49 protein-coding genes and 1 pseudogene (1 of these 50 running past the window's edge) are annotated in these 57,671 nt (G+C 70.4%); 25 read left to right on the forward strand and 25 right to left on the reverse strand.

Annotation, left to right across the window (positions count from 1 at the left end):
- Positions 1-316: 316 nt before the first annotated feature.
- From QSK45_RS21945 to QSK45_RS21985, 9 genes are all read left to right on the forward strand, one after another.
- Positions 317-1,576: a sensor histidine kinase gene (locus tag QSK45_RS21945; protein ID WP_285559449.1), complete on the forward strand. Its 1,260-nt coding sequence runs from the start codon at positions 317-319 to the stop codon at positions 1,574-1,576.
- A gap of 13 nt (positions 1,577-1,589) precedes the next feature.
- Entirely contained in the window at positions 1,590-2,345 is a 756-nt protein-coding gene (locus QSK45_RS21950) for a response regulator transcription factor (RefSeq protein WP_285559451.1), read from the forward strand.
- Positions 2,346-2,470: 125 nt separating this feature from the next.
- On the forward strand, positions 2,471-2,668 hold the full coding sequence (locus QSK45_RS21955; protein ID WP_285559452.1) for a Flp family type IVb pilin: 198 nt from the start codon (positions 2,471-2,473) through the stop codon (positions 2,666-2,668).
- Positions 2,665-3,255: a pilus assembly protein TadG-related protein gene (locus QSK45_RS21960; RefSeq protein WP_285559925.1), complete on the forward strand. Its 591-nt coding sequence runs from the start codon at positions 2,665-2,667 to the stop codon at positions 3,253-3,255. Before QSK45_RS21955 ends, QSK45_RS21960 begins: the two co-directional genes overlap by 4 nt.
- 34 nt (positions 3,256-3,289) lie before the next feature.
- Complete coding sequence (locus QSK45_RS21965; RefSeq protein ID WP_285559455.1) at positions 3,290-3,874, forward strand: hypothetical protein; 585 nt, start codon at positions 3,290-3,292, stop codon at positions 3,872-3,874.
- 7 nt (positions 3,875-3,881) lie between these two features.
- On the forward strand, positions 3,882-4,505 hold the full coding sequence (locus QSK45_RS21970; RefSeq protein ID WP_285559457.1) for an OmpA family protein: 624 nt from the start codon (positions 3,882-3,884) through the stop codon (positions 4,503-4,505).
- Positions 4,506-4,711: 206 nt separating this feature from the next.
- Positions 4,712-5,203 (forward strand): hypothetical protein, encoded by a 492-nt coding sequence (locus QSK45_RS21975; RefSeq protein ID WP_285559458.1) that lies wholly within the window; start codon positions 4,712-4,714, stop codon positions 5,201-5,203.
- Between the two features lie 16 nt (positions 5,204-5,219).
- Complete coding sequence (locus tag QSK45_RS21980; protein ID WP_285559460.1) at positions 5,220-7,463, forward strand: hypothetical protein; 2,244 nt, start codon at positions 5,220-5,222, stop codon at positions 7,461-7,463.
- Between the two features lie 205 nt (positions 7,464-7,668).
- Positions 7,669-8,016: a hypothetical protein gene (locus QSK45_RS21985; RefSeq protein ID WP_285559462.1), complete on the forward strand. Its 348-nt coding sequence runs from the start codon at positions 7,669-7,671 to the stop codon at positions 8,014-8,016.
- On the opposite strand, the gene QSK45_RS21990 is transcribed toward QSK45_RS21985, so the two are convergent.
- Positions 8,017-8,397 carry a DUF192 domain-containing protein gene (locus tag QSK45_RS21990; protein WP_285559463.1) on the reverse strand — a complete coding sequence of 127 codons (381 nt, stop codon included), beginning with the start codon at positions 8,395-8,397 and terminating at the stop codon, positions 8,017-8,019.
- Positions 8,398-8,472: 75 nt separating this feature from the next.
- Here QSK45_RS21990 and QSK45_RS21995 point away from each other — a divergent pair, with 75 nt between their 5' ends.
- From QSK45_RS21995 to QSK45_RS22020, 6 genes are all read left to right on the forward strand, one after another.
- On the forward strand, positions 8,473-9,336 hold the full coding sequence (locus tag QSK45_RS21995) for an LLM class flavin-dependent oxidoreductase (protein WP_285559465.1): 864 nt from the start codon (positions 8,473-8,475) through the stop codon (positions 9,334-9,336).
- Between the two features lie 44 nt (positions 9,337-9,380).
- Positions 9,381-10,172, forward strand: a complete 792-nt coding sequence (locus QSK45_RS22000; RefSeq protein WP_285559469.1) for a class I SAM-dependent methyltransferase — start codon at positions 9,381-9,383, stop codon at positions 10,170-10,172.
- 703 nt (positions 10,173-10,875) lie between these two features.
- Entirely contained in the window at positions 10,876-11,649 is a 774-nt protein-coding gene (locus QSK45_RS22005; RefSeq protein ID WP_285559472.1) for an isoprenyl transferase, read from the forward strand.
- A gap of 371 nt (positions 11,650-12,020) precedes the next feature.
- The gene (phoH2, locus tag QSK45_RS22010) at positions 12,021-13,346 is read left to right on the forward strand and encodes an RNA 5'-3' helicase PhoH2 (protein ID WP_285559473.1); all 1,326 of its coding nucleotides are present in this window, start codon (positions 12,021-12,023) and stop codon (positions 13,344-13,346) included.
- A 396-nt stretch (positions 13,347-13,742) separates the two neighbouring features.
- Positions 13,743-14,435 (forward strand): aggregation-promoting factor C-terminal-like domain-containing protein, encoded by a 693-nt coding sequence (locus tag QSK45_RS22015; protein WP_285559475.1) that lies wholly within the window; start codon positions 13,743-13,745, stop codon positions 14,433-14,435.
- Between the two features lie 141 nt (positions 14,436-14,576).
- Positions 14,577-15,956, forward strand: coding sequence for an AI-2E family transporter (locus tag QSK45_RS22020; protein ID WP_285559476.1), 1,380 nt, complete (start codon positions 14,577-14,579; stop codon positions 15,954-15,956).
- 27 nt (positions 15,957-15,983) lie between these two features.
- Here the strand turns inward: QSK45_RS22020 and QSK45_RS22025 are convergent, their stop codons facing one another.
- Both QSK45_RS22025 and QSK45_RS22030 read right to left on the reverse strand, forming a co-directional pair.
- A complete protein-coding gene (locus QSK45_RS22025; RefSeq protein WP_285559477.1) occupies positions 15,984-16,517 on the reverse strand; it encodes an alkyl hydroperoxide reductase in 534 nt (177 codons plus the stop codon).
- A gap of 3 nt (positions 16,518-16,520) precedes the next feature.
- Positions 16,521-17,075: a peroxiredoxin gene (locus QSK45_RS22030; RefSeq protein WP_285559479.1), complete on the reverse strand. Its 555-nt coding sequence runs from the start codon at positions 17,073-17,075 to the stop codon at positions 16,521-16,523.
- 133 nt (positions 17,076-17,208) lie between these two features.
- On the opposite strand from QSK45_RS22030, the gene QSK45_RS22035 reads away from it, so the two are divergent.
- Positions 17,209-18,222 (forward strand): LysR substrate-binding domain-containing protein, encoded by a 1,014-nt coding sequence (locus QSK45_RS22035; protein ID WP_285559481.1) that lies wholly within the window; start codon positions 17,209-17,211, stop codon positions 18,220-18,222.
- Between the two features lie 59 nt (positions 18,223-18,281).
- Here QSK45_RS22035 and QSK45_RS22040 read toward each other — a convergent pair whose 3' ends face one another.
- The 3 genes from QSK45_RS22040 to QSK45_RS22050 are packed head-to-tail and all read right to left on the reverse strand — an operon-like array spanning position 18,282 to position 21,825.
- Positions 18,282-20,618: an FtsX-like permease family protein gene (locus QSK45_RS22040; RefSeq protein ID WP_285559483.1), complete on the reverse strand. Its 2,337-nt coding sequence runs from the start codon at positions 20,616-20,618 to the stop codon at positions 18,282-18,284.
- Positions 20,615-21,304: an ABC transporter ATP-binding protein gene (locus QSK45_RS22045; RefSeq protein WP_285559484.1), complete on the reverse strand. Its 690-nt coding sequence runs from the start codon at positions 21,302-21,304 to the stop codon at positions 20,615-20,617. The genes QSK45_RS22040 and QSK45_RS22045 overlap by 4 nt, the downstream gene beginning before the upstream one ends.
- Positions 21,301-21,825: a PadR family transcriptional regulator gene (locus tag QSK45_RS22050; protein ID WP_285559485.1), complete on the reverse strand. Its 525-nt coding sequence runs from the start codon at positions 21,823-21,825 to the stop codon at positions 21,301-21,303. Before QSK45_RS22050 ends, QSK45_RS22045 begins: the two co-directional genes overlap by 4 nt.
- Before the next feature lie 235 nt (positions 21,826-22,060).
- On the opposite strand from QSK45_RS22050, the gene QSK45_RS22055 reads away from it, so the two are divergent.
- Positions 22,061-24,433, forward strand: coding sequence for a transglycosylase domain-containing protein (locus tag QSK45_RS22055; protein ID WP_285559486.1), 2,373 nt, complete (start codon positions 22,061-22,063; stop codon positions 24,431-24,433).
- 53 nt (positions 24,434-24,486) lie between these two features.
- Here the strand turns inward: QSK45_RS22055 and QSK45_RS22060 are convergent, their stop codons facing one another.
- From QSK45_RS22060 to QSK45_RS22075, 4 genes are all read right to left on the reverse strand, one after another.
- Positions 24,487-26,580: a SpoIIE family protein phosphatase gene (locus tag QSK45_RS22060; protein ID WP_285559487.1), complete on the reverse strand. Its 2,094-nt coding sequence runs from the start codon at positions 26,578-26,580 to the stop codon at positions 24,487-24,489.
- Between the two features lie 296 nt (positions 26,581-26,876).
- Complete coding sequence (fomD, locus tag QSK45_RS22065) at positions 26,877-27,566, reverse strand: cytidylyl-2-hydroxypropylphosphonate hydrolase (protein ID WP_285559489.1); 690 nt, start codon at positions 27,564-27,566, stop codon at positions 26,877-26,879.
- 93 nt (positions 27,567-27,659) lie between these two features.
- Positions 27,660-29,045: a class II fumarate hydratase gene (locus QSK45_RS22070; RefSeq protein WP_285559491.1), complete on the reverse strand. Its 1,386-nt coding sequence runs from the start codon at positions 29,043-29,045 to the stop codon at positions 27,660-27,662.
- Positions 29,046-29,120: 75 nt separating this feature from the next.
- Positions 29,121-30,815: a fumarate hydratase gene (locus QSK45_RS22075; protein ID WP_285559492.1), complete on the reverse strand. Its 1,695-nt coding sequence runs from the start codon at positions 30,813-30,815 to the stop codon at positions 29,121-29,123.
- 200 nt (positions 30,816-31,015) lie between these two features.
- On the opposite strand from QSK45_RS22075, the gene QSK45_RS22080 reads away from it, so the two are divergent.
- Together QSK45_RS22080 and QSK45_RS22085 are read left to right on the forward strand one after the other, a co-directional pair.
- Positions 31,016-31,714: a DUF1707 SHOCT-like domain-containing protein gene (locus tag QSK45_RS22080; protein WP_285559493.1), complete on the forward strand. Its 699-nt coding sequence runs from the start codon at positions 31,016-31,018 to the stop codon at positions 31,712-31,714.
- A gap of 119 nt (positions 31,715-31,833) precedes the next feature.
- Positions 31,834-32,211, forward strand: a complete 378-nt coding sequence (locus tag QSK45_RS22085) for a WhiB family transcriptional regulator (protein WP_285559494.1) — start codon at positions 31,834-31,836, stop codon at positions 32,209-32,211.
- Positions 32,212-32,307: 96 nt separating this feature from the next.
- Here QSK45_RS22085 and glpX read toward each other — a convergent pair whose 3' ends face one another.
- The gene (glpX, locus tag QSK45_RS22090; protein ID WP_285559496.1) at positions 32,308-33,342 is read right to left on the reverse strand and encodes a class II fructose-bisphosphatase; all 1,035 of its coding nucleotides are present in this window, start codon (positions 33,340-33,342) and stop codon (positions 32,308-32,310) included.
- A gap of 126 nt (positions 33,343-33,468) precedes the next feature.
- Here glpX and QSK45_RS22095 point away from each other — a divergent pair, with 126 nt between their 5' ends.
- A complete protein-coding gene (locus QSK45_RS22095) occupies positions 33,469-34,011 on the forward strand; it encodes a DUF4245 domain-containing protein (protein WP_285559498.1) in 543 nt (180 codons plus the stop codon).
- Between the two features lie 93 nt (positions 34,012-34,104).
- Here the strand turns inward: QSK45_RS22095 and QSK45_RS22100 are convergent, their stop codons facing one another.
- The 3 genes from QSK45_RS22100 to xseA form a co-directional block, all read right to left on the reverse strand.
- On the reverse strand, positions 34,105-34,695 hold the full coding sequence (locus tag QSK45_RS22100) for a malonic semialdehyde reductase (protein WP_285559500.1): 591 nt from the start codon (positions 34,693-34,695) through the stop codon (positions 34,105-34,107).
- Between the two features lie 131 nt (positions 34,696-34,826).
- The gene (locus QSK45_RS22105; protein ID WP_285559502.1) at positions 34,827-35,057 is read right to left on the reverse strand and encodes an exodeoxyribonuclease VII small subunit; all 231 of its coding nucleotides are present in this window, start codon (positions 35,055-35,057) and stop codon (positions 34,827-34,829) included.
- Complete coding sequence (gene xseA, locus QSK45_RS22110; protein ID WP_285559504.1) at positions 35,054-36,262, reverse strand: exodeoxyribonuclease VII large subunit; 1,209 nt, start codon at positions 36,260-36,262, stop codon at positions 35,054-35,056. Before xseA ends, QSK45_RS22105 begins: the two co-directional genes overlap by 4 nt.
- Before the next feature lie 92 nt (positions 36,263-36,354).
- Between xseA and QSK45_RS22115 the strand changes: the two genes are divergently transcribed.
- A complete protein-coding gene (locus QSK45_RS22115) occupies positions 36,355-37,362 on the forward strand; it encodes a 4-hydroxy-3-methylbut-2-enyl diphosphate reductase (protein ID WP_285559506.1) in 1,008 nt (335 codons plus the stop codon).
- A gap of 49 nt (positions 37,363-37,411) precedes the next feature.
- Positions 37,412-38,158, forward strand: coding sequence for a polyphosphate--glucose phosphotransferase (gene ppgK, locus QSK45_RS22120; RefSeq protein WP_285559508.1), 747 nt, complete (start codon positions 37,412-37,414; stop codon positions 38,156-38,158).
- A gap of 537 nt (positions 38,159-38,695) precedes the next feature.
- Here ppgK and QSK45_RS22125 read toward each other — a convergent pair.
- Entirely contained in the window at positions 38,696-39,235 is a 540-nt protein-coding gene (locus QSK45_RS22125) for a DUF6542 domain-containing protein (protein WP_285559509.1), read from the reverse strand.
- Positions 39,236-39,424: 189 nt separating this feature from the next.
- Between QSK45_RS22125 and ychF the strand changes: the two genes are divergently transcribed.
- Both ychF and QSK45_RS22135 read left to right on the forward strand, forming a co-directional pair.
- Entirely contained in the window at positions 39,425-40,513 is a 1,089-nt protein-coding gene (gene ychF, locus QSK45_RS22130; protein WP_285559510.1) for a redox-regulated ATPase YchF, read from the forward strand.
- A 149-nt stretch (positions 40,514-40,662) separates the two neighbouring features.
- Positions 40,663-40,908, forward strand: a pseudogene (locus QSK45_RS22135) (relaxase/mobilization nuclease domain-containing protein); the annotation flags it as partial.
- Between the two features lie 1,171 nt (positions 40,909-42,079).
- Here the strand turns inward: QSK45_RS22135 and QSK45_RS22140 are convergent.
- The 10 genes from QSK45_RS22140 to coaD form a co-directional block, all read right to left on the reverse strand.
- Positions 42,080-42,229: a hypothetical protein gene (locus QSK45_RS22140; protein WP_285559512.1), complete on the reverse strand. Its 150-nt coding sequence runs from the start codon at positions 42,227-42,229 to the stop codon at positions 42,080-42,082.
- Between the two features lie 332 nt (positions 42,230-42,561).
- A complete protein-coding gene (locus QSK45_RS38590) occupies positions 42,562-42,702 on the reverse strand; it encodes a hypothetical protein (protein WP_490993599.1) in 141 nt (46 codons plus the stop codon).
- 236 nt (positions 42,703-42,938) lie between these two features.
- Positions 42,939-43,670, reverse strand: coding sequence for a HEAT repeat domain-containing protein (locus tag QSK45_RS22150; RefSeq protein ID WP_285559513.1), 732 nt, complete (start codon positions 43,668-43,670; stop codon positions 42,939-42,941).
- Positions 43,667-44,053: a CPCC family cysteine-rich protein gene (locus QSK45_RS22155; RefSeq protein WP_285559514.1), complete on the reverse strand. Its 387-nt coding sequence runs from the start codon at positions 44,051-44,053 to the stop codon at positions 43,667-43,669. Before QSK45_RS22155 ends, QSK45_RS22150 begins: the two co-directional genes overlap by 4 nt.
- 342 nt (positions 44,054-44,395) lie before the next feature.
- The gene (locus QSK45_RS22160; RefSeq protein ID WP_285559515.1) at positions 44,396-46,693 is read right to left on the reverse strand and encodes a pyridoxal-phosphate dependent enzyme; all 2,298 of its coding nucleotides are present in this window, start codon (positions 46,691-46,693) and stop codon (positions 44,396-44,398) included.
- 2 nt (positions 46,694-46,695) lie between these two features.
- Entirely contained in the window at positions 46,696-47,613 is a 918-nt protein-coding gene (locus QSK45_RS22165) for a GHMP family kinase ATP-binding protein (protein ID WP_285559516.1), read from the reverse strand.
- A 13-nt stretch (positions 47,614-47,626) separates the two neighbouring features.
- Positions 47,627-49,054 (reverse strand): argininosuccinate lyase, encoded by a 1,428-nt coding sequence (locus QSK45_RS22170; protein ID WP_285559518.1) that lies wholly within the window; start codon positions 49,052-49,054, stop codon positions 47,627-47,629.
- Between the two features lie 88 nt (positions 49,055-49,142).
- Positions 49,143-49,271: a hypothetical protein gene (locus tag QSK45_RS22175; RefSeq protein WP_285559519.1), complete on the reverse strand. Its 129-nt coding sequence runs from the start codon at positions 49,269-49,271 to the stop codon at positions 49,143-49,145.
- A gap of 570 nt (positions 49,272-49,841) precedes the next feature.
- Positions 49,842-50,768 carry an ornithine carbamoyltransferase gene (locus tag QSK45_RS22180; protein ID WP_285559521.1) on the reverse strand — a complete coding sequence of 309 codons (927 nt, stop codon included), beginning with the start codon at positions 50,766-50,768 and terminating at the stop codon, positions 49,842-49,844.
- A 51-nt stretch (positions 50,769-50,819) separates the two neighbouring features.
- Entirely contained in the window at positions 50,820-51,290 is a 471-nt protein-coding gene (coaD, locus tag QSK45_RS22185) for a pantetheine-phosphate adenylyltransferase (RefSeq protein ID WP_285559522.1), read from the reverse strand.
- 618 nt (positions 51,291-51,908) lie between these two features.
- Between coaD and QSK45_RS22190 the strand changes: the two genes are divergently transcribed.
- Positions 51,909-57,671 carry the 5' portion of a non-ribosomal peptide synthetase gene (locus QSK45_RS22190; RefSeq protein ID WP_490993600.1) on the forward strand. The gene runs 4,479 nt beyond the window's last position, so 5,763 of the gene's 10,242 nt are visible here — the first part of the coding sequence; it begins with the start codon at positions 51,909-51,911; the stop codon falls past the right edge of the window.

A 57,671-nucleotide genomic window follows, 5' to 3' on the forward strand; every position in this document is an offset into this window, starting at 1 on the left:
GGGTGGGGTGAGTGGCGTGGTTCCGGGGGGATCGGGGGCGGGGTCGGGCGTGGGGTGGGCGTCTGCTGTGCCGGAGGCGGTGAGGGGGGCTGTCGGGCGGGGCGGGACGGGGGATTCGGCGGGGCCGGGTGGGGTGGGTGGCGAGGTTTCCGGGAGGCCGGGGGCCGGGCCGGACGTGGGGTGGGCGTCTGCCGTGCCGGCCGCGCGGGCCTCGTGGCCGTCCGCGGCGGCGCGGGCTCCGCGGGCCGGGACGCCTGACCCGACGGCGTCCGCCGAACCTCCCTCCGAGCAAGTCCAGATCCGCGCGCTCCAGGCCATGTGCCGGCAGGTCTTCGGCTTCCGGCTGGCCATGATCGTCGTAGCGGCTCCGGCGGCGCTCCTGAACGCCGCGCCCGGCCTGGGCGTACGGCTCGTCGGCGCGGCCGTGGTCGTCACGTTCATGGCGTCCTACGTCCTGTTCCGCGACTGGGAACGCTTCGGCCCCCTCCTGCTGCGCCACCCGAGCCTCCTCGCCGCCGACACCCTCTTCGGGTCGCTCCTGCTGGTCTCGGCCGGTCCGGACACCACGCTCGCCTACGTCGGCGTCTGCACCCCCCTCCTCGCCGGCCTGCTCTACAGCTGGCGCGGGGCGGCCGGTTTCGCCTCGGCGCAGGCGCTGGTCCTGTTCGTCGTCCACATCACCGTGAAGGCCGACCGGTCCGCCCCGGTGGCCGAGGCGCTGCTGCTGCCCGGTCTGTGCGTGATCGCGGGGGCCATGGGCTCGACCCTGCGCGGCCTGATGCTCCGCTTCGGCGCCGCCACGGAGGCGCTGGCTGCGGTGCGGGCCCGGCTCGCCGCGGCGGAAGCCGTCAGCGCCGAACGCGCCCGGCTCGCACGGGAGATGCACGACTCGGTCGCCAAGACCCTCTACGGCGTCGCCCTCGCCGCGGACGGCCTCGCGGCCACCGCCTCGGCCACCGCCCCCGATCCCGCCCGCATCCGCGAACAGGCCGAACTGGTCTCCCGCTCGGCCCGCAGAGCCGCGGCGGAGTCCCGCGAACTTCTGACGGACCTGCGGAGCGATCCCATGGGCCGGCGAAGCGATCCGACGGAGCCGGGAAGCGGTCTGACGGAGCCGGGAAGCGGTCTGACGGGGCCGGGGAACGAACGGCGGACGACCTCCTTCCGTTCCGAACTCATCTCGACCGTCGCCGACTTCGTCGACCGCACCCACCTGGAGGTCACCTTCCCCGAGCCCCCTCTCTCCCTTCCCCCGCTCCCCGCCCCCGTGTCCCGCGCCCTCCTCGCCATCGCCACGGAGGCGCTGGAGAACGCGCACCGCCACGCGGAGGCGACCCGCGTGGACGTACAGGCAGCCGTCCACCGAGGTTCGCTGTGTCTGACCATCCAGGACGACGGCCGCGGCCTCCCGCCCGGCACCACCCTCGAACAGCTGTGCACCCGCGGTCACTTCGGCCTGCTCGGCATGGCCGAGCGCGCCGCCCAGGCGGGCGCCCGCATCCACGTCGGCCGCGGCACCGGCACCCGGGGCACGGAGGTACGCGTGGAACTCCCCCTGCCGGTCCCGGAACCCTGAAAGGAGGCACCGCATGCGGCAGCACGCGCACGACCCCGGTCCACCGCCCGCCTTCCCGCCCGCCCGGTTGCGGCTGCTGGTCGCCGACGACAACCCCGTGGTGCGCGCGGGGCTGACCGCGCTGCTCACCGACCGCGCGGACACCACCGTGGTGGCGCAGGCGGCGGACGGCCGCGAGGCGTACGAGGCCGCGCTCCGGCACCGCCCCGACGTCGTCCTCCTCGACGTCCGCATGCCCGGGGTCGACGGCATCTCGGCACTGCCCCACCTGCTGCGCCTCGCGCCGGTCATGATGCTCACCTACAGCCATGAGGCCGAGACGGTGCGGGAGGCGCTGCGGCTGGGAGCGGGGGGATACCTGGTGCACGGCGAGTTCACGGCCGAGCAGCTGGTACGGGCCGTACGGGATGTCCACGAGGGCCGGCCGCATGTGACGCCGGGGGCGACACGGGCATTACTGGCCGAGTTGCGGGGGAGTGCATCTGCACACACGGACTCCCAACTCGCCGTAGCGGACGTCCAAAATACCCTCCCGCCTCCTTCACAACTGCAATCCTCTGTGGGACAGTCGACCCGCTCACGGTTCCGGTTGAGCGTCAGGGAGGCGGAGATCATGGACCTCATCGCGTCCGGCATGACCAACCAGCAGATCGCCGCCGCGTGCTTCATCAGCGAGAAGACGGTCAAGAACCACATCAACCGCATCTTCGCCAAGCTCCAGACCACCACCAGGTCCCAGGCCACGGCGAAATGGCTGGGGGTGGCGTGAGGTGGCGACCCGGAGACGCGCCAACGCCGCGCATTGGGCCCCCGGTTGGGCCCTGGGACCCTCGGCCGGCCGGCGCGCCGCGTCGTACGGTGCCTCGATCGGACGCGAAGCTGGAGGGGACAACCGTGAGCAAATGGTTCAACACCACCGTGACGTATCTGATGACCCGCGCCGCCCGGAACGACCGGGGGCAGACCGCGGTGGAGTACCTGGGCATCATCGCGGTGGTGGTGGCGATCGTGCTGGCGATCACCGGGACGAGCATCGGGCAGACGATCTTCGACGCGATCAGGAACAAGATCTCCGAAGTCACCGGCGGCTGATTCCTTCGCGTCGCGACGCCGGGCAGGCCTTCCCCATCTACCTCACGGTGGTGGCAGGCCTGCTCTTTCTTGCTCTGGCCTATCTCGCCGTCGGCCAGGCCGCGGTGAACCGGAGCGGCGCGCAGACCGCGGCCGACGCGGCGGCGCTCGCCGCGGCGCAGGACGAACGGGATCAGCTGGCGGCCCGGTGGGTCACGGAGCTGCGCGACCCGACGAAGTGGCAGGACATATTCGACGGCAACGTGCCGTTCACCGACCCGTGCCGGCGAGCCGGTCAGCTCGCCCAGCAGAACGATGCCGAACTGAGTGGCTGTTTCGCGCCGGGGTCGTTGAAGTACCAGGTCGACGTGCGGACCAACAAGTCCGTCGGCCATTCGGTCGTACCCGGAACCGAGGACGTGAAGTCGAACGCTCACGCCGTGGCGGTGATCGAGCCGCTGTGCACGTTCAAGCTTCCCGGTGGCGGCGCCGACGGCGACACGCTGCCGCAACTCACCTGCAAGGACAAGGTGTGGGACCTGAAACCGGACGATCCCTCAGGGCTTCCCAAGCCCGAAGACCTCTTTGACGTCCACCTGGACGGCTGACATGCGAATGATTGATGACGAAGGAAGCGGAGCGATGAGCATTCGGTTCACTGCGCAGGCCCGCAGAGGGATGGTCGCGTTGGCTCTCGCGGTCGGACTGGCCGTCGGCACGGCAGGCTGTGGCGGCGGCAGCGGTGATGACGCGAAGAAACCGCACAGCTCGACGTCCGCCACCAAGGCCGGTGGCTCCCAGCCGGACACCCAGGAGGGCCAGTCGGACCAGCCACTGGCGGAACTGAGGGGCGAAGGGGGTTTGCTCCTTCGGATCACCTCCGCGCAACGGGACTCCGGTGGCTTCGTCACGGTGAACGGGACCCTGAAGAACGACGGGGCCAAGGATCTCCTCGTGCCGTCCGCGCTGAGCGGCAACGAAACCGAGATCACCAAGAACGGACCGTCCCTGGGCGGAGCCACCCTCATCGACTCGAAGGGCAAGAAGCGCTACTACGTGCTGCGGGACACGGAGGGCCGGCCGCTCACCACGACCGGTCTCGGCACGCTCCGCGCGGGCGAGGCCCTACCGGTGTTCATGCAGTTCCCCTCCCCGCCGGCGGATGTCGCCCAGGTGACCCTCCAACTGCCCACCCTCTCCTCCGCCACCCTCCCCATCTCCGGCTGAGGCCCCCGTGACCACCCGACCCCGCCTCGCGCTCACCCTCGCGTCCGCGACCCTCCTCCTCGCGGCGACGCTCACCTCCGCGCACGCCGCCGACACGGACCCCACCCCGCCCCCGGACACGGCCCCGTCCGCCGCCGCGCCGGTGAAGATCGACCCCAAGGACCCGGACCTGAAACTGCCCGAGGGGGCCACCCTGGCCACGCCCAAGGTGCTGGACATCAAGTCGGTCGTGGAGGACCAGAGCGGGGACGAACGCCGCGAGGACACCAACGCGGACGTCACCTTCGCCCTCCAGGCGGAGGTCCTCTTCGACAAGGACAGCGCGAAGCTCGGCGCGGACGCCAAGGCCCGCATCGCCGCGATCGCCGACGAGATCAGGAAGCAACACGCCACCCAGGTCCGCGTCTTCGGCTTCACCGACGACCTCGGCTCCTCCTCCCACGGCATCCTCCTCTCCCGCCGACGCGCCAACGCCGTCCAGTCCGTCCTCGACCAGAACCTCGACAGCCCCGACATCACCTTCGAGGTCCGCGGCTACGGCGAGCAGTACCCCATCGCCGACAACTCCACGGAAGAGGGCCGCCGGAAGAACCGCCGGGTGGAGGTGTCGTTCCCCCGTACGGAGAGCTGAACACCGCCCGCGCGGACAAGGCGGGTCCGCGGGACGGACAGGCATGCCGACCGCGTCCCTCGTCAGGAATCGTGAAGCTTCAAGGTCGCTGCTACCGTGCGGGAGTTGCTTCTGTTAGGGGTGGACTTGACATCGACCGCCGGCTGGTGCGCGACCCACGGGAGTCGGCCGCACGAGGACAGCATCCACACGGGGGAGGCACTGAGATGACCTGGGACGAGTGGGAACAGCTCAAAGCCGGTGCGAAGGAGCGCGGCTCCACACGCATGCAGCTCAATCATGTCGCGCCCATCGAGGGGAACACCACCTACGGGGACCTGAAGGTCACCAACGACGATCTCGCCGCGATCGGCAAGGAAGCCCACAGCCTGTACAACCAGCTGTGGAAGAAGGCCCGGGTGGCGCAGACGACGAGCGAGTCGGCCGCCGGTGATCTCACCAGGCAGGGGTTCATGCTGGGCAAGGGCCTCCGGCACGTCCACGAGCGCTGGGAGGACCAGCTGAAGTCGCTGTTGGACGCCTGCGCGCAGATCTCCAACCACATGCACGTCACCCAGAAGATCCACTCCGGTGACGACGGCTACATCGCCCGCACGATGAGCAGCATCGACACCCTGGACGCCGGCTTCGACGACCGCGTGGGTGCGCCGGGCGAGAAGAACCCGGTCTACGAGTCCCCCAAGCCCGAGAAGAAGTAGTGAGTGAGGACGCTCGGTGAAGTTCGAAGACCTCTACCAGGCCGACTTCAAGCTGCTCGACGACGCGGTGACCGACTGGGGCCAGCTGGTCACCAACCTGACGGACCTGCAGAAGCAGGCGCGGGACGGGCTGCACGACAAAGCCGTCAAGGCCGACTGGCACGGGGTGAACGCCGGTGTCTCCAAGGAGTTCATCGGCAAGACGGCGGGTGAGTTCGACGACGCCACCAAGGAGGCTACGTCGATCCACAACATCCTCCAGGACACCCGCAACGAGCTGAAGTCGTACAAGCAGCAGCTGCACCAGGCGCTGGATGACGGCCGCAAGAAGAACCTCACGGTGATCCCGTCGGGCGACGGCGGATTCATCGTCACCATGGCCGTCCACCCCGACCGCGCCGCGCACGGGACGACGGTGCCCGAGCACAGCGTCGCGGACGAGGACGCCCTGCGCGACCGCGTGCAAGGCATCCTGAACAACGCGGCCAAGAGCGACAGCACCGCGTCCGAGGTCCTCATGGCGCTGGTGGACGAGAGCGAGTACGGCTTCTCCGGAGTCGTCTACAAGGACCGGGATCAAGCGGAGAAGGCCGTCCAGGAAGCGGACGAGCTGGCGAGACTCGCGAAGAAGGACCCCGGCAAGCTGACCGCGAAGGACTTCGACGCGATCAACAAGGGTCTGAAGCAGTATCACGACGACCCTTTGTTCTCCGAGGAGTTCGCCGAGCGGCTCGGCGCCAAGGGCACGGAGAAGTTCTGGCTCGGTCTCACCGACAACCGTGAGGGCGGGCACCTGGGCTACGAACGCGGATACAAGTACGCCGAACTCCAGAAGAACCTCAGCCTGACCCTGGCCACCGCGAGCCAGTCGGACAGCGCGGGCATGACGGCGTGGAAACAGGAGGTCATCTCCTCCGGCAACAAGGCCGTCGGTACCCACGGTGACGTCCTCGGCTTCCAGGTGATGAGCAACCTGATGCGCGACGGCGACTTCGACGACCAGTTCATGACGGACTACGGCCGTGGGCTGATGAAGACCGAGCGGTTCTACACCGACGACGGCAGGAACGTGGCCTGGCAGGCGAGTATCTGCCCCCAACTCAACTTCGAAGGAAGCGACGGCGGCTGGGACCCGCTCAACGGCTACCTGAAGGGCCTGTCCAACAACCCCGCAGCCGCCACGAACTTCTTCAACGACGACTTCATCCCGCAGGACTCCCACCACAAGTCGGCGGTGTCCAACTTCGACTACCTCTTCAAACAGCGCCACTGGCCGATGGACTCCAACGACATCCACGGCGTCCACAGCACCGCCGGCCAGAACTTCCTGGCCCAGGCCCTGGAAGCGGCGACCACGGGCCACCCGGCGGGCGAGATGCCGACGATCGACACCCCGGCCCACACCTCCGCCGAGGCCAACCTGTTCGAGGAGATAGTCTCCGCCACCGCCGACAAGCCCGAACTTCTCACGGACCGCGGTTACATGTCCGACAGCTTCGGGCAGATCGCGTCGGAGTACCTGCCGGACATCAACCGGGCGAACACCAATTTGCCGCACAAGGACTTGCTGTTCCCGGTTGACGGATCCGTGGCCCACGTCGATGGCCCGGACGCGAACAAGTTCCTGTTCGCGGTGGGACAGAATCCCGAGGGATATGCCGCGGTCGAGGTGGGCCAGAAGGCGTACATGTCGAACCTGCTGCAGTACCACTTGGACCCCGACCTGCCCGCCGACCACCGCTGGACCGGCGATCACAAACTTCTCGTGGGGACCGTCGCGGAGAGAAGTGGCGAGGTTTCCGGGATCCTCAGGCAGGGCCGCATGGAGGCCATCGGCAGTGCGGCGAAGGGGCAGGACGATTCGTTCGACCACGCTGTCGCCCAGTATCAGAACCTGATCTCCGGCGGCATCGGCACGGCCGTCGGCGTAGGCACATCGTTCATCGGTTCTCCCGTGGCCGGAGGAATCGTGGGTGGTGCGGCAGGCACTGCGACGGGCTCGGCTCTGCAGTGGCTTTTCCAGGACGTGCAAGGTGATTCGGCCGATCACGCTCACGACACCGAGGGGAAGGTCTGGCAGAAAGGATGGAAGCTCAACGGTGATTATGCGCAGCGGGCGACAGAGTTGGCCGTGAAGCGTTACCACTTGAATCCTGACCTTGTGATCTTGGCAGGGAATTCCGCACAGCAAGGGTATTTCAATGCCCAGAACCGCTTGAATGGCGAGCAGCCGGGTATGACTGCGGATATTGCGGGATGAATGTAGGGGAGCGAGAATGCGTCCTGTAGTCGGTGTCTCCGCTGCTGCCGCCCTTCTTGTCGGGCTGTCCGGATGCGGCGAGCATAAGGAGAAGCGCGAGTATGCGGTCCCGCGCTCCCTGTGTGGGGTTCCAGTCGACAGTGAGACGTTGGCGCCGTTCCTGCCGGGCGGTCGAAATCTGACGGTCAAGCAGACGATGTCAAGCATGTGGGGAATAAGCTGCGAGGTCCGTGTCGACAGTCGCTTCCCGGTGCAGACTTCGCTGTGGTGGACAAATCAGATCAATACGTACGCGTATGTGGGCAGGCAGAACAATTCCAAGCTCGACCACCGAGCCGACAACGGCAGGTTCCTCTACTCCGGCTGGGAAGGGTTCGGCGAGACGCGGAACTGCACCAGCAAGAAGCTCCTGGGCGCGCACCTGTTCACCGCGTTCCAGATGGAGACGGCGGACCATCAGGACCCCGACGCGATGAGGAAGCTCATCACCGCGTACACGAACGCCGCCGAGAAGACGGACATCTGCAAGGAAGGCAAGCCGTTCCCGCAGTGATCAGCCGTCGCTGACGGCGTCCTCGCCCCCCGACACCGCCACCCGCACCCCGGCCCGCAACCCCCATCCCGCCATCGTCCCCGCCTCCGCCTCCAGCACATGGCGGGAGCGCGGGCGGGGCAGGCCCAGGCGGCCGGGGGGCATGGTGCGGACGGCCAGGACGGTGAGGCGACGGTCGAGGTAGGCGACGTCGATGGGGATGCGCATGCCGAAGGTGTGGATGCTGCCGGCGGGGGAGAGGAGCAGTGCGCCGTCGACGGAGGCGCGGCCGAGGAGACCCCTGGTGCGGGCACGGTAGGAGGTGGCGAACTCCAGGGGCACCGGGACCGATCCGGGGATGTGCAGAAGGCCCCGGCCGTCCCGCCAGCGTCGTCGTCCCATCGTGTCCTCCGTTGTCAACCCGTCCGGCGCGTAAAGGGTTTGCCCCCTTCCCCATCCCCCGCTAGGAAGGCCCTCATGACTTCACTCGGCGTTGTGTTCCGGCCCCAGCTTCCTCCCGAGCGGTTGCGGGGGTACGCCCGGCTCGCGGAAGAGGTGGGGCTAGAGGAGTTGTGGCTGTGGGAGGACTGCTTCCTGGAGGGCGGTGTCTCCACGGCGGCGGCCGCGCTGGCGTGGACCGAGCGGCTGCGGGTGGGGATCGGGCTGCTGCCCGTACCGCTGCGGAACGTCGCGGCGACCGCCATGGAGACCGCCGCCCTGCACCGCATGTTCCCGGGTCGCGCGAGCGTCGTCGTCGGGCACGGGGTGCAGGACTGGATGGGACAGGTCGGCGCCCGCGCCGCCTCGCCGCTCACCCTGCTCGGTGAGCATCTCGACGCCCTGCGGGCCCTGCTGCGCGGGGAGAAGCTCACCGTCCAGGGGCGGTACGTCACCCTCGACGGCGTCGCCCTCGACTGGCCGCCCCCGCGCCCCGTGCCCGTCCTCGCCGGCGCCACCGGGCCCCGTACCCTGCGCCTCTCCGGAGCCAGGGCCGATGGCACGCTCCTGACCTCCGCCACCTCCCCGGACGGCGTCCGACAGGCCCGCCGGCTCATCGAGGAGGGGCAGACGGAGGCCGGGCGCGAGGGACCGCACAAGGTGGTCGTCTATCTCCTCGCCGCCACCGGCGCCGACGCCGCCGAACGTGTGCGGGCCGACCTCACCGACGCGCAGCCCGGCGCGGGCGTCGCCGGGGACGCGGCGGCCGTCGCCGATGCCGTACGGCGGCTCGCCGACGCCGGCGCCGACACCGTCGTACTCCAGCCGACGGCCGACGAGCCCGACCCGGAGGGGTTCGTGCGGTTCGCCGGGGAAGAGGTCATGCCGCTGCTGCGGCGGTGAAAAAGGGGAGGACCGGAGCGCCGGCCTTTGCCATCATGGCGCGCATGACCCCACCGCGCCGGTCCTTCGCCGACCTCGTTGCCGAGGGCGCCGCCGTGCCCACCGACGGGTGGGACTTCTCCTGGTTCGAGGGACGGGCCACCGAGGCCCGGCCGTCGTGGGGATACGCCCGCTCGGCGGGGGAGCGGCTGGCCGGTGCCGAGGCCGCGCTGGACATCCAGACCGGGGGCGGGGAGGTGCTGGCCTTCGCCCTGGACACCGCCGCCCCGGCCCGGCCGGGGCTGGTCGCCGCCACCGAGGGCTGGGCGCCGAACACGGCCAAGGCCACCGCCCTGCTGCGGCCGTACGGCGTGGTGGTCGTGGCCGCCCCGGACGACGCGCCGCTGCCGTTCGCCGACGGGGCCTTCGACCTGGTGCTCAGCCGGCATCCGGTGGTGCCGCACTGGGACGAGATCGCGCGGGTGCTGCGACCGGGCGGCACGTACTTCGCCCAGCACGTCGGTCCCGCCAGCGTCTTCGAGCTGGTCGAGTATTTCCTCGGGCCGCAGCCGGAGGCCGGGCGCCGCGCGCGTGACCCGGAAGCGGAGCGGGCCGCGGCCGAGGCGGCGGGCCTCGCGGTCGTCGCGCTGCGGGCGGAGCGGCTGCGGATGGAGTTCCACGACATCGCCGCCGTCGTCCACTTCCTGCGCAAGGTGGTCTGGATGGTGCCGGGTTTCACCGTCGAGGCGTACGAGCCCCGACTCCGGTCGCTGCACGAGCGGATCGAGCGGGAAGGGGCGTTCGTCGCCCACAGCTCACGGCACCTCTTCGACGTCCGCAAGCCCGCTCACCGCTGAGCCCGGCCGCCGCGGATTCCCTCGGGCCCGCCGCCCCCCGCCGGTGTCCACATCGTTATCGGACTCTGTTCACACCAGCCCCACCGGTCACGTAAGTTCAGACCAAGGCAATTCGCGCCAGCAAAGCCGCGCGGGTGGTACCGCGCAGTGGAGGGGGCTGCGCGGTGCCGTGGGCGAGGTGATCACCCCGCCCGGGGTGCGCGCCGAGCCGTCAAGCGGCCGTTCGTCGGCCAGGTCGCCCGTCGGGGGGATCGGCGGTCGACACGCCCAAGCGGCCCAGGATGGCGGCAGTCTCCGGATTCCTGCGAATTTCATCGTTACCGCCCATGTTCGCCTCGGATTCCGCTGTGATTCGGTGGTAAAAGCATCGGAATCCATCGCTCCGAATTCATCAGGGTGTTCCCGGACGACTCCGGAGAGTAGTTGTGGCACGCCGATGCCCCCATCCGCCCTCACGAAGGGTTATGGTGGAAACCCCCCCTCGGGCCGGTCCGTCTCCCCCCCACGGACCGGCCCGTTTTTTCTTGGCCGGGGCGAGTCGTCCCGTCCGGGAACCGGATACCACCCGGCGTGCGTCCCAACAGCGAGGACCGGAGTCTCGATCCCGCCCCACCCGCCACGCTCAGGGCCAGAGCAGGGTTTGGGCGGCGGTAGGCTCGACGGGCCCGGCAACGTACCCCGCGCCAACCCCCCGGAGGGCCACGTGAACCTGCGCGACAAACTGCGCGGCCTGCTGGTCAGGCTCTACGCACGCCGGGTGGAGGGCCACCTCGACCACGCCCAGGTGCCCAAGCACATCGGCGTCATCATGGACGGCAACCGCCGCTGGGCGAAGGCATCCGGCTCCACCACGGTGCACGGTCACCGGGCCGGTGCGGACAAGATCGAGGAGTTCCTCGGCTGGTGCTCCGAGACCGACGTCGAGGTCGTCACCCTGTGGCTGCTGTCCACGGACAACTTCGACCGCCCGCAGGAGGAACTGGTCCCCCTGCTCGGCATCATCGAGGACGTGGTACGCACCCTCGTCGCCGACGGCCGCTGGCGGGTGCACCACGTGGGCGCCATGGACCTGCTCCCCGCGGGTCTCCAGGCCACTCTCAAGGAAGCCGAGGAGGCCACCGCCCACATCAAGGGGATAGTGGTCAACGTGGCCATCGGCTACGGCGGTCGGCAGGAGATCGCCGACGCCGTGCGCTCCATGCTGTTCGAGGCGCACGACAAGGGTGTCGCGATGGAGGACCTCGCCGAGTCCGTCGACATCGACATGATCGGCCGTCATCTCTACACCAGCGACCAGCCCGACCCGGACCTCGTCATCCGCACCAGCGGGGAGCAGCGGCTGTCCGGATTCATGCTGTGGCAGACCGCCCACTCGGAGTACTACTTCTGCGACGTCTACTGGCCGGCCTTCCGCAAGGTCGACTTCCTGCGCGCCCTGCGCGACTACGCCGCACGTCACCGCCGGTTCGGCGGCTGAGACAACCGCGAAGGCCCCGCCGGCAGCCGTGACCGGCGGGGCCTTCGCGCATCCCGTTCGGCCTGCCGCCACCAGGAGTTCACGGCGTGCCGATGGCCGCTTTTGCATGGCGGCGCTTGTTCGAGGGCATAAGGCAAGCAGGTCGACGCCCGAACCCCGGGTGTCGGATCTCAGCGGGCGGCAGGGGCCGTCCGCCCGGGAGGTCCTTTGCACCAGCACGACCGTGCGATACCGGCGCGGAAGCCGCCGCGGGGGTCCGGGTCCCGGCCCGCCGTGCGCACGGGCCGCCGGCCGGCCCGGTCCGTCCCGCCCTCCCGGCCCGGCTTCCACTTCGTCGCTCCCCGACCTCATCCGAGGGGGTACGTCCTTCCGTGGTGACCAGCACAAAGCGCCACAAGCCCGACCGGCGCACCTATGTTCTCGACACCAGCGTCCTGCTGGCCGACCCGAACGCCCTGGCCCGCTTCGAGGAGCACGAGGTGGTGCTCCCCATCGTGGTGGTCACGGAGCTGGAGGCCAAGCGGCACCATCCCGAACTCGGCTACTTCGCCCGCCAGGCCCTGCGCCTGCTGGACGACTACCGGGTGCGGTACGGCCGCCTGGACTCCCCCATCCCGATCGGGGACCTGGGCGGGACCATGCGCGTCGAGCTCAACCACTCGGACCCCAGCGTGCTGCCCACCGGCTACCGCCTGGGGGACAACGACTCCCGCATCCTCGCGGTGGCCCGCAACCTGCAGGCCGAGGGGTTCGACGTCACCGTGGTGTCGAAGGACCTGCCGCTGCGCATCAAGGCATCCTCCGTCGGGCTCCTCGCCGAGGAGTACCGGGCCGAGCTGGCCATCACGGAGAACTCCGGCTGGACCGGGATGAGCGAACTGACGCTCCCCGGCGAGCAGGTGGACGTCCTCTTCGAGCAGGGGCGCCTCCATGTACCGGGCGCTTCGGACCTTCCCGTGCACACCGGCCTGACCATCCAGTCGGAGCGCGGCAAGGCGCTCGGCCGGGTCACCGCGGAGGGCGACGTCCGTCTGGTGCGCGGCGACCGGGAGGCGTTCGGCATCAAGGGCCGCAGCGCCGAGCAGCGCATCGCCCTCGATCTGCTGCTCGACCCGGACGTCGGGATCGTCTCGATGGGCGGCCGGGCCGGCACCGGCAAGTCGGCGCTGGCGCTGTGCGCGGGTCTGGAGGCGGTCCTGGAGCGCCGCCAGCACCAGAAGGTCATGGTGTTCCGGCCGCTGTACGCGGTCGGCGGGCAGGAGTTGGGCTACCTGCCGGGCACCGAGGCGGAGAAGATGAGCCCCTGGGCGCAGGCCGTGTTCGACACGCTGTCGGCGGTCACCAGCCGGGAGGTCATCGAGGAGGTCACCGCGCGCGGCATGCTGGAGGTCCTGCCGCTCACCCACATCCGCGGCCGTTCGCTGCACGACGCGTTCGTCATCGTGGACGAGGCGCAGTCGCTGGAGCGCAACGTGCTGCTGACGGTGCTGTCCCGGATCGGCGCCAACTCGCGGGTCGTACTCACCCATGACGTGGCACAGCGGGACAATCTGCGCGTCGGACGGTACGACGGCGTCGTCGCCGTGGTGGAGAAGCTGAAGGGGCATCCGCTCTTCGCGCATGTCACCCTGACCCGGTCCGAGAGGTCCCAGATCGCCGCCCTGGTGACCGAAATGCTCGAAGACGGCCATATCTGAGCCGATCTGGCACAGTTGGCGCCGCCCGGCAAAGGCATCAGATCCTAGCCGGGCGGCGCCTTCATGCGTGGAGGTTTCCGGAAATCCCTTGGGCCAAACGGGATGTGAGCTTTCACACGCAACTCGGAATTGCCACCCGGCGTCCGGTTGCGGCAGAGTCTCAGTCCTGTCAGGCCCCGCATACGACACACCTGCACCCCCAGCGGTGCGGCACAACGGAAGTACACCAACTCCATAGAGTTCGTCGTATGCCGCCCGCGCACCACGCGGCGCTCCCCGCGGGGAGTTGCCCACCGGGCCCGTGCCTCCCGTGACCCCGCAGTTGGGAGGCCAGTGCCAGGGGCACGATTGCGTCCGCCAGGGTCACCGAAGCGGGCGATGCTGGAAGGAAACCGTGTGAGCCGGATTTCGGTCCGGGGATTCGCAGTGGCCTCGGCCACCGCGGTCACCGCCGTCGGAAGCGTCGTCGGAGTTGCCTCGGGCAGCGTCGCGCAGAACAACGACGCCGAGCCGACGGCAGCAGCCGACACCACGCTCCTCGCGGACATACCGACGGGTCAGCAGGCCCAGGTCCAGTCCGCGACCCTGACGCAGCAGGCCGATTCGCAGGCCATCGCCGCGGACGCGAGCGCCAAGAAGGACGCCGAGGAAGCGGCCCGCAAGGCCGCCGCCGAGACCGCGATCGCGAAGAAGGCAGCCGCCGAGAAGGCGGCCGAGGAGGCCAAGCAGCGCGCGGAGACCAAGGCCGCCGCCAGCCGCGGCGACATCAACGCCAGCTTCCCCGTGCAGACCTCGTACACGGTCGCGCAGATCCAGGCCATGGCGCGCCAGATCGTGCCGTCCGGTCAGTACCAGTGTTTCAGCAACATCGTGAACCACGAGTCCAGCTGGAACTACCGCGCGGTCAACCCTTCCTCGGGCGCCTACGGACTCGTCCAGGCCCTCCCCGGCGGCAAGATGGCCTCCGCGGGTGCCGACTGGCAGACCAACCCGGCCACGCAGATCAAGTGGGGCCTGAACTACATGAACGAGCGTTACGGCAGCCCCTGTGACGCCTGGACCTACTGGCAGGCCAACGGCAACTACTGAGTTCCGTCCCGCCACGCTCAACCCCGCGCAGCCCCTTCCCGTCCTCTGGGAAGGGGCTTTCGCCCTGTACGGTCGTAACCGCACGACTCCATGGGGGGAGTGGTGGCGAGCACCCGAAGACGCGGGGGAAGAGGACGGATCATGTCGCGAGTGCCAGGGTGGCTCGGCAGGCTGGGCGCCGGTCTCACCGAGATGAGTGAGCGGTTGGACGCCCGGCAGGCGGAGGTGGCACAGGAGGACAGCGCGCCCGTTCCGCCGGCCGGACCGGCCCGCCCGAAGCCGGCCGCGGCCGACACCGCCGATGCCGTGGCCGACGCGGTGCCGCACGCCCGCCGTCCCGTGGCGTCCCCGCCGCCCGCGCCCCGCCCCGACCCCGCCCAGGCCGTGCCCTGGGGAGTACGGGTCGCGGCCGAGGCCGGCTGGCGGCTGCTCGTGCTCGCGGGCACCGTCTGGGTGCTGATGCGGGTCATCAGCGCCGTCCAGCTGGTGGTGTTCGCCTTCGTCATCGCCCTGCTGATCACCGCGCTGCTGCAGCCGACGGTCGCCCGGCTCACCCGCCGCGGGGTGCCGCGCGGCCCGGCCACGGCGCTCACCGCGATCAGCGGCTTCGTGGTGATCGGCCTGATGGGCTGGTTCGTGACCTGGCAGGTCATGGAGAACATCGACACGCTCTCCAACCAGATCCAGTCCGGCATCGACGATCTGCGCAACTGGCTGCTGAAGAGCCCGTTCCACGTCACCGACAAGCAGATCAACCAGATCGCCAAGAACCTGCGCGAGGCCATCGGCGCCAACGCCGACCAGATAACGTCCGCGGGCCTGGAGGGCGTTCAGGTCATAGTGGAGGCCCTGACCAGCATCCTGCTGGTGTTCTTCTCGACGCTCTTCCTGCTCTACGACGGCAAGCGCATCTGGCAGTGGGTCCTGAAACTGGTGCCCTCCGCCGCCCGGGAGGGCGTGGCCGGCGCCGGTCCGCGTGCCTGGCGCACCCTGACCGCGTACGTCCGCGGCACGGTGCTGGTCGCCCTGATCGACGCGACCTTCATCGGCATCGGGATCTACTTCCTCGATGTGCCGATGGCGGTCCCGCTGGCCGTGTTCATCTTCCTGTTCTCCTTCATCCCGCTGGTCGGCGCGGTCGCCTCGGGGGCGCTCGCGGTGATCGTGGCCCTGGTCACCCAGGGCGTGTTCACCGCCGTCATGACCCTGGTCGTGGTGCTCGCCGTCCAGCAGATCGAGGGGCATGTGCTCCAGCCCTTCATCCTGGGCCGCGCGGTGCGGGTGCACCCCCTCGCGGTGGTGCTGACCGTGGCGGCCGGCGGCATGGTGGCCGGCATCGGTGGCGCGGTGGTCGCCGTACCGCTGGTGGCGGTGACGAACACCGTGGTGGGCTATCTGCGGCAGTACTCCGAGGAGTCGAACCAGCCGCCCACCGCTTCCCCCGCCCTTGACGAGACGGCGGAGGAGGCGGCGGACGGGACAGCGGCACCGAACGCGGAAGACCCCGCCCACCAGGGGTGAGCGGGGTCCTCGTGAAGCGGGACCGGCCTACTCGGCCAGCACGGCCTCGGCGTCCAGGGTGGCGCCGACCGCCTGCACGACGGCAGCGATCTTGAAGGCCTCCTGGATGGTGTCGCGCTCCACGCCGGCCTTGCGCAGCACCTGCTCGTGCGAGTCCAGGCACGAGCCGCAGCCGTTGACGGCGGAGACCGCGAACGACCACAGCTCGAAGTCGACCTTCTCCACGCCCGGGTTGCCGATGACGTTCATCCGCAGGCCGGCGCGCAGGGTGCCGTACTCGTGGTCGGACAGCAGGTGCCGGGTGCGGTAGAAGACGTTGTTCATCGCCATGATGGCGGCCGCGGACTTGGCCGCGGTGTACGCCTCCGGCGAGAGGTTCGCCTTCGCCTCCGGCTCCAGCTCACGCAGCACGATCGGGGAACGGCTGGCGATCGCGGTCGCGAGCACCGTGCCCCACAGCTGCTGCGCCGGCAGGTCGGAGTTGCCGATGACCGAGCCCAGGTTGAGCCTGAGGTCCTTGGCGTAGTCCGGGACCCGGGCCTTCAGCGAGTCGAGCGACATGGGTCACTCACCAGCCAGCAGCGCGACCGGGTCGAGGGTCTCGTCGCCCTTGTTCCAGTTGCACGGGCACAGCTCGTCGGTCTGCAGGGCGTCCAGGACCCGCAGGACCTCCTTGGGGTTACGGCCCACGGAACCGGCGGTCACCATCGTGAACTGGATCTCGTGGTTCGGGTCCACGATGAACACGGCGCGCTGCGCGAAGCCGTCCTCGCCCTCGATGCCCAGGTCGCGCATGAGCTCGTGCTTGGAGTCGGCCATCATCGGGAAGGGCAGCTCGGTCAGGTCCGGGTGGTCCTTGCGCCAGGCGTGGTGCACGAACTCGGAGTCACCGGAGAAGCCGAGGATCTGGGCGTCGCGGTCGGCGAACTCGTCGTTCAGCTTGCCGAAGGCGGCGATCTCGGTCGGGCAGACGAAGGTGAAGTCCTTCGGCCAGGCGAACACGACCAGCCACTTGCCCTCGTAGGACTTGTGGTTGATCTGCTCGAACTCCTTGCCCTTCTCCAGAGAGACGCAGGCGGTCAGGTCGAACTCGGGGAACTTGTCACCGACAGTGAGCACAGGGTCTCCTCGCAGCGAAGAATCACCCCTTTTGGGGGCGATTCCCATGGGTTGGACGTTACCGATGTTGGCACAGGGTGCATTGATTAGGGAAATAGCTATACTCGGTCGTGTTGATCGGAGGTACCTATCAGTGGCCGTCAGTAACGGCAAGCGGAGGCAGCCGAGCCTCGCACAGCTGCGTGCCTTCGCCGCCGTGGCCGAGCATCTGCACTTCCGGGACGCGGCGGCGGCCATCGGCATGAGCCAGCCCGCCCTCTCCGGCGCGGTCGCGGCGCTGGAGGAGACACTCGGAGTGACCCTCCTTGAGCGTACGACGCGCAAAGTACTGCTCTCGCCCGCGGGGGAACGGCTCGCGGTGCGGGCCAAGGCGGTGCTGGACGCGGTCGGCGAACTCCTGGAGGAGGCGGAGGCGGTGCGTGCCCCGTTCACCGGGACGCTGCGCCTCGGGGTGATCCCGACCGTGGCGCCGTACCTGCTGCCGACCGTGCTGCGGCTCGTGCACGAGCGCTATCCGGACCTCGACCTCCAGGTGCACGAGGAGCAGACCGCGAGCCTCATCGACGGCCTCGCCACCGGCCGCCTGGACCTGCTGCTGCTCGCCGTCCCGCTCGGTGTCCCCGGCATCACCGAACTCCCCCTGTTCGACGAGGACTTCGTGCTCGTCACCCCGCTCGACCACTGGCTCGGCGGGCGCGAGGGCATCCCGCGCGAGGCCCTGAAGGAGCTGAACCTGCTGCTCCTGGACGAGGGCCACTGCCTGCGCGACCAGGCCCTCGAGATCTGCCGGGACGCGGGCCGCGGACTGACGGGGGCGGGGCGGAGCCCCTCGGCCGAGGGGGGTGACGGGCGGCGGGCGGGCGCGCCGGTCACCACGACCGCCGCCGGACTGTCCACGCTGGTCCAGCTGGTCGCGGGCGGCCTCGGCTGCACCCTGCTGCCGCGCACCGCGCTCAAGCTGGAGACCACCCGCAGCAGCCAGCTCCTCACCGGGTACTTCGCCGACCCCGCCCCGAGCCGCCGGGTCGCGCTCGCGATGCGCGCGGGGGCGGCACGCGGTGCCGAGTACGAGGAGCTGGCGGGGGCGCTGCGGGAGGCGCTGCGGGTGCTGCCGGTGCGGGTGGTGGACCGGGGCCGAGTGCCGTAGCAGGAGGGCCCCTCCCGGACGGAAGGGGCCCTGCCGCGAAGGGGGTCGCCCCCGTGGTCTCACTCCGTCCGCAGCCCCTCCGGCCGCATCAGCCGCAGCAGCGGCGGCAGGCTCAGCGCGGTGACCACGAGGACCACCGCCGCGCCGGCGCCGGTCATCGACAGCACGCTCGGCCAGTCCACGCCCAGCGGCGAGCCGACCATCTTCAGCAGCACACAGCCCAGCGTCAGCCCCACGGCCGAGGCGAGCAGCAGACCGAGCGCGACCGGTATCGCCGTCTGCCAGAACACCGACAGACCCAGGGTGCGCCGCCGGGTGCCGAAGGCCATCAGCGACGACAGCGACCTCCGCCGCTCCCGCAGCTGTTCCAGCTGGGTCACCAGCAGGCTCGCCCCGATCAGCGCCAGCACGCACAGGGCGCCGACGTACAGGCCGGTGCGGATGGAGGCGAACTTCTTGGACTCCTCCGTCGCCGACCACGTCATCGCGTCGGCGAACGGGTCGACCCTCGCCGCCGTGTTGCGGACGTACTCGGTCGCGTCCGGCACCGACGGGTCGAGGGAGAGGAACACCGCCCCGTCCAGCAGGCGGCTCAGCCGATCGGGCAGCGCGGCCCGGGTCAGCAGGATGCCGCCGCTCTTCGCCCCGTTGGGCCCCGTGATCGCGCGGGCCGGCTTCAGCCCCTTCGGTACGCTCCAGCGCACGTCCGCGCCGCGGCCGGTGCCGTCGGCCGTGTCGACGTGCAGGGTGGTGCCCGGCCGGGCGAGCCGGGTGGTGGACGAGTCGTCGTCCGTGCCCGTCGCCACGAAGGCGTCCCCGTCGCGGCAGGACGGCAGCGTGGCCCACTCGCGCAGGGCGGCACAGGTGCCGACGGTCAGCGACACCGTGGTGTCGGGCCCGCGCCGCCAGTCCCTGTCGCCGAGCGTGGCACTGCCCAGCGAGGTGGCCGCCCGCACGCCCCTGGTCGCGGCGAACCGCTCGCCGGCCGCGGTGAAGGGGGTGCCCTTCGACAGGTTGACCTGCATCTGCGCCCGGGTGACGTCCTTCCCGGTCTCCTTGGTGTAGTCGCCCTGGACGCCCGCGAAGAGCATCTGGAGCGCGACCGCGCCGGCCACCGCCACGGCGATGCCGTTCACCATGCGGGCCGCCGAGCCGCTGCTCAACTGGAGCCGCCTCACCGCCAGTTGCCAGGCCACCGAGCCGTGGTGCAGCCGGGCCACCAGTGCCTCCACGGCCCACGGGAGCAGCGCGGTGACGCCGACGAGCAGCAGCAGGACGCCGCCGGTGACCAGGTACTGGTTGAAGTCCCCGCCCGAGCGGCCCTGGCCGATCATCGGGGCGAGCATCGCGAGACCGCCCAGCGGCAGCAGCAGCCGCCACCACAGCCTGCGGCGCGCGGGCCTGGCCGTACGGACCACGCCCAGCGGCTCGATCACCACGCCTCGCAGCGCGAACAGGGTGACCAGCACCGCGGCCGCCGGGACGGCGAGGGCGACCAGCGCGGCCAGCGCGGGCGAGGGGTCGAGAGAGTCGGGGAACACGCTGATGCCCACGACCTCCACCGACCCCGCCAGCCGGCGGCCCAGCAGGAAGAAGCCGGTGCCGAAGACCAGCCCGACCAGCGATCCGGCCAGCGCCTCGCCCGCCGCGATCCGCCGGGTCATCCGGCTGTCGGAGCCCACCAGGCGCAGCGCGGCCAGCCTGCGGTCGCGCCGCTCGCCGCCGAAGCGCACGGCGGTGGCGATGAACACGGCGACCGGCATCAGCAGCACCACGAAGACGAGCAGCACCAGCAGGATCAGCACCGGGTCCGCCCGGGTCGCCGGGGCCTTGTTCGGCGATCCGTACGTGGTGATCCGGGCGGTCTGATAGCCGTTGATCTTGGGGGCGAGGTTCTTCGCCCCGGCGTAGTAGGCGAGTTCACGCGAGCCGACCAGCCCGGCCTCGCCGATCGTGCCGGTGATCCGGTACGGCAGCCGGTCCCGCAGTATCGCGCCGTCGCCGGAGGCGAGCAGCTCCTTGAGCGCGGGGGAGACCACCATGTCGCCCGGCGCCGGGTACGCGGACAGGCCGGGCGCGACCGGCGCCTTCGGGCCCTCCGGCTCGACCAGCCGGCCGCGCACGCCCCGGCCGCGGAACACGGTGTCGGTGTCGGCGATCACCAGGGTGTTCGCGGCCTTCGGCCGGCGCGGGCCGTAGGTGTAGTCCGCGCGGGCGCCGTCCCGGTCGTGCCGTACCGCGAGCGCGGTCGGGATCGCGGTCGTCAGCAGCAGCAGCGCCACACCGAGGCCGACCCCGACCGCCGTCAGCAGCACCCGGGTCCAGCCCTCGCGCCCCCCGGTGAACGCGAACCGGAAGCCCAGGCCGAGGTCCCTGCCCCACTGGCGGGCGCTCATACGGCGCGCTCCATGTCCCGGGACCTGCCGTCGCGCACGACGATCTCCCGGTCGGAGTAGGCGGCGACCCTGGCCTCGTGCGTGACCAGCACGACGGCCGCGTTGGTGGAGCGGGCCGCGTCGGTCAGCAGCTCCATCACGCGCTCGCCGTTGAGGGAGTCGAGCGCGCCGGTCGGCTCGTCCGCGAACACCACCCGGGGCGCGGTGACCAGCGCCCGCGCCACCGCGACCCGCTGCCCCTGGCCGCCGGAGACCTCGCCGGGCCGCTTGCCGCCGAGGTCGTCCACCTCCAGCCGCTCCAGCCAGGTCAGCGCGGCCCGCTCGGCCTTCCTGCGCGGGGTGCCGCACAGCCGCAGCGGCAGGGCCACGTTCTCCACACAGGTCAGCTCGGGCACCAACTGGCCGAACTGGAAGACGAAGCCGAACTCGCTGCGGCGCAGCGCGCTGCGTTCGGCGTCGCTCATGCCGGCCAGCTCCCGGCCGTCGTACGTGATGGAGCCGGAGTCCGGCGGCACGATGCCGGCCAGGCAGTGCAGCAGCGTCGACTTGCCGGACCCGGACGGGCCCATCACGGCGACGACCTCGCCGGGGTGGATGGAGAACTCGGCGCCGTCCAGCGCGACCGTCGGGCCGTACGCCTTGCGGAGGTCCCTGGCGGTGAGCAGGGACCCGGGGGGAGGGGTCACGCGGCGACCTCCGCCCGCAGCTTGTCCAGACGCGCGGTGGTCAGCTCCAGCCAGCGCAGGTCGGCCTCCAGGTGGAACAGCGCGTGGTCGCAGATCAGCTGGTCGGCGAGATCGCCCTTGCGTTTGCGGTCGGTCAGGACACGCATGCTGCGCAGGTGCTCGGCCCGCTGGATGTCGAGGATGCCGGCGGCGTCGCGATGGGTGAGGAGGGCGAGGACGACCTTGGTGTACAAGGTCGACTGGAGGTACTCCTCCGGCTTCTCCGGGGTGGCGAGCCAGCGCTGCACGTCGGTGACGCCGGCCTCGGTGATCGCGTACCGCTTGCGCTCGGGTCCGCCGCCGGTCTCGATGCCGTCGACCTCCACGAGGCCGTGCTTCAGCAGCCGGGACATCGTCGAGTAGACCTGGCCGTAGTGCAGGGGCCGGTCCTGACCGAACTTCTCGTCGAAGGCCCGCTTGAGGTCGTAACCGTGGCGCGGGCCGGACTCCAGGAGTCCTAGGAGGGTGTGACCGATGGACATGGGCCGCACTCTACACACTGTGTATACGCGGTGTGTATACATGGCGGCGGCGGGCCGGTCGCCGGTGATCCGCTTCCCGGCGCCGAGCAACCCCGGGCCACCGGTAACCGTCGGTTCCCTTGGAACGGGTGCTGATTCTCACGTCCGTAAAAGAGTGGATCGGTTGCCCTTTGTCATAGAGGCGGGTGTTAGCTTTCGGAGCTGACCACCGAGACGGAAGCGGAGCGAAGGGCCCATGGGACGAGCGGAAGAGAGACGAGCGCGACAGCGCGGCGGCCACCGCGCGGCGCCCCAGCGTCGCCGCTCGATACCCGAGGCCGGCCACGGCTCGGCCGGCCTCGCTCCCGGGGGCAAGCCCCGCAAGAGCCTCCTGCGCCGGATCTTCTCCTGGAAGAAGATCCTCGGCACGTTCTTCGGGCTGTGCCTGCTGTGCATAGGCGGCTTCGCCGCCGCGTACACGCTGGTGGACATCCCGGCGGGCAACGACCTCGCCAAGCAGGAGAGCAACGTCTACAAGTACAGCGACGGCACCCTGCTCGCCCGCGTCGGCACGACCAACCGCGAGAGCGTCGACCTGGACAAGGTTCCGCTGGACGTGCAGCACACCTTCGTCGCGGCCGAGAACAAGAGCTTCTACACCGACTCCGGTGTCGACCTCAAGGGCCTGGCCCGCGGTCTGTACAACACGGCGATGGGCCGGGGCACCCAGGGCGGTTCCACCATCACCCAGCAGTACGTCAAGAACTACTACCTGAACCAGGACCAGACGGTCACCCGCAAGCTCAAGGAGATGGTCATCTCCCTGAAGGTCGACCAGAAGAAGTCCAAGAGCGACATCCTCGCCGGGTACATCAACACCAGCTACTACGGCCGCGGCGCGTACGGCATCCAGGCCGCCGCGCAGGCCTACTACCGCACCGACGCCCAGAAGCTCACCGTCGAGCAGGGCGCGTACCTCGCCGCGCTGCTCCAGGCGCCGAGCCAGTACGACTGGGCGGTGGCGACCCCCACCGGCAAACGGCTCGTCCAGGCGCGCTGGAACTACGTCCTGGACAACATGGTCAAGCAGCACTGGCTGGACGCGGGCAAGCGGCAGGCCATGAAGTTCCCCCAGCCCAAGGAGCCCAAGGGCACCCCCGGTGAGCAGGGCACGAAGGGCTACCTGGTCGAGCTGGCCAACCAGCAGCTGGAGGACCGGCTGGTGGCGCAGGAGGGCATCAGCCACAAGGACGCCGTCCAGCAGGTGGTCGACCGCGGCTGGACCATCACCCTCAACATCGACAAGAAGAAGCAGGCCGCGCTGGAGGCCGCGGTCAAGGAGCAGCTGACCGGCAGGCTCGCCCCCAAGCAGCGCCGGGCCGACGCCGACGTGCAGGCGGGCGCGGTCTCGGTGGACCCGAGGACGGGCAGGATCGTCGCCCTCTACGGTGGCCAGGACTACTTCAAGCACTACTACAACAACGCGACCCGCACCGACTACCAGCCCGCCTCCACCTTCAAGCCGGTCATCTTCGCCGCCGCGCTCCAGCAGGGCTCCGTCACCCAGGACGGCAAGCCGATCAACGCCGACACGGTGTACGACGGCACCAGCGGCCGCCAGGTCGTCGACCACGGCGGCAAGGTGGGCTTCGGCCCGCCGAACGAGGACGACGCCGACTACGGGAACATCACCGTCCAGAAGGCCATGAACGACTCCGTCAACTCCGTCTTCGCGCAGATGGGTGTCGACGTGGGCATGGGCAAGGTGATGAGCACGGCCAAGGAACTCGGCATGGACACCACGGGCATGCAGGCCGTGCCCGCCCAGACGCTCGGCTCGATGGGCGCGAGCCCGCTGGAGATGGCCGGGATCTACGCCACCTTCGACAACCACGGCTACAAGGTCACACCGTCCATCCTGAAGGCGGCCGAGCAGAAGGACCGCAGGGCCGACATCGCCGACCCGATCGGCGGCCCGGTGATCAGCCGCACGACCGCGGACAGCGTGACGTCCGTGCTGACGGGCGTGGTGGACGACGGTACGGCCAGCAGGACCGTCGCGAACAACCCGCTGCGTGCCGGCCAGCAGGTGGCGGGCAAGACCGGTACGTCCGACTGCGACCGCTCCGCCTGGTTCACCGGGTACACGCCCGACCTGGTCACCTCCGTCGGCCTGTTCGGCGAGGCGGCCAAGGCGGGCGGCCCCGGCTGCGACGGCGGGACGGTCAGGAAGGGGGACCACGTGACCCTCAACGGCCTGATGGGCGGTGGCCGCGTCAACGGCGGCGGCCCCCCGGCGCAGATCTGGGCGTCGTACACGTTCGGTGTCACCCACGCGGCCACGTTCGACCTGAACACCTCCCAGGGCGCCGCCGTCGAGACGCCGACGCCCACGACCAGCCCCAGCCGGAGCCCGTCCCAGTCGCCCTCGCAGTCCCCGTCGAGTACGCCGTCCACGTCCACCTCCCCGACCCAGTCGCCGAGCCGGACGCCGACCCAGAGCCCGTCCCAGACGCCGACCCAGTCCCCGTCGCAGTCCCCGTCGACGCAGCCCCCGACGGGCGGTCCGACGGATCCGAACCCGCTCCAGCTCGGCAGACCCCAGCGGCAGGATCAGCAGCAGCCGTAGCGGACACGAGCGGAGGGCGCCCGGTTCACCACCGGGCGCCCTCGGCGTCGTGGTCAGCCGCGGTGCAGCTCGAACCACACCACCTTGCCGGTGCTCAGCCGCGTCGCGCCCCACCGGCGGGCCAGCTTGTTGACCAGGTACAGGCCGCGGCCCCCCTCGTCCGTGGCCCGTGCCTGCCGCAGCCGCGGCAGCTGGGGCACGTCGTCGCCGACCTCGCAGCGCAGTACATGCGTGCGCAGCAGCCGCAGCGTCACCGGCCGGGACGCGTACCGTACGGCGTTCGTCACGACCTCGCTGACCAGCAGCTCCACGGAGTCGCTGAGGTCCTCCATGTCCCAGCGGGCGAGCGCGCGCCGGGCCAGCCTGCGGGCCTGGCCCGGCGCCGAGTCCTCCGGCTCCAGCGTCCAGTACGCCACATCGCTCGGCGCGATCCCGTCGAAGCGGGCCGCGAGCAGCGCGATGTCGTCGTCCCGGTCGCCGGGCCCGAGCATGTCGAGGACCTCGTCGCACAGCGCCTCCAGCGGCGGCGGATGGTCCGGACCGGTCAACTGCGCGGTGGCGGCCAGCCGTTCGCGCAGCTGCTCTATGCCCGTCCACACGTCCCGCAGCCGGGACTCCACCAGGCCGTCGGTGTACAGCAGCAGCGTGGCCCCGGCCGGCGCGTCCAGTTCGACCGCCTCGAAGTCCACCCCGCCGACGCCGATCGGCGCGCCCGGCGGCACCCGCAGCACCTCGGCCCGCCCGCCCAGGTGCAGCAGCACGGGCGGCGGATGGCCGGCGTTGGCGATCGTGATGCGGTGCGTGACCGGGTCGTAGACGGCGTACAGGCAGGTCGCCATGCGGTCGGTCCCGAGCCGCTGCGCCTGCTCGTCCAGGTGGTGCAGCACCTCCTGCGGCGGCAGATCGAGCCCGGCCAGCGTCTGCGCGGTGGTGCGCAGCTGGCCCATGATCGCGGCCGAGGTCATGGAGTGGCCCATCACATCGCCGACGACCAGCGCGACCCGGCTGCCGGGCAGCGGGATCGCGTCGTACCAGTCGCCGCCCACCCGCGCGGTCTCCGCCGCGGGCAGGTACCGCGAGGCGAGCCGCACCCCGGTCGGGCGGGGCAGGGTCTCGGGCAGCATGGTGCGCTGCAACTCGTCGGCGATGTAGGCCTCACGGCCGTACAGCACAGCCTTGTCGATGCCGAGCGCGCTGTGCGTGGCCAGCTGCGCGGCCACCAGCAGGTCGTCCGTCTCGAACGCGAGCCGCTCGGGGCGGCGCAGGAACAGGGCCGCGCCGATCACCCGGCGCCGGCCGCGCAGCGGGGCGAGGATCGCGTGCTGCCCGGACGGTACGAGCGCCTCCGCGCCGTCGCCGAGCAGCTCGGGCAGTGCGGCCCTGGCCGCGGGCGCGTCCGCGAACACGGGGCGCACCCCGCGCAGCACCTCGTTCAGCGCGCCGCCGGGGCGCACCTCGCACAGTTCGGTGGTCAGCGAGGACAGCTCCGCGAGCGCGACCGGCTCGGGCTCGGGCTCGAACACGCCGGGCAGCAGGACACCGTCGGTGTCCCGCTCCTCCGGTATGCGGTCGGTGCGGCGCAGCCGCAGCACGACGGGCCCGGTGGGCCGTTCGTCGCCGACGGGCAGCGGGTCGCGCAGATAGACGAGGATCGCGTCCGAGAACGTCGGCACCGTGGCCCGGCACAGACCCATCACGATCTCGTCCAGGTCGAGGCCGCGGGCGATCCGCCGGGTGGCCGCGCCGACGAACCTGAGCCGGTCCCCGTCGCGCCGCATGGGCATCGGCCGCCCCGGTGGCAGACCCCGTCCGGTACGGCGCTCGGGGCCGCCCGGCGTCCGCTCCTGGTCGGCGCCGGGCTGCGGCGGAATGGCCTCCGCGGGGCGCGGGCGATGGGTCGCGCCGGCGTCCGCGGTGGCGGGTTGGGAGTGCTCCGGGCCGTTGACTGGGGGCTCCTTCCCCTTGCCGTCCATTGGCTGGCCGCACGAGGCGGCCGTACCCGGTCCGCAGGGCGTCCCGTCCGCCCGTGCCTGCACGGGTAAGGCGGGGGTGCCGACCGGTTCCTGGGCACGCACGAGCGCCCCGCGGCCGTCCGCGGGGTCGGCGCCCGGCTGGGGGCGCTCGAAAGAGGTGGGCTGCTCCGTCACGCGTGTCGCATCCATCCGTCCGGGACCCCGCGCTGGGCGCGCGATTGGTCCCGCAGAAGTCCCGATACCCGCAATACATGTCCAGGGAACGGATTTCGCGCGCGCTCGGAGGATGTTCCCGTGCCACCGGCGAGGCCGGCGCGCCCGGCGGTGCCGCCCTGATACCCCTCGTTCACGTCCCTGCCGCCCCTCGGTGACGATCGGTCAAGCCCGGCGCTTGCCCCGGAAGTTGTCGCTCCGAAGCGCCCTTGCGGAGGACGATCCTACGTTTCTCGCCCGGGGGCGCATCAAGAGTCTCATGAGGACACGTGCGCGGGCGTACGGTCCCAGTCCTCGGGGAGTGACGGTACCGCCCAGGACTCGTCCGGTCGCCACCCCGGCCAGCCTTCCGAGAACGGCGGCCCCCAGGCCTGGATCGCGGAGACCGCCGCCCGCCCGGCCGCCCGGACCCGTCCGGCGGTCTCCGCGGTCATCAGCCCGTCCCGCTGCGCCTGGGCGAACTCGTCCTCGTCCCGCCAGTGCCAACTGCGGTCCGGGCGCACGTCGATGTCCAGGAAGTGGTCCTCGGAGTCCACTCCGCCCGCCCAACGGGCCAGCGGCTCCTCCAGGTTGACGTACCAGTTCTTGAACCGCCAGCCCGGCTCCCAGAACAGCCACACCGACCAGGGGGTGCCCGGCTGGGCCAGCTTCAGCACGCCGGTGCCGAGCCAGCGGTCCCGCCGTACCGTGCGGGGCTTGGTGTAGCGGGACTCCAGCGGCTCGCGGTGCACCGGCGTGCCGTCGGCCAGGGCCGGCTTCACGCACTCGGTGCCGGGGGCCAGCCACACGGCGAGCAGTTCGGCGTCGTCGCGTACGACGGTGACGGGGCGCACGATGTGGAACCGTGTCCCGCCGTTCTCCCGGTAACGCCACAGGATCTGAGTCCCGGGCGCCCAGTACGCCGCAGGTCCCGCCGCCGCTCGCCGCATCGTTCCGTCGTCCTTCATGGGCAGATATTAGGTGCCGGGCGGGGCGGGCGCTGCGGCGCGGGTCACGGTTCCCCCGTGCGCGTGCGCGGTGGCCGGAAAGGCCGGCGGGGCCTAGGGACGCGTCATCCGCAGCACGTCCAGCGCCTCGTCCAGTTGCCGGACGGTCAGCTCGCCGCGTTCCACGTACCCGCCCTCCAGCACCACCTGACGGATCGTCTTGCGCTGCGCGAGCGCCTGCTTGGCGACCTTCGCGGCCTCCTCGTACCCGATGTACTTGTTCAGCGGGGTGACGACGGACGGCGACGACTCGGCGTACTCGCGGGCGCGTTCGCGGTCCGCGGTGATGCCGTCGACGGTGCGGTCGGCCAGCAGCCGGGTGACGTTGGCGAGCAGCCGGATCGATTCCAGGACGTTCTTGGCGATGACCGGGAGCATCACGTTCAGCTCGAAGTTCCCGGCGGCGCCCGCGGTGGCGATCGTGGCGTCGTTGCCGACGACCTGCGCGGCGACCATCAGCACGGCCTCCGGCACCACCGGGTTGACCTTGCCCGGCATGATCGAGGAGCCCGGCTGGAGGTCGGGCAGCCGGATCTCGGCCAGGCCGGTGCGCGGGCCGGACGCCATCCAGCGCAGATCGTTGGCGATCTTCGTCAGCCCGACCGCGATGGTCCGCAGCTGCCCGCTGGTCTCCACGACGCCGTCCCGGGCGCCCTGCGCCTCGAAGTGGTCGCGGGCCTCGGTCAGCGGCAGCCCGGTGACGCGGGCGACCTCCTCGATGACGGCCGCGGAGAACCCGGGCGGGGTGTTGATGCCGGTGCCCACGGCGGTGCCGCCCAGCGGCAGCTCGGCCAGCCGGGGCAGCGAGGCGCGCAGCCGCTCGACGCCGTAGCGCACCTGGGCCGCGTACCCGCCGAACTCCTGGCCCAGCGTCACGGGCGTGGCGTCCATCAGATGCGTGCGGCCCGACTTCACCACGTCGGCGAACTCCGCGCTCTTGCGCTCCAGCGCGGCGGCGAGGTGGTCGAGGGCCGGGATCAGGTCGTGGGTGACGGCGGCGGTGGCGGCGATGTGGAGGGAGGAGGGGAAGACGTCGTTGGACGACTGGGAGGCGTTGACGTGGTCGTTCGGATGCACCGGGCGCCCGAGCCGTTCGCTCGCCAGGGTCGCGACGACCTCGTTGGTGTTCATGTTGGACGAGGTGCCCGAACCGGTCTGGAAGACGTCGACCGGGAAGTGCTCGTCCCAGTCGCCCCGGGCGACCTCCTCGGCCGCCTCCTGGATCGCCTGGGCGACGTCCTCGTCCAGCACCCCGAGTTCCGCGTTCACCTTCGCCGCGGCAGCCTTGATCCGCGCCAGCGCCTCGATGTGCGCGCGCTCGATCCGCTGCCCCGACACGGGGAAGTTCTCCACGGCCCGCTGCGTCTGCGCCCGCCACTTGGCGCCGGCCGGCACCCGGACCTCACCCATGGAGTCGTGCTCGATGCGGTATTCGTTCATACCGGGTACAGCGGGCGGGGGCGCGGGGTTGTTCCGGGGGTTGGGCCGTTGGACGCGGCCCAACCCCCGTACGGGTCAGACGAGACCCGGGCCGCGCACCGGGATCGACGTGAACGTCGGCTGCGGGGCCGGGTCCTGGAAGAAGTCGTTGCCCTTGTCGTCCACGACGATGAACGCCGGGAAGTCCTCGACCTCGATCTTCCAGACGGCCTCCATGCCGAGCTCCTCGTACTCCAGGACCTCGACCTTCTTGATGCAGTCCTGGGCGAGACGGGCGGCCGGGCCGCCGATGGAGCCGAGGTAGAAGCCGCCGTGGGCGTCGCACGCGTCGGTGACCTGCTTGCTGCGGTTGCCCTTGGCGAGCATCACCTTGGAACCGCCCGCCGCCTGGAACTGCTCCACGTAGGAGTCCATCCGGCCGGCCGTGGTCGGACCGAACGAACCGGACGCGTACCCCTCGGGCGTCTTGGCCGGGCCGGCGTAGTACACCGGGTGGTCCTTCAGGTACTGCGGCATCTCCTCGCCCGCGTCGAGGCGTTCCTTGATCTTGGCGTGCGCGATGTCCCGGGCCACGACGAGCGGACCGGTCAGCGACAGCCGCGTCTTGACCGGGTACTTCGTCAGCTCGGCGAGGATCGTGTCCATCGGCTGGTTGAGGTCGATCTTGACGACGTCGCCGTCGGACTCCAGGTGCTCGTCCGTCGTCTCCGGCAGGAAGCGCGCCGGGTCCGTCTCCAGCTGCTCCAGGAAGACGCCCTCGGCGGTGATCTTCGCGACGGCCTGGCGGTCGGCCGAGCAGGACACGGCGATGGCGACCGGGCAGGACGCGCCGTGCCGGGGCAGACGCACCACGCGCACGTCGTGGCAGAAGTACTTGCCGCCGAACTGCGCGCCGATGCCGATCTTCTGGGTCAGCTCGAAGACCTTCTCCTCCAGCTCCTTGTCCCGGAAGCCGTGGCCGAGCGGGGAACCCTCGGCCGGCACGTTGTCCAGGTAGTGCGCGGAGGCGTACTTCGCGGTCTTGAGCGCGAACTCCGCGCTGGTGCCGCCGACGACGATCGCCAGGTGGTACGGCGGGCACGCGGCCGTACCGAGCGAACGGATCTTCTCCTCCAGGAACTTCATCATGGAGGCCTCGTTCAGCACGGCCTTGGTCTCCTGGTACAGGAAGGACTTGTTGGCCGAGCCGCCGCCCTTCGCCATGACCAGGAACTTGTAGGCGCCGCCGTCCGTCGCGTACAGCTCGATCTGCGCGGGCAGGTTGGAGCCGGTGTTCTTCTCCTCCCACATGGTGAGCGGAGCCATCTGCGAGTAGCGCAGGTTGAGCTTGGTGTAGGCGTCGTAGATGCCGCGCGAGAGGTGCTTCTCGTCCTCGCCTTCGGTGAGGACGTTCTGCCCGCGCTTGCCCATGACGATCGCGGTGCCGGTGTCCTGGCACATCGGCAGCACGCCCGCCGCCGCGATGTTCGCGTTCTTCAGCAGGTCCAGGGCGACGAACTTGTCGTTCGCGGACGCCTCGGGGTCGTCGATGATGCGGCGCAGCTGGGCGAGGTGGGCCGGGCGCAGGTAGTGCTGGATGTCGTGGATGGCCTCCTCCGCCAGCTTGCGCAGCGCCTCCGGCTCCACCTTGAGGAACGTCCGCCCGTCGGGCCCCTCGACCGTGGAGACGCCCTCGGACGTCACCAGGCGGTACGGCGTGGTGTCCTCTCCCTGGGGGAGCAGATCGGTGTACGCGAACGCTGGGCGGGGTGGTTGGGAACTACGCGGCATCTCAGCCCATTCCTCACTCTGACGGACGGTGCCCGCCGACGCTGGCGGGCCCCACCAGCGTAGAACCTGCCACCGACGGCGAACCTGTGAGGTAAGGCTCAGTGGCCGTGGGCCGGGACCCGGCGGGGCCGCCGTTCCGACACGCCCCGGGTCCTCCACACCCCTAGTCGCGATCTATCGCGTTTCGGTAGTCTGGTGCCGTGGACCTTCAGAAGCCCGCCCGTACCCAGGACGCCACCGCGAGCGTCGCCGCACTGCGCGCCTCGGACGCCGACCGCGACCGGGTCGCCGACATCCTCCGCGAGGCCCTCGCCGAGGGCCGGCTCACCGCCGACGAACACGCCGAGCGCGTGGACGGCGTGCTGAGCGCGAAGACGGTCGGCGAGCTGGAGGTCTTCATCCAGGACCTGCCGGCCGCCCACCAGCGCCCCTCCGGCCCCGGGTACGCCCCCGCGCCGCCGCGCCCCACGGACGACATACCCGCCGAGTCCGACGCCAACGTGGTGGCCGTCCTCAGCAGCGCGGTGCGCCGCGGCCGCCGGCGCGCCGGGCGCCGGCTGCACGCGTACGCGGTCTTCGGCAGCGTCGAGATCGACCTCAGCGAGGCGATCTTCGAGTACCAGCAGGTCGTGATCAGGGCGGTCTCCGTCTTCGGCGACATCCAGATCCGCGTCCCGGAGAACGTGTCGCTGCGCGGCAACGGTGGCGGCGTCCTCGGCAACTTCGAGGTGGCCGCCCTGGACTCGGCCGAGACCGACGCGCCGGTGGTCTACGTCGACGGCTGGGCCGTGCTCGGCAACGTGGAGGCCCGGCCCAGGCGCGGCAAGCTCGTCTCGGACATCCTGGAGCGGGTCCAGGACAAGGTCGAGCGGAGGTTGCGCAAACGCCTGGACCGTTGACGGTCGTGAACTCCCCGGCGATCGCGGGCGGTTGGGAACGCAGTGCATAGGCGCGCGTACAGCGGGTAGGCCTTGCTGCATCGTCTCTCGCTCGCGAAGCCGTCGTCAGGAGTAGACCCGTGCTGCAACCGCCGCATTCGTCCCTGCAGGTAGCTGCCGTACCGGCCCAGCGGGTGCCAGCGCGGGAGAGGGACCAGGACGCACCCTGGCACACCGAGGCCGTGTGCCGCCGCGACGAGGCGAGCCTGTTCTTCGCCCCGTCCAAGGAGCCGACCGCCGCCCGGCTGTCCCGCGAGGAGGCGGCCAAGCGCGTCTGCGCCCGCTGTCCGGTCATGGTCGAGTGCCGCGAACACGCCCTCCTCCAGCCCGAGCCCTACGGCGTCTGGGGCGGCCTGACGGCGGCCGAACGCCGCGTGGTCCTCGCCCGGCGCCGCCGCCGCGAACTGGACCTGAAGAAGGCGGCGCGGGTGACGGCGCAGGAGCGCATAGCCGGCTAGCGCGTCCGGGAAGCGGGGCGGGGGCGCGGCGCGGGCCGACGCCGCCCGGAAAGCAGAAGCGCCCCCTCCGCACAGGGGGCGCTCGCGCTGCTCGACCTACTTGGCTCGCTCGAAATCGATCGCGCTGTAGGCCCGCAGCTTGCTCAGCCGGTGCTCGGAGTCGATCCGCCGCACCGTGCCGGACTTCGACCGCATCACGATCGACTCGGTGAGCGCGGTCTCCGACCGGTACCGCACACCCCGCAGCAGCTCGCCGTCGGTGATGCCCGTGGCGACGAAGAACACGTTCTCCCCGGCCACCAGGTCGTCCGTCGTGAGCACCCGGTCGAGGTCGTGCCCGGCGTCGATCGCCCGCTGCCGCTCCTCGTCGTCCTTGGGCCAGAGCTTGCCCTGGATCGTGCCGCCCAGGCACTTCACGGCACAGGCCGAGATGATGCCCTCCGGCGTGCCGCCGATGCCGAGCAGCAGGTCCACGCCCGTGCCCTCGCGCAGCGCGTAGACGGACCCGGCGACATCGCCGTCGGAGATCAGCTTGATGCGGGCGCCGGCGTCGCGGACCTCCTTGATCAGGCCCTCGTGCCGGGGCCGGTCCAGGATGACGACGGTGACGTCCTCCGGCGTGGCCTTCTTCGCCTTGGCGATGCGCCTGATGTTCACGGCGACCGGCGCGTCGATGTCCACGAAGTCCGCGGCCTCGGGGCCGGTGACCAGTTTGTCCATGTAGAACACGGCGGACGGGTCGAACATGGCGCCGCGCTCGGCGGCGGCCAGGACGGCGATCGCGTTCGGCATGCCCTTGGCGGTCAGCGTGGTGCCGTCGATCGGGTCGACGGCGATGTCGACCTCGGGGCCGGTGCCGTCACCGATGTGCTCCCCGTTGAAGAGCATCGGCGCCTCGTCCTTCTCGCCCTCGCCGATGACGACGACGCCGTTCATCGACACGGTGGAGACGAGGGACCGCATGGCACGCACCGCGGCGCCGTCGGCGCCGTTCTTGTCGCCGCGACCCACCCAGCGGCCGGCGGCCATCGCCGCGGCTTCGGTCACCCGGACGAGTTCCAGGGCGAGGTTGCGGTCGGGAGCCTCGGCAGGAACATCGAGTTCGGAGGGCAAGTGATGATTTTCGGTCATCGGGGCGCACCTTTCTGATACGGCGACGGCCGGATGAGGGTCTTGGCCATGACTCTATCGTTAGGCAGACAAAATGAGCAGGGGACCCCACGGATGAGCGCTTGAGGCACCTGCGACGATAGGGACGTGGCAGGTTCGAACGGCAAGCAGAAGACGGCCCGGGACATGATTCTCTCCCTGGCCCTGATCGGCATCGCGGCGGCGGTCGTCTACTTCCTCGCCATCCCGCACGACAATCACGCTCCCGACCTCAAGCGGGTCGACTACCGGGTCGAGCTGCTGACGGCCCGCCGGGCGGCGAGCTATCCGGTGGCGGGGCCCGAGGGACTGTCCGACGCCTGGAAGGCCACCTCCGTGAGCTACGACGGCGCGAACGGCGACTACTGGCACCTGGGTTTCCAGACCCCTGACGCCCAGTATGTCCAGATCGAGCAGTCGGCGCAGAAGCGGGCCTCCTTCATCGACCAGGCCAGCCAGGGCGCCAGGGCGACCAAGCGGACCGAGCGGATCGGCGGCCGTACCTGGACCCGCTACACCGGCGGCCGCTACGACGCCCTCGTCCTGGAGGGCACGCCCGGCTCGACCACCGTGGTCGCCGGCACCGCGTCGTTCACCGAGCTGACGAAGATGGCGTCGGCGCTGGAGATGCCGAAGACCTCCGCGTCGTGACACCCGGACCCCGCGCGCCGGGGCTCCGCGCACGACGGGAAGGGGCCCCCGGTGCCGCCGGGGCCCCTTCCCGTCGTGCGCGGGGGCCCGGACTCAGACGGTCGTGATGACGTCCTCGTACGCGAGACGCGGGGAACGCGGGTACGACGCGTCCGGACCCGGCTTGCCGATGTTGACCACCATCAGCGGGGTGTGGTCGTCGTCCAGGAACTCCTTGCGCAGGCCCTCCGGGTCGAACCCGGTCATCGGGCCGGCGGCCAGACCCGCGGCGCGCACGCCGACGATGAAGTAGGCGGCCTGCAACGCGGCGTTCAGCGCGGCCGAGCCCTCACGGACCGGTCGCTCGGAGAAGAAGGCGTCCTTGGCCGCGGGGAAGGCCGGGAACAGGGTCGGCAGCTCCTCGTGGAACTCGTTGTCCGCGGAGAGGATCGCGACCAGCGGGGCGCCGGCGGTCTTGGCCCGGTTGCCCTCGGCCATGTGCCGCACCAGGCGCTCGCGGGCCTCGGGGGAGCGGACCAGGGTGACGCGCAGCGGGGTCTGGTTGAAGGCGGTCGGGCCGTACTTGACCAGGTCGTAGATCGCCCGGACCTGCTCCTCGGTCACCGGCTCGTCGGTGAAGGTGTTCGCGGTGCGGGCCTCGCGGAACAGCAGGTCCTGGGCGGCGGGGTCAAGAACGAGAGACATCGTGGCTTCCTCGGGGATGCGTACGGTCCGCTCCGGGACCGCTGCTGACGGCATGACCCTACGCCCCATGAGGTTTAAAGTTCAACAAAATCGGGGCTGCGGTGATCCAGCCCACAGCCCCGGCGCCGGCCCTACCGCTCGGCCTCCGTGTCTTCCGCCCCCTCCTCGGCGAGCGCCGCGTCCAGGCGGGCCCGCGCCCCCTCCAGCCAGCGCCGGCACACCTTGGCCAGCTCCTCGCCGCGCTCCCACAGCGCCAGGGACTCCTCCAGCGAGCTGCCGCCCGCCTCCAGCCGCCGTACGACCTCGATCAGCTCGTCCCGCGCCTGCTCGTACGAGAGGGTCTCTTCCGTCCTGCCGGTCATTCGCCCACCTTCACCGTGAATTCTCCGTCGGCGACGCGCGCACGCAGCGCCTCGCCCTCGCTCACCTCGCCCGGATCGCGCACCACGTGCCCGTCGGACCGCTGCAGCACCGCGTAGCCGCGTCTCAGCGTGGCCGCGGGGGAGAGGGCGACCACGCGCGCGCGTGTGTGCGTCAGCTCCGAGTCCGCGCGGTCCAGCAGATGGCCGAGGGTGCGCCGGCTCCGCTCGACCAGGGAGGTCACGTGATCGGCGCGCTCGTCGAGCATCCGGTGCGGATCCTCCATCGCGGGCCGGGCCAGCGCGTGCGCCAGGCCCCGCTCCTCGCGCTCCAGCAGCGCGCTGACACAGCGCCGGGCGCGGTCCCGCAGCATCCGCACCCGCTCCAGCTCCTCGCCCACGTCCGGTACGACCTTCTTGGCCGCGTCGGTCGGGGTGGAGGCGCGCAGATCGGCGACGAGGTCGAGCAGCGGACTGTCCGGCTCGTGCCCGATCGCGGACACGACGGGAGTACGGCAGGCCGCCACCGCCCGCACCAGCTGCTCGTCGGAGAACGGCAGCAGGTCCTCGACGCTGCCGCCGCCGCGGGCGACGACGATGACGTCCACGTCCGGGAGCTCGTCCAGCTCCTTCACCGCCTGGACGACCTGCGGGACGGCGTGCACGCCCTGCACGGGCACGTTGCGCACCTCGAAGCGGACGGCGGGCCAGCGGTGCCGCGCGTTCTCCAGCACGTCCCGCTCCGCGGCGGAGGCGCGGCCGCAGACCAGGCCGATCAGCTGCGGCAGGAACGGCAGCGGCTTCTTGCGCTCCGCCGCGAACAGCCCCTCGGCCGCGAGCGACTTCTTCAGCCGCTCCAGCCGGGCCAGCAGCTCGCCGACGCCGACCGGCCTCATCTCGGCGGCGCGCAGGGAGAGCTGGCCCCGCGGCGCGTACCACTCGGGCTTGGCCAGCACGAGGACGCGGGCGCCCTCGCCGACGACGTCCGCGACGGAGTCGAACACCTGCCGGTAGCAGGTCACGCTGACCGAGATGTCGTACGACGGGTCCCGCAGCGTCAGGAACACGACACCGGCGCCCGGCCGCCGCGACAACTGCGTGATCTGCCCCTCGACCCACACCGCGCCCAGCCGGTCGATCCATCCCCCGATCAGCCGGGAGACCTCACCGACCGGCAGGGGCGCCTCAGGGGTCGTCTTCAAAGCCATGCGCCGAGCGTAATGGGCGGCACCGACACGGACGCCGGCCCCGCCGCCGGCAGCTGATCCCGGCGCACCGGCGCGCCCCCTACGATGGACCCATGACCGCTTCGCCTCGCCGCCGTGTCCTGCTCGCCGCCCCCCGAGGCTACTGCGCCGGCGTGGACCGCGCCGTGATCGCCGTCGAGAAGGCCCTGGAGCAGTACGGCGCCCCGATCTACGTCCGGCACGAGATCGTCCACAACAAGTACGTCGTGCAGACCCTGGAGAAGAAGGGCGCCGTCTTCGTCGAGCGCACGGACGAGGTGCCCCCGGGCAACATCGTCATGTTCTCGGCCCACGGCGTCGCCCCCGTCGTCCACGAGGAGGCCGCGCAGGGGCGCCTCGCCACCATCGACGCCACCTGCCCGCTGGTCACCAAGGTCCACAAGGAAGCCGTCCGGTACGCGGGCGAGGACTACGACATCCTCCTCATCGGCCACGAGGGCCACGAGGAGGTCATCGGCACCTCCGGCGAGGCCCCCGACCACATCCAGCTGGTCGACGGCCCCGAGGACGTGGCCAAGGTCGAGGTCCGCGACCCCGAGCGGGTCGTGTGGCTGTCCCAGACCACCCTCTCCGTGGACGAGACGATGGAGACCGTCGACGCCCTGAAGGCCAAGTTCCCGGGCCTCGTCTCCCCGCCGAGCGACGACATCTGCTACGCCACGCAGAACCGCCAGCTCGCGGTGAAGCAGATGGGCGCCGATTCCGACCTGGTCATCGTCGTCGGCTCGCGCAACTCCTCCAACTCCAAGCGCCTGGTCGAGGTCGCGAAGCTGGCCGGCGCCCGCGACGCGCACCTGGTGGACTTCGCCCACGAGATCGACGAGAGCTGGCTGGAGGGCGTGACCACGGTCGGTGTCACCTCCGGCGCCTCCGTCCCGGACGTGCTGGTCGAGCAGGTCCTGGAATGGCTCGCCGAGCGCGGCTACGCGGACGTGGAGATCGTCAAGACCGCCGAGGAGTCCATCACCTTCTCGCTGCCCAAGGAGCTCCGCCGCGACCTGCGCGAAGAGGCGGCGAACCTGGTGGCCGAGCGCGGCGGATCGGGCGCAGCCGAGGCGTGATCGCCGCTTCCCTGGCGTGACCGTCAGTGGCTCGTCGTAACGTGGGGCCATGCAGATCTTCGGTGTGGACATCGGCGGATCCGGGATCAAGGGCGCCCCTGTGGACCTCGACAGGGGCGACCTCGCCCAGGAGCGCTGCAAGGTGCTCACCCCGCACCCGGCGACGCCCGACGGCGTGGCCGACGGGGTGAGGCAGGTCGTCGACCACTTCGGCTGGACCGGCCCCGTGGGCCTGACCTTCCCCGGAGTGGTCACCGGCGGCGCCATGGTGCGTACGGCGGCCAATGTCGACAAGAGCTGGATCGACACCGACGCGCGCGCCCTGTTCGGCGGCCGACTGGGCGGCCTGCCGGTGACCGTGGTCAACGACGCCGACGCGGCGGGCGTCGCCGAGATGCAGTTCGGCGCGGGCCGCGACCGCAGGGGCACGGTCATCCTGCTCACCTTCGGCACCGGCATCGGCAGCGCCGTCTTCGTGGACGGTGTCCTGGTCCCCAACACCGAACTGGGCCACCTGGAACTGGGCGGCCACGACGCCGAGCACAAGGCATCCAGCAAGGCCAAGGAGGACCAGGGCCTGAGCTGGGAGCAGTGGGCGCGCCGCGTCCAGAAGTACCTGGCGCACGTGGAGATGCTGTTCTCGCCCGAGCTGTTCATCATCGGCGGCGGCGTCAGCCGCAAGTCCGACAAGTTCCTGCACCACATCAAGGGCGTCAAGGCCGAGATCGTCCCCGCCCAGCTCCAGAACAACGCGGGAATCGTGGGGGCGGCGATGAGGGCGGCCCAGCAGTCGTAGCGGACGGTCGTGGCTCGTCCCGGCGGCGCTCGCGGCCCGCACACGGGACCGGCGCTTCGGCAGCGGCGGCCGACGGGGGCGCGGGGGCGTGGTCGGCGGCGCGAGGGGCCTCGGCGGTCGTGGTGGACGGGCGTGGCTCGTCCCGGCGGTGCGTGTGGGCGGCTCGGCGTTCGCGGCTGGCGGTGTGTGGGGGGGCGGGCGGCACGGCGGTCGCGGCCGACGGCCGGCGGGGGCCGGGATGCCCCGGGGTCCGCGTGAGGAGCGGCCCGGCGGTCGTGGCGGACCAGCGCGGGGTGGTGCGGCGGCGTGCGCGGGGCGGCTCGGCGGTTGTGGCGAGGGGTGGCGAGGAGTGGCCCGGCGGTCGTGGCGGACGGCCGGCGGGGGCCGGGATGTCCCGGGGTCCGTGTGAGGAGTGGCCCGGCGGTCGTGGCGGACCAGCGCGGGGTGGTGCGGCGGTCGTGGCCAGGGGCGGCGAGGAGTCGTACGGGGAGTCGTACCCCGCATCACCTCGGCACTCCCGCGGCACTCGGCGGCCGCTCAGTGGTGGCGCCTGCGCCGCCTTACCCACCGCACCCGTCGTACGAGCACGATCACCCCGGCGATCAGTGTCCCCCCGTACAGCCAGCCGGCCTGGGTGGCCAGCCCGGTCGCCAGGCCCATCAGGCGGCCGAGCAGCCCCTCGCGCCCGTCGGAGACCACGAGCAGCCCGGTCGCGAAGGCGATGGGCAGGGCGACGGGCGCGGTCAGCACGTCCCCGGCGCGCACCCACATCGCGGTCAGCACGCACACGGGCAGGAACAGCACGCCGTACACCGTCAGCGCGCCGTCGAGCAGCAGCTGGTCCAGGCAGCCGAGGAGGAACATCGCGGCGACGCAGAACAGCCCCCCGCCGAGCCCGGTGAGCCGGGGTCCCGGCAGCCGCGGGCCGGACGGCACCGACCGGGCCGGCCGCGGCTGTCCCGCGCCGCGCCCCGCCGGTCCGGGCGAGCGGCGCCGGGCCTGCGGCGGCAGATGGGCGTGAGGCGGGTTGCCGCGTCGCCGTCCGTCGTTCGGGGGTCGCGTTCTGTGCTGCTCCATTGGACCAACTTAGGTCTGTTTATGTGCCCAATCAGCTCCCAGACACGCCGACGGACGGACGTTGGCCGGGTGGGCGACGCTCCTGGGAGGCGGGCGCGCGGAACGCCGTAGACTGGTGGATCGGCCAGTGTCCTCCTAGGGCCTGGCAGCCCCCAGCTCCTGGCCCTCTCATCCACGGGAAGTCGCAACGTGTCGCTCACGATCGGAATCGTCGGCCTGCCCAATGTCGGCAAGTCGACCCTGTTCAACGCCCTGACCAAGAACGACGTGCTGGCGGCCAACTACCCGTTCGCCACGATCGAGCCCAACGTCGGCGTCGTCGGTGTCCCCGACGGCCGGCTGGCCCAGCTGGCCTCGATCTTCGGCTCCGAGCGCATCCTTCCGGCCACGGTCGACTTCGTGGACATCGCCGGCATCGTGCGCGGCGCCTCCGAGGGCGAGGGCCTGGGCAACAAGTTCCTCGCGAACATCCGCGAGTCGGACGCGATCTGCCAGGTGATCCGCGCGTTCAAGGACGAGAACGTCGTCCATGTCGACGGCAAGGTCTCGCCCAAGGACGACATCGAGACGATCAACACCGAGCTGATCCTCGCCGACCTGCAGACCATCGAGAAGGTCCTGCCGCGGCTCCAGAAGGAGTCCCGGATCAAGAAGGACGTCGCGCCGAAGGTCAAGGCGGTCGAGGAGGCGAAGGAGATCCTGGAGAAGGGCGACACGCTCTTCGCGCACGGCATCGTCCAGGGCACCGAGCGGTCCGAGCCGCTGCACGACCTGCACCTGCTGACCACCAAGCCGTTCCTCTACGTCTTCAACGTGGACGAGGACGAGCTGATCGACGAGGACTTCAAGAACGAGCAGCGCGCGCTGGTCGCCCCCGCCGAGGCGATCTTCCTGAACGCCAAGCTGGAGGCCGACCTCGCCGAGCTGGACGAGGACGAGGCACTCGAACTGCTCCAGTCCGTCGGCCAGGACGAGCCGGGCCTCGCCACCCTCGCCCGCGTCGGCTTCAAGACCCTCGGCCTGCAGACCTACCTCACGGCCGGCCCCAAGGAATCCCGCGCCTGGACCATCAAGAAGGGCGCCACCGCCCCCGAGGCCGCCGGTGTCATCCACACCGACTTCCAGAAGGGCTTCATCAAGGCCGAGGTCATCTCCTTCTCCGACCTCCTCGCCACCGGCTCCGTCGCCGAGGCCCGCGCCAAGGGCAAGGCGCGGATGGAGGGGAAGGACTATGTGATGCAGGACGGGGATGTGGTGGAGTTCCGCTTCAACGTCTGATACGTCCGGCGAAAGGCCGTCTGACCTGCTGCACAGCGGGTTGGGCGGCTTTTCGCGGTCCGCGCAGAGTCCGCAGCGTGCTGACGTCGTCAGCGCGCGGGGGAGCGGCTACGCCGCTTCGTCGACCTGCGGCTGGGCATCGGCGGAACGTCTGGCACTGCCCGGTCCGCACCGCGCCCGCTACCTCGCCGACGCCGAGTGGGCCGAGATGCCGCGCCGCATCGATCACGCTGCCGGCATCGCCCCCGAAGGCGACGACAAGGCATGTCGGTGGATCGCCGTGCGGCACGCCGACGACCACATCCACATCATGGCCACCACCGTCCGCGCCGACGGTCGCCGCCCCCGCACCCACCACGACGGACAACGGGCCCGAGCCGAGTGCCGCGGTCTGGCGTGTGCGGCCGTACCGCTGACTACGCTGGCAGAGGTGAACACGCCGTCGACCCCACGACTGACCCTGGACACCGCCCGTGCCCTTCAGCGCATGCTCCGAACCGAGATCGGACCGGGGCTCACCGAGCAGGAACTCGACGCGGTCGAAACACGGTTTGGCTTCACCTTCGCGGCCGACCACCGCGTCTTCCTCTCCGCCGGTCTCCCGCATGGCTCGTCGGGGTGGCCCGACTGGCGCAACGCCGACCCCGAGGACTTGGCCGGGCGACTGGCGTGGCCGATGGATGGCGTGCTCTTCGACGTGGAGCACAACGGGTTCTGGCATCCCGCCTGGCCGTCGAGGCCGGCGGAGATATCCGGGGCACTGCACGTCGCGAGGACCGAGCTGGAGAGCGTGCCGCAGCTGGTCCCGGTCTACGGACACCGCTACCTGCCAGGCACGGCGGGCGAGTACGGGCACCCTGTCCTGTCCGTCTACCAGACCGACATCATCCTGTACGGGAGCGACCTCACCGACTACATCCAGCACGAATTCGCCGGCCGGTCGAACGGCCTCCTCGCTCACGCGACCGTCGACTTCTGGTCGTACTTCGTCGAGGGCGGTCCGGGCGTGAACGTCTCCCTGCCCACGCCGTTCACGCCGTACGCCAGGAGCGCGCAGGAGGCCGTCGACTGCATCAGGATGCTGGCCCTGGAACGCCTGATCGGCCGTCGGCACCACCCAGAGCAGCTCATCGAAGCTGGCCTCACGGCCCTGGTTCTCGACGTCGGGACGGAGTCCCTCCCCCTCCTCGCCGGCCTGTCACGCTCGGAGCACGAGCAGGCCGACGTGCTGTTCGACCAGGTGCTGGACGAACTGGGCCTGCTCCAGGACCTCCCGGCCGACACCACCGGCCTCGCCTGGGAAGTGGCTCGCTGGGAACTCGTCCGCTGGTGGCTCCGGCTGATCGTGAAAGGCAGCCTGGCCCCCGGCGCCGGCGGTGACCTGATCACGTACGAAGGGTGGGGCGCTTTGGCCCGGCCGCAGACGCTCAGGCCGCTCGTCGACAAGACCGAGGCATACAACGACTGGGCGGCGATCCGACGCGGCGACCGGGAACCCCTGGCGGACTCGATCGTCGAGGAGGCACGGCGCCTGCTCGACGGACCCTGGCCCCCACAGGGGTGATCTCACCGGCGGCAAACGAGGATGCCGCCGAGGCAGGTGATCTCGTACGCTCCGTGCCGGGCAATGTGGTCGGCCACCAGCGTGCGGGCGCGGTCGATAGTCGCGTCGAAGGACACGTCGCGCTGGTCCGCCCAGGCGCGGTAAGAAGCCATGTGGGCAATGACAGGCGGTGGACGCGTTCCTGCCCGCCCATGGCCAAGAGGGTCGTTCCGGCGTAAGCGAACTGCTTGGCCGCAGGGAAGCCGAAGACTCCCAGCACCTCGTCCCGACCCGAGATCGCCTCGCGCGATCGTTCGGCATCAGTCACCGGTTCAGATCTCTTTCCGGGAACGAGTCGGCACCGCACCACGCTGTTCCCCCACCGCCGGACCACGCCGGGTACCGCTCGCGACTTCGTCGCCGCCACGCTGACCGAATGGGGTGAGACGAGCCGCCTCGACGACATGCGGCTGTGCACCTCGGAGCTCGTCACCAACGCCGTGCTTCACGGGGTGCCCTGGGGCGCCTCGTCCTCGTCCGCGTCGAGTCCCTCGACGAGGAGCTGCGGATCGAGGTCCACGACGGCGGCGAGAACAGGCCGGCACAGCGGACTCCCGAGGAATCCGACGTCGACGGTCGCGGTCATCTGATCGTCGCCCCGACCGCCGACAGTTGGGGCGTGAAGGAGCGGACGGGCAGGTGTGGGTGATCCAATCTGCATCTGCCTGCTGGGGATAGACGTTCGCCGTGAGACCACTCGGGCCGCGGGAATCGACCACTTTTCAGGACGAGGCAGCGCGCGTGGCCCGAGTCCTTCCTTGCCGCGTAGCGCTCGATCACGTAGCCGTAGCCGACCTCCTCGGGGTGCTGGAACGGCATCGGTCACCTCTCCGGGTACAGGTCGGTGCGGTCGATCCAGGTGGGGGTGACGAAGATGTTGCTGCCGACGGGGGCTTCGGAGGCTTCCAGCAGGGACCAGGTGCGGGACTCCTCGACCAGGTGCTCCCAGGGCGCGGTCCAGTCGAGTTCCCAGGCCAGGGCGGGGCCGGAGACGCCGTATGTGCCGCCGGCATCCACTCTCCAGAATGGGGAGTAGAGGATCACCTGGGCGTGGTTGGCCAGGTCGTTGATGATCTCGGTGAAGTGGGCTGAAGGCCAGCCGGGGGTGTTGTCCGCCGTGGTGGGTCGTAGGCGCGCGGTGAGCGGCGGGACGACGAGGGTGCGTGCGCCGAGTTCGGTCAGGGCCCAGCGGATGCCGACGGGCTCGGTCCAGTCCGGTGGGGTCGCCCGTTCCAGGCAGGCGCGATAGGCGCGGCGCAGGGGCTCGATGGCGCCGTCGATCTCCAGGCTCGCCAGGGCCATGGCCGCCCATTCGCGGACGGTCGGATTGTCGCTGTCCAGCAGGCCGATGAGAGCGGGGCCGCAACGGGGATCGCCCACCTCCTCGAAGACCTCGATGGCGGTCAGCTGGCCGAAGCCGCCGAGGGAAGGCAGGCCGTTGACGACGGCGGGTATGGCGTAGGCGCCGATCCAGATCAGCTCCGCGCGGGCGTCGTAGGACTCGTCGGCCTTGCCGTCGAGCTGCCGGACGAGCGTCTCGATGCGGGAGGTCATGACGGGGAGTGGTCCCGGCGCCAGAAAGTGGGAAGCCACCAGCAGAGCACCGAGCTGTCGTCGGGCCACGGGGCGCGGTCCTCGGCTTCCCAGTCCTCGAAGGAGTCGCGTGTCAGGTCGATGGGGCGCCAGGCAGGGTCGAGTGGCTCGTCCTCGACCGGCCGGCGCACGTACTGCCGACCGTGCTGGTCGCAGGCGCCGAAGTCCTGGTAGTTGCGCTGGGCCTCGATCAGGGAGACCTTGTTCGCCCCGCCGGCCATGGTCGGCCAGCGGAACTGGACCCTGTCGTCCTCCCAGAAGCAGACGGGACAGATCTCGTACGAGCCGGGCATCTCGTCCAGCACGCGGTGCCCGCAGCACGGGCAGGGGTAGGAGTCGCTCACCTGCGCAGTTTCGTTGCAGGTCCCGCCCGTGTGCCATGGATTTCTCCGCCCCGGGACCCCCGGCCGGTCCGCAGCCAGTCCGCAGGACACCCGTAAACGGCCGTCGGGAGCCAACGTATGCCAACCAGGAAGCCCCAGGTCGGAGCCCTGTACGGGGCTCCGCCGCAGGTCACGATCAGCTCGCGGGCATTCCCCCCTCGACGCGCGGGGAAAGCGGACATGGCACGGCCGCCCCGCGGGCTTGGTGAGCGGCGAAGACGACCGTCATGGTGTCGCCCGGGTGCGCGTCAGGGCGTCTCGCTCATCGCCCTGACGCGTTTCCTCCGCGGGAGGGCGGAGGTGTCACCGCACGGCTCGATCACCGCGGCCCCCGCCATGGGCCGACTCCTCGTCGACGCATATGCGGATACGGTCCCGCGCGGTGTCGAGCGCCCGTGTGACCATCGCGGGGGTATCGCCCGCGGCGATGATGTAACCGATGCGCCCGTAGGCGTTCTCGGCCGGTTTAACCGCGGCACCCGGGCGCGCCGTCACGACGACCCTGGTGACGCCGGGCGTGGCCGACGCCTCCTCGACGCCCTCCACGCCGCCGAGCACGCCCGCGCGGTCCGGCAGCAGGAACCGGATCGCGGCGTAACCGTCGCGCGTGGCCGTGAGGTCCACCGGCAGGCCCGTCGCGGCGCGGAGTTGCTGTTCCAGCAGATCGGAACCGACCGCCTGCCGGATCAGCTCCGGGATCATGCCACCTGCCAGTCGCGGGTTGATCTCCAGCACGCGCGGGCCGGACGCGGTGAGCTTGACCTCGGTGTGGACGGCGCCCGAGCGCCAGCCCACCGCCCCGAGCGCGGCGATCACGGTCTCGGCCAACTCGCTCGCGGCACCGGCAGGCAGCGGCGCGGGGAAGACGTGCCCGGTCTCGACGAAGCACGGCCCGGCGGTGACGGACTTGGCGGTCACGCCGATGCAGGTGGTGACGCCGTCCTGGGTGAACGTCTCCACGCTGTACTCGTCGCCCTGGACGAACTCCTCCACCAAGACGGTTCGGGCGGTCGGCTGCCCCCGGACGTTCGTACGCACCGCGAGGATGCGCGAGGCCGTTTCCCTGGCCTCGTCGAGATCGGTGCAGAGCCTGACGTTGTTCGAGCCCGAGTCGTCGGACGGCTTGACCACACAGGGCAGTCCGATCTCGGCGACGGCCTTGGCGACCTCGTCGACGTCGGTGACCACGGCGTAGGCGGGTTGCCCGATCCCCGCCGCCCAGAGGACACCACGGGTCACGTCCTTGTTCCGGCAGGCGGCGACCGAGTCGGCCGAGTTGCCGGGCAGGTCGAGCCACTCGCTCAACTCCGCGGTGACGGGCACGTAGAAGTCGCTGGTGGTGGTCACTCCGGCGATGCTCTGGCGGGGGAAGCGTTCCTGGATCACGGTGCGCAGCTCCGCGCGCGAGTTCGTGTCGCAGACGACGGTCTCACTCCCGGTCTCGTCGAGTCCGGCGTACCGCCCGGGGTCACCGGTGATCAGCACCGGACGCAGCCCCAGTTCGCGCGCGGTGCGCAGCGCCTCCATCCCCGTACCGGTCGTGTTGGACTCGATGAAGATCAGGAACTTGCCCGCCTTGCCGGCCCGCGGAAGAGCGGCACGCGACCATTGGGTCACCGCGGTGCCGTATGCGACCAGCCGGGACTCGGTGGCCACGGGGAGGTCGGACACGCCGTGTTCGTCCCAGTACTCGTCGCTGTAGACGGTGTCGATGTAGCGATCGCCCCGGTCGGGGAAGATTCCGACGATCCGGCTGCCCGGCGTCGCGCGAGCGGCGACCTCGGTGAGCACGCGATACACCGAGCCGGACGTGTTGCCCGCGAAGATGCCCTGTTCCCGTACCAGGGCCCTGGTCGCGGCGAACGCCTCGTGATCGTTGAGCCAGTGCACCTCGTCGATGACGTCGCGGTCCAGATTGTGGGGCGAGAGGCTGTTGCCCAGGCCGCTCTGGAGCCGGCCGGGGCAGTCCGGCTGATCGAACAGCGCGCTCCCGACGCAGTCGACGCCGACCGATCGCAAGCTCGGGAAGGTCTTGCGCAACTCGCGGGTCGAACCGCACAGGGAGCCGCCCGAACCGACCGCGCCGACCAGGATGTCGACGGTCCCGAGGTCGTCGATCAACTCCTCCGCGAGTGGCCGGTAGGCACGCGGGTTGTCCGGATTGCTGTACTGACGCGGCCAGAACGCCCCCGGCAGGTCCCGCATCAACTCGGCGAGACGCTCCAGCCTGGCGGACTGCCAGCCCTGTCCGGTCATCGACCGCACCATGTGGACGCGCGCGTCCAGGCAGCGAAGTTTCGCCAGGGTGACGGGGTCGATCCGGGGATCGGTCACGATGTGGACCGGATGTCCCAGGGTTCGCCCCACCAGGGCCACGCCGAGGGCCAACGTCCCGGACGAGCTCTCCACGATCGGCGCCCCCGGCTTGAGCGCGCCGATGCGGCGTGCCTCCTCCACCACGCTCTTGGCCACCCGGTCCTTCATGGCGAACGGGTTGGCGAGTTCCAGCTTCGCGTACACCTCGGTGCCGTCGGGTACGTCGAGCGCGAGGCGCACGAGCGGGGTGTGCCCGATCATGTCGCGAGCGGACTGAAAGAGCATCGTCACATCCTCTGGTGATGGGTCAGGTGGAGGGCACCCAGGCGGCTCCAGTCGTCGTCCTCATGCCCGAGCGACCGGTAGACGGCGGTCGTACCGGGCAGCGCGGCGCAGCCGGCCAGGGCCGCCTCGGTCTTGGCCGCGGCATCGGGGTCGGCGTGGTCGATCAGGATGCCGAGCACCGTTCCGCTGTGCGCGCACACGACGCCCAGGGCCCCGATGTCCCCGGACAGCCGCCGCAACTCGTCCAGGAAGCGGCGTGGGTTCAGGCGGGCGTTGAGCTCGGCGCTGCGGGTGGCGACTCGCCCGACCTCCGCCAGATCACCGTCACGTACCGCGGCACCGAGCGTCGTCAGCAGGCGGCCGTACTCGCGGCGTTCCTCGTCGGTGTGGGCTCTCGCGGCCCCGTTGTAGCGCACCGTGTCGACCTGGCCGCCTTCGTCGTGCGCGACGATGATCATGGACGGCAGGGCGCCCAGCCTTTCCCGCACGCGCACGTTGCGGTGGTCGAAGTCGACGATCTCGTCGTACATCACGCCGTCGGACGGTTCGATCCCCCGCATCAGAGACTCGATGTCCTCGGCGCGGAAACGGGTTCCGACCGCGGCCGCGACGGCGCGGGCGGTGGCGACCAGGTCCGCCGACGAGCTGGCCAGCCCCTTCCCCTCCGGCAACTCACTGTGGACCGTCAGGTGACCGCCGCCGCGCAGGCCCGCGAGACGCAGCGCCGACATCGCGACGCGCGCGGCCTTCCACTTGTGGACGGGGCGCACCTCGACACCCGCGGCGTCGGGCTCGTACCGGAAGGTCGCGGTGCTCCACGCCGCCACAGGGCAGGTCACCATGAAGTGCTGTCCGGAGTGGACGGTGCCCTGCAGCAGCTCTCCGAATGTGCCGAACGACCGGCCGGTGCCCTGGGCCACACCGACCGACCGCTCAACCCCCCTCGTGTCCGGACTGGACAACTCCGTTGCCTCCCCCTTGGCTTCGCGCCCTCCGACGACCCCACTCCCGCGCGAGCCGTTCGAGTTCTCGCTCCTGCGCCGCGAGCACCTCACCGACGGCCTCGGGATGGGTCGATCCCGCCGAGTTCATCGACCACAGAGCTCCCGCCACGTCGAACACGTCGCGCAGCAGTGCGTGCGGGTCGGCCAGACGGTGTCCGTTCTCCGCTGCGGCCCTGGTCAGGAGATCAGGGTCCGTCCGCGCCGGTTCGAGGCCCGCGTCCATGGCCATCACGATGTACCGTCCCGCGATCACCTGCGCCGACCGCCACGGCACGCCCTCGTCGAGGGTGAGGCGGTTCGCCAGCGCGAAGCCGCCCAGAAACTCCTTCTCACATGCGCGGGCCATGCGGTCGACGTCGAATCGCGCGTTGTCCAGCACCACCGTGAACAGCCGCAGCGCGCTTTCGAACGCGTCGAAGGCGCGCGGCAGTTCGGTGCCGGCCTCTTTGGAGACTTCGACGGAGTTGGAGAACGCGGTGTTGCGCTGCCCGAGCACCGTGTCGAGGTGCGTCGAGGACAGATGTGCCAGGCGTCCCCGAATACGCTCCAAGACGGGGAAGTTCTTCTTCTGCGGCATGGCGGAGGAGATTCCGGACAACTCGTCCGGCAGGTCCAGGAACCCGTAGGCACTGCTGCCCCAGGCCATCAGGTCGGTGACGAACCGGCTCAACTGCACGCCGAGGATCTCGAACTCGCCGGTGATCTCGACGGTCCAGCCGCGATGCGCGACAGAGGTCAGCGCGAGCGGCTGCACCCGTTGGAATCCCAGCGATCGCGCGAGGCGCCGGCGGTCCCAGGGCAAGGTCTGGCCTGACATCGCCCCCGCTCCCAGAGGGCAGGCGTCGATGCTGTCATAGGTGAACAGGAGTCGGCGCGCGGTGTGTTGGGCTTGTTCGGACAAAGCGGCCAGGTAGAAGCCGGGCGAGATGATCTGTGCCGCTTGCAGATGCGTGTAGCCGGGCATCGGGTGTTCGGTGTGACGCCCGGCGAGCCGGTGCGCGGCACGGCCGAACTCCAGCAGTGTGGCGGCGGCGTCGAGCAGGCGGGAACGTCCGAAGAGCAACTGCGCGCATGCCTGGTAGTCGTTGCGGCTGCGATCGACGTGCCAGGCCGGAACCGGCTCGCCGAGGCCGTCCTCGACGTGCCGCTCCAGGGTGAAGGCCATGTCGCTCATGCTGGCCGCGCTCCGCTCGATCATCGAGTCGCGATCGACGGAGTCCAGGAGCGTGTTGATCTCGTGGGCACTTCCCTCGGAGAGAAGTCCCATGCGGACGTACTCCGAGACCAGGGCTTTCTCGATCGCCACGTAGTGCGGCAGCAGATTGTTCACCTCTGCCTGGAACTGCGGGTCCAGCACCTCCGTGCGGAGCAGATGACTCGGGCCGGTACTCACTCGACCACTCAGTCGAGTCGGCCGTGCTTTTTCAACAGGCATCGCGGTCCATTCATACCTCGATCTCGATGGCCGTGATCGCGAGAAGTCGGCCGGTGGCCGAGTCCCTCGACGCCATGTCGACGATCTCGATCTCGGATACGGCCGTGTCGCACCAGCTGCGAACGGTTATGGCGAACACCGCACCGACGTCCGCATTGCCGGATCAACCCACCCGAAGACGTACAAGGCCCTGGCCGTGCCCGCCGGCTCTTGTTCCGATATGTTCATTTTTCCCCCTTGGCCCGCGACAACGCTCGGCCTTCGCGTCCGCGTGGGACGAAACCCGGTGAATGGTCCCCTTGTACGGAGAAACCCGATATCGCGCCGGATCCGTCTGCTGTCCCGGCCCCCGATACTGCCGCCGAGGTCTCCCCCCAAAACAAACCCCCAAGAACGGTAGACAACGGCCCCGGGCCGAAGCTACGGATCACGCGGACCGTAGAAGCGGCCTTGCGGTGATGTCAAGGTCCTCACGAGAGCCCTCTGCCGGCCGGCCATGGATCGGCTGACGATATGCGCGCACGGCGAAGGCCGCCCCGGAATGACCGCGGCGTTCGGCGATCCAATCGATCCCCGCAGACTGCTGATATCTCCTGGTATCAGGCCCCCTGGCCATGACGAATCTCCCGGAAAAAACGCAGTGGGGCCGCACTGGTTATCCTCACCGGCACCCGCCCCCTGCTCATTCCCGGGGATCACCCGACGGGGTTCAGCGAACCTCGCTCGTCATGCACCATTCCAGTACGGCCATGGCCGCGGTCATCTTGTGGTGTGCCTGGCGCCACGCGCGGCTCTGCGCTCCGTCGAGGACGTCGTCCGTGACTTCCTGGCCGCGCACGGCGGGCAGGTCGTGCAGGAAGACGGTGTGCCGTGCGCCGACCCGGTCCAGGAACTCGCCGTCGATGCGGAACCCCTCGAACGCGGCGAGCCAATTCGGGTCCTCTTTGGCCACCCCCATCGTCTGCCAGCGGCTGGTGTAGACGGCGTCGACCGGCCCCTTCACATCCGCCGGGCTGGTGATCTGCTCGACCTCGGCGCGGCCGTCGCCAAGACGATCGACGACGGAGAGAACCTCGTCCGGCACCTCGTACCCGGCGGGGCACAGCAACGTGAGCCGCAACCCGGGTGTGAGAGCGGCGGCGAGCGCGAGGGCGGAGCCGGAGCTGTTCCCTTCGCCGACGCACAGGACATGGCGCCCCTCCAGGCTGCCGAATTCCTCGGTGAGCGTGGCGAGATCGGCGATGGCCTGGGTGGGGTGCTCCTCGATGCTGAGCGCGTTGACGACGGCGAGGCGGCTGCTCGAGCCGAGTCTGCGCATCTCCTCGACCGGGCCGTTGGTACGGACGACCAGGGCGTCCAGGTACTGGCCGAGCACCCTCGCCGTGTCCTCGGGGGTCTCCCCGGTGACGAGTTGGAGGTCGTCCGGGCCGTAGGTGATGGTGTCCGCGCCGAGGCGGGTCGCCCCCGACCAGAAGGACGTCCGGGTACGGGTCGACGACTTGCTGAAGTAGATGCCGACCGCGCGGCCGGCGAGAGTCCGCTCCCGGACACCGTCGCGACCGAATCGCACGGCGCGTCCGACGATGCGCGCCAGGTCGTCCGGGGTGAGATCAGACAGAGAGATCAGATTGCGCATGACGGTGTTTCGTCCCCCTAAAGAAGCGTCGTGCCACACGTTCACCCCGTCTCAGGTGACGTTGTTCTTCATCCTGTCCAGCAACGCCGGCGGGATCAGATGAGACACATCGCCACCCAGTTCGAGGATTTCCCTGACCAGGCTGGATGAGACGCTGTATTTCTGGTTCATCATGAAGAACGCGGTTTCCACCCCGGCGAGACTGTAGTTCATCTGCGCCATCTGCATCTCGCCCTGGAAGTCGTTGATCGTGCGCAGTCCCCTGACGACCAGCGTGAACTTCTCCCTTTTGCAGTAGTCCACGAGCAGTCCGTCAAATGATTCCACACTCACGTTGTCCAGGTCCGCGGTTACCTCGCGGAGCATGTCCAAGCGTTCTTCCGAGGTAAATCGGCACTTCTTGTTGATGTTGACCAGCACGCTCACCACGACGTGGTCGTGCACGGCGGCGGCACGCCCGATTATGTCGATATGTCCATTTGTAACTGGATCGAAAGAGCCCGGGTAGACCACACGTTTCATGATGTCGGACCGTATCAAAGGCGACGCTCCCGCGGACTGTGGAACCCGCCCGGACCGGGAGTGACCCAAATCATATGGGAGACCTACTTGCGGTTGCTGTCAATCTCAGCGTAAGAAGGTCCCGCTTGCTTCTGCTTTATGTTCTGAGAGGAACAAGGGGGGCGTCATGGGGGCGGCTGCTGGTTGCGGTCGAAAATTTTACTGTGGGCACACAGTTCTTTACGTTTGCGGGAGATCGTCGCGGCGCTGGGCCATTGAAAGAGCCCCGCTGGCGACGGCCTGATCGAAGCACGTCCGAGGCACGCTTCGGCGGTGTGCGGCATTCTGTGGCGTTCTCGACGGACGCTATCCCTTTCTGCCTGGACAAGGCCGGCCCTGGTGAAAGCCGTGGCCGATGCGTGCCGTTGCGCCAGGGCAATCCTGCGGAACCGTTCAGCCTGACCGTGCGCGGTCCGATCGCGATGCGGTGTGGCTGACCGGGGATTTCGCCGCGTTCAGGGAGTTGCGGACGACCTCGCGTAGGTGAGCACACCTCCGGGTCGACCGGGATTCCCGAGGGCACAGCCATCACGCACTGCGATTTGTCTGACGTTACTGGGGACCGGCACTGGCGCGACGGTGTGCGTGAGCACGCCGGGTGTGGCCGTGACTGGGCCTATTATCTGGGGGTTTGCTGTGTTCCCGTTGTCCTTCGCTCAGCGGCGGCTATGGTTTCTCGGCCAGTTGGAGGGGCCTGGGGCGACGTACAACGTGCCGTTCGGGTTGCGTTTTGTCGGGGGCCTGGACGTGGGGGCCCTGCAAGCGGCGCTGAACGACGTGGTGGAGCGGCACGAGGCGTTGCGCTGTGTTTTCCCGGAGCAGGACGGGGTGCCGCGGCAGGAGGTGCTGCGGCCGGACCAGGCGCGGGTCGAGTTGCGGCTGAGCGACGTGGCCGCTGATGAACTGCCGCGGGTGATGAGCGAGGTGGCGGCGCGTCCCTTTGACCTGGCGTGCGACGTTCCGGTGCGGGCGTACCTGTTCCGGCCGGCGCCCCAGGTGCACGTGCTGGTGCTGGTGATGCATCACATCGCATGCGACGGCTGGTCGCTGGCGCCGCTGACGCGGGATCTGGGACAGGCGTACCAGGCTCGGTGCCGGGGAACGGCGCCGGAGTGGGTGCCGTTGCCGGTGGAGTACAGCGATTACACGGTGTGGCACGAGGAGTTGGTGGCGCAGGTAGGGGCGGAACAGCTGGCGTACTGGCGCGAGACCCTGGCGGGGGCGCCACCGGAGCTGACGCTGCCGGTCGACCGGCCGTACCCGGCGGCGCCGACGCACCACGGCGGGCTGGCCCATTTCGCCCTCGACGCCGACCTGCACCGGGCGTTGACGCGGCTGGGGCAAGGGCAGGGCGCCAGCTTGTTCATGGTGCTGCAGGCCGGGCTGGCGGTCTGGTTGCAGCGGCATGGCGCGGGGGACGACGTCGTGGTCGGCACCGCGGTGGCGGGGCGTACCGATGAGGCGCTGGAGGATCTGGTCGGGTTCTTCGTGAACACCCTGGTGCTGCGGACCGACCTGTCGGGGGACCCGTCCTTCGTGGAGTTGCTGCGCCGGGTCCGTGAGACGGATCTGGGCGCGTACCGCAACCAGGACGTGCCGTTCGACCTGCTGGTGGAGGATCTGGCTCCCCACCGGTCGGCGTCCCGGCAGCCGTTGTTCCAGGTGATGCTGGTTCTGCAGTCGGACACGGTGGCCTGGCCGCAGACCGCTGACCTGGTCGTGTCCCGGGAACAGATCCGCACGGAGGTCGCGAAGTTCGACCTCGTGGTCAGCTTCAGCGAGGCGTTCGACGCCACCGGCGCGCCCGCGGGGATCACCGGCCAGATCGAGTACGCGACCGACATCTTCGACCAGACGACCGCGGACTCCCTCGCGGACCACCTGGTGCGTGTCCTGCGGCTGGCGGCCGCCGAACCGCAGTCCCCGGTCACCGGGATCGACCCGCTTTCCGACCGGGAACGACACACGACCCTGGTCGAGTGGAACGGCACCGAAGTCGAGGTACCCCGGCAGTGCGTCCACGAACTGTTCGAAGCCCAGGTGCGCCGCACCCCCACGGCCACCGCCGTGGTCTTCGAGGACACCGCGATCACCTACGGGGAACTCAACGCCCGCGCCAACCGCCTGGCGCACCACCTGATCGACCACGGGGTGGGCGCGGACGAGGTGGTGGGCGTCCACCTGGATCGCGGGGTGGAGCTGGTGGTCGCGGTGCTGGCCGTGCTCAAGGCCGGCGGCGCCTACACGATGCTGGACACCGGCTTCCCCGTCGACCGGCTGCTTTCGGTGGTCGAGGACGCCGGTGCCCGTGTGGTCATCGCCGACTCGGCACTCGCCGCTCGGGCTTCCTGGCCGGGTGTGAGCTTCGTCCGGGTGGACTCCTCGGCGGAGCGGATCGGGCAGCGGCCGGACTCCGATCCCGGAGTGGCCGGGTATCCGGAGTCGGTGGCGTGTGTGATGTTCACGTCGGGCTCGACAGGCCGGCCCAAGGGAGTGCTCACTCCCCACCGGGCCCTGGTGGGAACGTTCCTCGGCCAGGAGTACGTGGACCACGGGCCCCATCACGTGTGGCTGCAGACCTCACCGGTGTCGTGGGACGGATTCGCCGTGGAGCTGCTCGCGCCACTGCTCGCCGGTTCCACGGTCGTGCTGTACCCGGAACCGAAGTTGGACGTCCCCGGCATCGTCCGGGCGATCAACCGGCACGGCGTGACCGCCTTGCACGTGTCGGCCAGTCTCTTCAACCTTCTGGTCGAACATCAGCCGGAGGTCCTTCACCGGGTCGGTTACATCATGACGGCCGGCGAAGCCGCGTCCGTCGCACACGTGGCCGCGGCGCTGCGCGAGTCCCCGGGACTGCGGGTTCTCAACGGGTACGGCCCGGTCGAGAACATGGGGCTTTCCACGACCCACCCGGCCACGGGGCGCGATGTCGAGCGCGGGGTCGTCCCGGTGGGGCGGCCGTTGGTGAACAAGCAGGTGTTCGTGCTCGACGAACAGCTGCTTCCGGTGCCGGTGGGCGTCACGGGCGAGCTCTACGTCGCGGGTGCGGGCCTGGCCCGGGGTTACCTGGGCTGGCCGGGTATGACGGCCGAGCGCTTCGTCGCCTGTCCGTTCGGGGCGCCGGGAGAGCGGATGTACCGCACCGGTGATCTGGTCCGGTGGAACCACGACGGGCAGCTGGTGTTCGCGGGTCGTACCGATGACCAGGTGAAGGTGCGGGGTTTCCGTATCGAGCCGGGTGAGGTCGAGGCCGCGCTGGCGGCGCATCCGGAGGTCGGCCAGGTCGCGGTGCTGGTCCGTGAGGACCGGCCGGGTGACAGGCGTCTGGTCGCCTATGTGACGCCGGGGCAGGGTGGTGCGCCGGACGCGGCGGATCTGCGTGGCTTCGCGGCCCGGCGGCTGCCGGAGCACATGGTCCCGTCGGCGCTCGTGGTGCTGGACGCGTTGCCGTTGACACCGAACGGAAAGGTCGACCGGCGGGCGCTGCCCGTGCCGGAGTACGGTGGCGAGGGCACCTACCGGGCGCCGCGGACTCCTCAGGAGGAGATCCTCTGCGGGTTGTTCGCCGACGTGCTCGGTGTCGGCGACGTCGGCATCGAGGACGGCTTCTTCGACCTGGGCGGGCACTCGCTGCTCGCGATCCGGTTGATCAGCCGGATCCGCGCCGTACTGGGCGCGGAGCTGAGCATCCGGAACCTGTTCCAGGCTCCCACCGTGGCCGGCATCGCCGGCAACCTTGACACCGGCGGTACCCGGCCGGTCCTGGGACCGCGACCTCGTCCGGCCGTACTGCCGCTGTCCGCCGCGCAGCGCAGGCTGTGGTTCCTGGCCCGGATGGAGGGGCCGAGCGCGACGTACAACGCGCCGCTGAGCCTGCGGTTGCGAGGCGCGCTGGACACATCCGCGCTGCGGGCGGCGCTGTCCGACGTGGTGGGCCGGCACGAGGCCCTGCGCACGGTGTTTCCCGAGCAGGACGGTGAACCCTTCCAGCGGGTGCTCCCCGCCGCCGAGGCGGTACCGGAGCTGCACGTGCGGAACTGTGCCGACGAGGACGCGCTGGCCGCCGCGGTGAGACAGGCCGAGCACTGCGTCTTCGACCTGTCGGCCGAGCTGCCGGTCCGAGCGTTCTTGTTCGGCGTCGGCGCGCGGGAGCACGTACTCGTACTGGTGGTCCACCACATCGCCACCGACGGCTGGTCCCTGGCCCCGCTGATGCGTGACCTGGCGACTGCTTACGAGGCCCGGTGCGGAGGTGGTGAGCCCCGGTGGTCCGCCCTGCCGGTGCAGTACGCCGACTACACCCTGTGGCAGAAGGAACTGCTGGGCGCCGCCGAGGATCCCGGCAGTCGGATCGCCGAACAGGTGACCTACTGGGCCGGCGCGTTGGCGGGAGTGCCGGAGCAGCTGGAGCTGCGCTTCGACCGGCCGCGGCCGATCGAGGCCAGCCACCGGGGCGGACGCGTGGAATGGAGTCTCCCGCCGGAACTCCACGCGCGACTGAAGGAACTGGCCGCGGCCCATCACGTCACGTTGTTCATGGTGTTGCAGGCCGGACTGGCCGCGCTGCTGAGCAAGCTGGGCGCGGGGACGGATGTTCCGATCGGGACCTCGGTCGCCGGCCGCACCGATGTCGCTCTCGACGACCTGGTGGGATTCTTCGTCAACACCCTGGTGCTGCGCACCGACACCTCGGGCGACCCGACCTTCGCGGAGCTCCTTGACCGGGTCCGCGAGACCGACCTGGCCGCGTTCGCTCACCAGGACGTCCCCTTCGAACAACTGGTGGAGATTCTCAACCCGGCCAGGTCCACCGCCCACCACCCGCTGTTCCAGATCATGCTGGTGGTGCAGAACAACGACGAGGCCACCCTCGAACTGCCCGGCCTGGAGGTGACCGCCGAACCTCCCACCTACAGCGCCGAGAAGTTCGACCTCACCGCCGCCTTCGCCGAGACCCACGACGAGTCCGGGGCTCCCGCCGGGCTCACCGCGGTCTTCAGCTACGCCACGGACCTGTTCGACCAGGACACGATCGAGGCGATGGCCGCCCGGCTGGGCCGCCTGCTGGACGCCGTGACCGCCGATCCGAACCAGGTTCCCGGCCACCTCGACGTGCTCTCCGACCAGGAACGGCACAGGGTCCTGGTCGAGTGGAACGACACGGCGGTCGACCTTCCCCGGCAGTGCGTCCACGAACTGTTCGAAGCCCAGGTGCGCCGCACCCCCACGGCCACCGCCGTGGTCTTCGAGGACACCGCGATCACCTACGAGGAACTCAACGCCCGCGCCAACCGCCTGGCACACCACCTGATCGACCAGGGGGTGGGCGCGGAGGACTTCGTGGCCCTGGCACTCCCGCGCTCCATCGACCTCGTCGTCGCGGTCCTCGGCGTGCTGAAATCCGGCGGCGCCTACCTGCCCATCGACCTCGACCACCCGCAGGACCGCATCGACGACGTGATCGACGACGCGCGCCCGGTACTCACCCTGCACGAGCTACCCGACCTGACCGCCTACCCGGAGACCGACCCGGAGGGACCCGCGGAACCGGCCGCCCCGGCATACGTCATCTACACCTCCGGCTCCACCGGGAAGCCCAAGGGCGTCGTGATAGAACACGCCGCTCTGGGGGGCTATCTGCTCCGAGCGCGAGAGGTGTACCCCGACGCGGCCGGAACGGCGCTGGTGAACTCGTCCATCGCGTTCGACCTGACCGTCACCGCGCTCTACACACCCCTGGTGAGTGGGGGGCGCGTGATCCTGGCCGAACTGGACGAACACGCAGGGAAGGCCGGCCGTCCTTCGTTCATGAAGGTCACGCCGTCCCACCTCGCGATACTCGAGCACCTGCCGGAGGAAGTCTCCCCGTCCGGAACCCTGATCCTCGGCGGGGAGACGCTGACCGGCCATGCGCTGCGGAGGATACGCGCGGCGCATCCCGGACTCACCGTGGTCAACGCCTACGGTGCCACCGAAGCCACGGTGAACAGCACCGAGTTCCGCATCGCCCCGGGGCAGTCCCTCGGTCCGGGCGCGGTGCCGGTCGGTCGTCCGTTCTGGAACACGCGCGTCTATGTGCTGGACCAGTCGTTGCGGCCGGTGCCACCCGGCGTGGTGGGAGAGGTGTACCTGGCGGGTTCGGGGCTTGCCCGCGGCTACCTCCATCGGCCCGGCCTGACCGCTGGGCGGTTCGTCGCCAACCCCTGGGGTGACGGGGAGCGCATGTACCGCACCGGCGACCTCGGGCTGTGGAACCGGGACGGGCAGCTGGCCTACGTCGGCCGTACCGACAACCAGGTGAAGGTGCGGGGTTTCCGCATCGAGCTGGGCGAGGTCGAG

The sequence above is a fragment of the Streptomyces hygroscopicus subsp. hygroscopicus genome, from assembly GCF_030269125.1.
GTDB classification, from domain to species: Bacteria; Actinomycetota; Actinomycetes; order Streptomycetales; family Streptomycetaceae; genus Streptomyces; species Streptomyces hygroscopicus_C.

Coding starts and splice junctions, on each gene's coding strand:
- QSK45_RS22105 (WP_285559502.1), bottom strand. CDS start 35,057: ATGACCGGCAGGACGGAAGAGACCCTCTCGTACGAGCAGGCGCGGGAC.
- fomD (WP_285559489.1), bottom strand. CDS start 27,566: ATGAAGGACGACGGAACGATGCGGCGAGCGGCGGCGGGACCTGCGGCG.
- QSK45_RS22020 (WP_285559476.1), top strand. CDS start 14,577: ATGTCGCGAGTGCCAGGGTGGCTCGGCAGGCTGGGCGCCGGTCTCACC.
- QSK45_RS22025 (WP_285559477.1), bottom strand. CDS start 16,517: ATGTCGCTCGACTCGCTGAAGGCCCGGGTCCCGGACTACGCCAAGGAC.
- QSK45_RS21950 (WP_285559451.1), top strand. CDS start 1,590: ATGCGGCAGCACGCGCACGACCCCGGTCCACCGCCCGCCTTCCCGCCC.
- QSK45_RS21975 (WP_285559458.1), top strand. CDS start 4,712: ATGACCTGGGACGAGTGGGAACAGCTCAAAGCCGGTGCGAAGGAGCGC.
- QSK45_RS21945 (WP_285559449.1), top strand. CDS start 317: ATGTGCCGGCAGGTCTTCGGCTTCCGGCTGGCCATGATCGTCGTAGCG.
- coaD (WP_285559522.1), bottom strand. CDS start 51,290: ATGAAACGTGTGGTCTACCCGGGCTCTTTCGATCCAGTTACAAATGGA.
- QSK45_RS22040 (WP_285559483.1), bottom strand. CDS start 20,618: ATGAGCGCCCGCCAGTGGGGCAGGGACCTCGGCCTGGGCTTCCGGTTC.
- QSK45_RS21995 (WP_285559465.1), top strand. CDS start 8,473: ATGACTTCACTCGGCGTTGTGTTCCGGCCCCAGCTTCCTCCCGAGCGG.
- QSK45_RS38590 (WP_490993599.1), bottom strand. CDS start 42,702: ATGACCGCGACCGTCGACGTCGGATTCCTCGGGAGTCCGCTGTGCCGG.
- QSK45_RS22160 (WP_285559515.1), bottom strand. CDS start 46,693: ATGCTCTTTCAGTCCGCTCGCGACATGATCGGGCACACCCCGCTCGTG.
- QSK45_RS22125 (WP_285559509.1), bottom strand. CDS start 39,235: ATGGAGCAGCACAGAACGCGACCCCCGAACGACGGACGGCGACGCGGC.
- ppgK (WP_285559508.1), top strand. CDS start 37,412: ATGCAGATCTTCGGTGTGGACATCGGCGGATCCGGGATCAAGGGCGCC.
- QSK45_RS21985 (WP_285559462.1), top strand. CDS start 7,669: ATGTGGGGAATAAGCTGCGAGGTCCGTGTCGACAGTCGCTTCCCGGTG.
- QSK45_RS22150 (WP_285559513.1), bottom strand. CDS start 43,670: ATGACCTCCCGCATCGAGACGCTCGTCCGGCAGCTCGACGGCAAGGCC.
- QSK45_RS22050 (WP_285559485.1), bottom strand. CDS start 21,825: ATGTCCATCGGTCACACCCTCCTAGGACTCCTGGAGTCCGGCCCGCGC.
- QSK45_RS21990 (WP_285559463.1), bottom strand. CDS start 8,397: ATGGGACGACGACGCTGGCGGGACGGCCGGGGCCTTCTGCACATCCCC.
- QSK45_RS22000 (WP_285559469.1), top strand. CDS start 9,381: ATGACCCCACCGCGCCGGTCCTTCGCCGACCTCGTTGCCGAGGGCGCC.
- glpX (WP_285559496.1), bottom strand. CDS start 33,342: ATGACCGAAAATCATCACTTGCCCTCCGAACTCGATGTTCCTGCCGAG.
- QSK45_RS21965 (WP_285559455.1), top strand. CDS start 3,290: ATGAGCATTCGGTTCACTGCGCAGGCCCGCAGAGGGATGGTCGCGTTG.
- QSK45_RS22140 (WP_285559512.1), bottom strand. CDS start 42,229: ATGGCTTCTTACCGCGCCTGGGCGGACCAGCGCGACGTGTCCTTCGAC.
- QSK45_RS22055 (WP_285559486.1), top strand. CDS start 22,061: ATGGGACGAGCGGAAGAGAGACGAGCGCGACAGCGCGGCGGCCACCGC.
- QSK45_RS22115 (WP_285559506.1), top strand. CDS start 36,355: ATGACCGCTTCGCCTCGCCGCCGTGTCCTGCTCGCCGCCCCCCGAGGC.
- xseA (WP_285559504.1), bottom strand. CDS start 36,262: ATGGCTTTGAAGACGACCCCTGAGGCGCCCCTGCCGGTCGGTGAGGTC.
- QSK45_RS22180 (WP_285559521.1), bottom strand. CDS start 50,768: ATGCGCAATCTGATCTCTCTGTCTGATCTCACCCCGGACGACCTGGCG.
- QSK45_RS22070 (WP_285559491.1), bottom strand. CDS start 29,045: ATGAACGAATACCGCATCGAGCACGACTCCATGGGTGAGGTCCGGGTG.
- QSK45_RS22100 (WP_285559500.1), bottom strand. CDS start 34,695: ATGTCTCTCGTTCTTGACCCCGCCGCCCAGGACCTGCTGTTCCGCGAG.
- QSK45_RS22075 (WP_285559492.1), bottom strand. CDS start 30,815: ATGCCGCGTAGTTCCCAACCACCCCGCCCAGCGTTCGCGTACACCGAT.